Here is a 55217-nt window from a genome sequence, read left to right as displayed (position 1 = left end):
GCGGCCACCTCGAACTCGGTGGGCCCGGTGCCGAACGACGGGCAGTCCTTGCGCAGCGGACACGCGCCGCAGGCCGGTTTCCGGGCGTGGCACACGCGGCGGCCGTGGAAAATCACGCGGTGGGACAGCATGGTCCACTCTTTGCGCGGGATCAGCTCGCCGACCGCGTGCTCGACCTTGACCGGATCCTCTTCCGCGGTCCAGCCCCAGCGCCGCACGAGGCGGCCGAAGTGAGTGTCCACTGTGATTCCCGGCACGTCGAAAGCGTTGCCGAGCACGACATTCGCGGTCTTGCGGCCGACGCCGGGCAGCGTGACGAGGTCGTCCAGTTTCTTCGGCACCTCGCCGCCGTAGCGCTCCACGAGCGCCGCGCCGAGACCCATCAGCGAATTCGCCTTCGCCCGGAAAAACCCGGTCGTGCGCAGGTATTCCTCGAGTTCGGCGCGCTCCGCTCCGGCGTAATCGGCCGCGGTGCGGTACTTCTTGAACAACGCGGGCGTGACGAGGTTCACCCGCACGTCCGTGGTCTGCGCCGACAACACCACCGCGACCAGCAGTTCCAGCGGATTCGTGAAGTCCAGCTCGGCCTTCGCGTCCGGATAAACCTCGTCGAGGCAACGTTTCATCCGCCGGGCGCGTCTCACGAGAGCGAGCCGGCTTTCTTCGCGGTCCGCGCGGGGCCCGTTCGGGACAACAGGGGGCACCCCGATAGCCTACGGGCGAGTCGGACGAGCCGGTCGGGAGCATCCGCCGGTGGACGGCCGAACCGCCAGAGCACCACCTCTGCGGGCCGCGCGTCCGCCCTGAGCGAGGATCTGGAGATCCATGACCGAGTGCGTCACCGAAAACAGCGGAGCTGTGGCATGACCGTGTGGTTCGTGATCTTGGTCCCGCTGGTGATCATGTTCTTCGCGTTGTTCATGGAACGGGTCGAGAGCAGGCTCAAGCACGTCGCGGTTCAGGAGAACGAGGTCGAGGAGTTCCTGGAGCAGGCCCAGCCCAACGAGGTCAGGGCCCTGTACGGGCACGGGATCGGCCGCGCGCTCGAGCTGTTCCGGCTCCGCAGGCTCGGCGGACGGGCAGCCAGGCTACGCGCGCGCAAGGTGCGGAGTTAGGCTGCTCAGTCGGACGTGATCGTTCCAGGCAGCCGCGCCGGGCGCGGCGAGCTGACGAGCGATCTGCCCGACACGCCCTAGACTGACGCGAAAGTGATCGGCGACACTGCCTTCGGCCTGCGAAGGAAGTGATCGTTTCTCGACGAGGAGGCACCCGAGGTGGACGAAACCCTGGCCCGTGCGGGCATTTTCCAGGGTGTGGAGCCGGCAGCGGCGGAGGCGCTGGCCCAGACCTTGGAATCCGTGGAGTTCCCCCGCGGCCATGTCATCTTCAACGAGGGCGAGCCGGGCGACCGGCTGTACATCATCCAGTCCGGCAAGGTGAAGATCGGCCGCAAGTCCCCGGACGGCCGCGAGAACCTGCTGTGGATCGCCGGTCCGTCCGACATGTTCGGCGAACTGTCCATCTTCGACCCCGGCCCGCGCACGTCCGGCGCCACGACGGTCACCGAGGTCCGCGCGGTCACCATGGACCGCCCGGCGCTGCGGCAGTGGATCGCCACCCGCCCGGAGATCGCCGAGCAGCTGCTGCGCGTCGTCGCGCGCCGCCTGCGCCGCACGAACAACATGGTCGCGGAGCTGATCTTCACCGACGTCCCCGGCCGCGTGGCCCGTGCGCTGCTGCAGCTGGCGCAGCGCTTCGGCAGCCAGGAGGCGGGCCTGCTGCGGGTCACGCACGACCTGACGCAGGAAGAGATCGCCCAGTACGTCGGCGCGTCCCGCGAGACCGTCAACAAGGCGCTCGCCGACTTCGCGCACCGCGGCTGGCTGCGGCTCGAGGGCAAGAGCGTGCTGATCCTCGACCCGGAGCGGCTCGCTCGCCGCGCCCGCTGATCTTCCCCCGAGTGGGTTAATCCGCACGGGTTTTTCGAAGGCCACCTCCTACTGGGGGTGGCCTTCGTGCGTGCGTACCGGACTATCCCCCACAAGAGCGGCATTCCGCTCCGGCCACGTGTCGCCGCCGGCTTCGGCCGGTCCGGCCGGGAAAATGACAAGGAGCCGGGCGCCACCCCCGACGTGGCGCACCGGCTCCTCGCCTGCGCACGGATCATCCCCCGACGACCCGCGCTCCCCGCCCTCCGGACCAGGCCCCGACCCATATGCCGGAGGGAGCTGGGTGCTGCAGTGCTGTCCAGCCCGTAATGGGCTGTCGTTCAACCATCACGGCCAAAACTCACGAATTCAAGGCCATTCACCCTCAAGGACGCCAAGACCGCGTCTTCGTTGCACGAGTTCACGAAGAATCCAGCTGGTGTTATCGGATCGAGACCTTTAGGTCACGCAACCGGGCCGCCACCGCCGCCGGGGCGGGCTGCTCAGCGATCTGAGCGGCCAGCGAGTCCGCGGACGCCCGGTAGGCCGGACCGGCGAGCACCGTCTGGACCGCGTCGAGGATTCCGTCGCCGGAGTCGACCGCGATTCCGGCTTCCGCGGCCTGGATCTGCGCGGCGACTTCGAAATGATCAGTCGCCAACGGCAGGACCACCAGCGGCACGCCGTGCGCGAGCGCGCCGAGAACGGTCGCCGAGCCGCCGTGGCAGACCACCGCGTCGACGGCGGGCAGCAGCTGCGTCTGCGGCACGAACTGCTCGATCCGCACGTGGTCCGGCTGCTGTCCGAACCGGCCGACGTCGCTGTCCCGGCCGATCGTCGCCACGACGTTCATCGGCTCGTCGCGCAGCGCGGCCACCATTCCCTCCAGCACGCCTGGCCGAGCGTTGTGGGTGGTGCCGAGGGTGACGTAGACGGTCCGGTCGTAGGGCAGCCCGTCGAGGACTGCCGGACGCGGACCGGGCGTCGGCGTCACGCCAGCGGGCTGGAGCGGCCAGCGCGTCGGGTACTCCCACCCGACGTCAGGCGGGATCAATCCCGTCGGCCAGAAGTCCAGGTACGGCACGGCATCGCGCGGCGGCAGCTCGTCGAGCCCGCGTTCGCGGACCAGACCGTTCGCGACTTCCCACGCCCGCTCCATCGTCGCGGCGGACTTCGGCGGACCGATCGCGTGCATCGCGTACGGCACGCCGGCCAGGCACGCAGCCATCACGGCCGCGCGTTCGGCGAGGTTGGCGATGACGAGATCCGGCCGCCAGTCGCGGACGAACTCGACCATGGCGTCGAGCCGCGCAGCCGCGCCGAGCCCGACCATGTACTCGGCGACCAGATGGGAGAGCCGCTCGTCCGCAGTCATCCCGGCCATCTCCTCGCGAGCCCGCTGCCACATCGAGGCCGCGGCGGCGGGGTCGCTCGGCTGTCCCACCGACACCGCCTGCAGACCGGTGTTTTCCAGGTACTGAACGGCTTCCGGGCCGGTCACGAACGCGACCTCGTCCCCAGCGGCGCGGGCCGCCTTGGCGAGCGGAAGCATCGGCGCGAGATGGCTGTACCCAGCTCCGGAGGAGAACATCAGCCGCATCGCGCGAGCGTACTGACTGACCCGATCGGGCGTGACCAAGATGACCGGGAAATTACTGGTACCTCCGTACCAATTTCGTCATACTAGTACGCGTGTCCCAGTCTGCCCACTCCGAAGGCCGCACCACGCTCGCCGACTACCGCTCCGCGCTGACCGCCCCTGGCTCGCGCGGCCCGGTGATCGCGTCGATCCTCGCCCGGCTCCCGATCGCGATGATCGGCATTTCCGCGCTGCTGTACGTGCAGCGCGAAACCGGTTCGTTCGCCGCCGCCGGGCTGGTCTCCGCGAGCTCGCTCGCCGGGGTCTCGGTGGGCGCGGTCGTGCAGGGCAGGCTGATCGACCGGTTCGGGCCGAGCCGTCCGCTGCTGGTCGTCGCAGCGGTGTTCGCGCTGTCGATGGCGTCGCTCGCGATCGCGATCGAGGCGCACCTGCCGACGTTCGTGCTGATCCCGCTGGCCGCCGCGACCGGGCTTTCGGAGCCGATGGTCGGCTCGGCGTCGCGGGCGCTGTGGACGAAAATCCTGCCGGAGGGACCGGCGCGCAACGCCGCGCTGTCCTATGAGGCGATCAGCATGGAGGTCTTCTTCATCCTCGGCCCCGGCATCGCGGGCCTGCTGATCACCGCGCCGTGGGCGGGCACCGGCATGGTCGTCGGCGCGATCACCATGGTCACCGGCGCGGTGCTGTTCGCGCTGAACCCGACCGTGCGCGCGTGGGGTCCGGCCCCGAAGGCGAAGACGCCGCTGCTCGGCGCGCTGGCCAGCCCCGGAATGCGGACGCTCGCGCTGGCCGCGCTCGGTTTCGGCATGGTGATCGGCTTCGTGGAGGTCGCCGTGCCCGCCGCCGCGACGGAATCCGGCCACCCCTCGCTCAGCGGTCTGCTGCTGTCCGCGTGGTCGTTGAGTTCGGTGGCGTTCGGCGTGGCCTACAGCCTGCACCCGTGGCCGCGCCGCCTGGGCCTGCGCCTACCGATCCTGCTGGGCGGCTTCGGTGCTTTCGTTGCGCTGCTTGCGCTTCCGTCGAGCCTGTGGGCCCTGGCGCTGCTGATGCTGCTGGCCGGCGCGATGATCACGCCCCAGTCGACGACCCACTCCGCGGCCATCGAGGTCGTCGCCCCGCGCGGCACCGCGGCAGAGGCATTCGGCTGGGTCCTCACGGCGGTGACGCTGGGGCTAGCGGCAGGCCAATCGGTGAGCGGCTATCTGGTCGAACATTCCGGGACAGCCGCTGCGTTCCTGGCGGCTGGCGTGGCGGGTGTCGCGCTGGCCGTGGTGGTGTGGCTGCTGCGCGGGACTGTGCGGGCTGCTTCGCCGGTGCCTGCTGACGGTGCTCTTGTCGGGGTTGCTGGGTAGCTCGGCTCTTCCTACGGCTGGTGCCGCTTCGTCACTGTTGGGGCACCGCTCGAGCCTCCTTACCCGCCCCCGAGCGACTCGCTTCTACCCACGGATGGTGCCGCCTAGTCGCTGCTGGGGAACCGCCTGAGCCTCCTTGCTCGCCTCGCTCGGCAGCGTCGCTGGGTGACTCGCCTCTACCCGCGGCTGGTGCTCGCCTCGCCACTGCCGGGGATCCGCCCGAGCATCCTTGCCCGCCCCACTCTGCAGCGCTGCTGGGTAACTCGCCTCTGTCCACGGCAGCTCGCCACTGCCGAGGAACCACCCGAGCCCACTTGCCCGCCCCACTCGCCAGCGCTGCCAGGTAACTCGCCTCTACCTACGGCAGATGCCGCCTCGCCACGGTCGAGGAACCACCCGAGCCCACTTGCCCGCCTCACCCGGCAGCGCTGCTGCGTGACTCGCCTCTGCCCACGGCAGGTGCCGCCTCGTCACGGTCGAGGAACCACCCGAACCCACTTGCCCGCCCGTTCAGCAGCGCCGCCGGGTAGCCGTTTCCGGGGTTTCCCGGGCCGGGCACCCCCCTGCTCACTGGCGGGTCTTCTCTGTTTCCGCAGCTCAACCACCTTGTCCGCCGTTTTTGTCGGTGGACGCCGCTACTTTGCGTGGCATGGATCTCACATCCTTCGTGCGGCCGCTGGCGGCGGTCGCGAGCGCCGCGGCCCGACTCCTGTCGAGGCAAGCCCGCCTGCGTTTGCGGGCGAACGCTGACGGCTTTGTCGTGTCTGGCAGCGATCGTGATTTGGCCGTCCAGTTGTCCTGCCCGGCGACGACCCATCTCGACGGCGAGGTCGTAGTACCAGCCGCACCGTTCGCCGAAACGGTCCGCATGCTGGATGTCGACCAGGTCCGGTTGGCAGTCGAAGGAACCCGCCTCGCGATCCGAACGGACAATGCCCGCTTCGCCCTGCCTTTGCTGGACCGCGACCTGCTCCACGTGCCGGAACCGCCACCCCTGCTGTCCAAAGTAGACGGTGCGGCCCTCGGCACGGCTTTGCGCACCGTCGCGGGCACCGCCGCCAAGGACGACCCGCTCCCGATCTTCACCGGCGTACGAGTGCAATCAATCGGTGGCGAACTGTGCCTGACCGCCTCGGACCGCTACCGCATGGCCGTCGCCCGCCTGCCTCTGCGGGAAGTCCGGGAACCCATCGACGTCCTGGTCCCAGCCACCCTGCTGACCGAAGCCGCCCGCCACAGCGCCGGTGCCATGGGACTGCACGCCGACCCCAGCCACTTCGCCCTGAGCTGGCCAGGAGGCACCGTCACCACAGCGGTCCTGGACGCGGGCTTCCTGTCCGCGGACTCCATCCCGTCCGACGCGGTAGACACGGAAGTCGAGGTAGGTGCCGACGAGCTAGCCGCAGCCATCCGCCGAGTCGGCGTCTACTCCGAAGACCGCCGAGTCCTGACCCTCGAAGTCGGCGACGCACACCTCCGCCTGGCCAGCGCCCGCCAAGACACCGGCGAGGCGGAGGAACACCTGAAAGCAAACGTTTGCGGCGGCCGAACGTCCCCGTCCTTCCAGGCCCGGTACCTGCTGGACGCCCTAGCCCCGTTCAGCGGCGAACGCGTCCGACTGGCCATCCAGCCAGGGCTGCGAGCGTGCGTCCTGACCCCAGCCGACGAGGACGGACGGGAGGTGGCATTGAAGTACTACTTGATGCCAATGCTGTCTCGGTAACCGGCGGCTGCTGACGCGGCTTCGGCCTGACGGCTGGCTCGCACCGGGCGGGGTGCGGAGTCGTTACGAGTTCGGCCGCGTGGTGGCGGCCGAACGGCGGGCCAATGCCGGGGCGAGTGGTCGGGCTGGGCTGGCCGAGCTGAGCCGAGTCGAGCCGGGCTGGGCTGGGCTGGGATGGGCTGGCCGAGCCGAGTCGAGCCGGGCTGGGCTGGCCGAGCTGAGCCGAGCCGAGTCGAGCCGGGCTGGGCTGGCCGAGCCGAGTCGAGCCGGGCTGGGCTGGGCTGGGATGAGCGGCGCAAAGCGCAGCCGCACCATGCCCCACGTCGGCCAGGTCGCGTTCAGGCGGGCCGTGGTGGGCCAGAAGCCGTCTCGCACGCGGAGCGTGCTCCGGGACCGGGGCATGTCGCCGTCGGTTGGCCGTGGGCACTTCTGACGGTCCGCCCTGCGCGGAAGTGCGCGGCGACGGGCCAGCCGCCGTCTGCCCCCCATGCCACCCCGGCCTGCTCTGGGGCACCCGAGCGAGCCCACAACCGCTGAGCCGGTGCGGCATGCCCGGGAAGCCGTCAGGGCGCTAGGGCGCACCCGAGCGAGCCGCAGCGGCTAGGCCGGTGCGCCGTGCCCGGGGAACCGCCAGGGCACTAGGCGCGCCCTAGCGAGCCCACAGCGGCTGGCCCGGTGCGGCGTGCCCGGAAAACCGCCGGGCGCTGGGGCGCGCCCGAGCGAGCCCAAAGCAGCTGAGCCTGCGCGGCACGCCATGGCACTAGGGCGCACCCGCGGCACGGCACACGCCCGGCGGCAACGGTCTCGCACGCGGAGCGTGCCAGGGCCTGCGCAACCGCCAGCCGCGCGCGGAAGCAGCCCAGGCTCCACTCAGCGCGCCTGAAACAACCTCAGGCAGCCGACTCCGCGGCCACCGCGGCCTTGACCTCATCGAAAGTCGGGTTCACCAACGCGGTCGACCCCACGATCACCGTGGGCACCGTCTCGTTGCCGTTCGCTACCTCGCGCACTCGCTCAGCCGCGCCCGGTTCTTCCCAGATGTTGATTTCCCTTACCGGCAAACCGCTTTCCAGCAGGGGGCGGCGCAGCGCTGAGCAGAAGCCGCAGCCTGGGCGCCAGTAGAACTCGACCTCGACGTTGCTCATTGTCCGTCCTCCGAAGACGCCCGTAGATACTCCAGTTGTGCGCGCACGCTCGCCTCGGCCGGTGCCCACAGCGCGCGGTCGACGTCGGCGTACACCACCTCGACCACTTGCCGCGGCGTTGCGTCTTCGCCGAGCGTTCGCAAGGCGGAACGCACCTGATCCAGGCGCTGTTCCCGGTGCGCCAAATACTCCCGCGCGGTGGCGGGCAGATCCGGCAGCTCCGGGCCGTGGCCGGGCAGGCCTGGGGTGCCGGCCGGGAGTGCGATCAGTTTGCGCAGCGAGCGGAGGTAATTGCCGAGGTCGTGCAGGACCGTCGTGCCTCGGCCGAGGATTGTGTCTCCGGTCAGGATCTGGCCTCCGACCAGCAGCGACACCGAATCGTCGGTGTGGCCGGGGGTATGCAGGACGGTGAAGTCCAGGCCACCCGCCGAGAAGGAGTCGCCGTCGGCGAACGCGGGTGCGTCGATGCAGAGGGAAGCGTCGAAGGCACGCACCGGCGCGCCGGTTTTCGAAGCGAACCAGGGGGCGCCTTCGGCGTGATCCGGGTGATGGTGGGTCAGCAGGATCAGCTCGACCGGACCGACGGCGGCGAGCTTCTCCAGGTGCTCCAGATCGCGGTAACCAGGGTCGACGACCACGGCGGCCGAGGCGTCGCCACCGCGCAGCACCCACGTGTTGGTGCCCTCCAGGGTCATCGTCGAAGGATTGTTTTCCAGCAGCACCGACGCGGTTTCCGAAACACGGCGCAGCACGCCATAAGCGGGAGCGGTCACTCAGGACTCCGAAGTATCGAGGACAACGCGGATGTTCTCGCCGTCCCGGACCAGGGTCGGCACAGTCTTCACGATCTCGCGCGGCTCGGCGAGCACCGCATCGGCCTGCGAGAACTCGGCGAGTTCGACGAGGGTCAGCCAGGTCGGCGGCATCAACGCGCGACGGCCTTCGCGCGCGTCCGCGACTGCCTCGGCGGGCGGTTGCCAACCGGCGGCAGCGGCTTCCGAGGTCGCGCCGTCCGCGCGCTGGCCCTCAGGCAGCTTCGCGACGAAGAAGCGGGTGTCGTATCGACGCTGTTCCTGCGGCGGCGTGACCCAGTGCGCGTACGGGTGCAGCAGGTCCGCGCGCAACGTGAGGCCGGCGTCGGCAAGGAAACCGGCGAGCGAGATTTCCCGTGATTCCAACGCTTTCCGCGCGTCGTGATACGGCGTGACGTCGGCGACGACCGAATCCTCAGTCCCGGCCAGCAGCACGCCGGACTCCTCGAACGTCTCCCGGACCGCGGCGCAAACGAGCGCGCGGGCGAGGCTTTCGTCGCAGGTGAACTGCTCGGCCCACCACGACGGCGGCGGCCCGGCCCACGCCACAGAGGTGTCGGCGTCGCGCGGATCGACCCCGCCGCCAGGGAACACCGTCATCCCGCCGGCGAACGCCATGCCCATGACGCGGTGCTGGAGGAAGACCTCCACGCCGTCCGAAACGTCCCGCAGCAGGATCACCGTGGCGGCGTCCTTCGGGGTCGCCGGCGGGCCATCCGCGTTGTCCCGGATCGCGATGCCGGGACGGGCGGGGATGTCGAAAACGAATTCACGCGGCCGTTCCACCCGGGCAACATACCTCGCAATCCGTACGCGTCGCGGATTACTTGTGTCACCTCGCGGCAGGAACCCGCACGGACTCGGAGTCGCTCAGGGCGGCCTTCCCGAACCGCAACCCGAGCCAGCCCGGAACCGCCGTCGCGCGTCCGGTCGGCCGAAAGCCGTGAAGGGCTCCTTGAGGGAATCTGCTTCCCTCAAGGAGCCCTTCACGGAACAACAGGGGCTCAGGCCCAGTGCTGGTCCCCGCCGGAACGGGACGCGCCGTTGAGCCGCAACCGGGCTGCCTCGGCACGCTCGCGCTCAGCCAGTTCCTCGTGCAGCTCACGCAGCAGCGCGCGGTCGCGTTCGGACAGGCTCGGATCGTCCAGATCCAGCGCGGGCAGCTCGACCACCTCGTGCATGCTCGGCTTGCCCGCGGCGATCTCGCGGCCCTTCTCCGGGTCCTCGGCCAGCGCGCGCCGCAGCTGCGCCACCTCGGACGGAGTCAGGTCCGACGTGCGCTCGGCACGCGTTTCCGACCCGGCCGTCCTCGGCCGCTCCGAAGACGCGGCGGGCTCGGCCGCCGGCTCCGGCATCGAGACCGGTTGTGCGGGCACGGCCTGCACGATCGGCACCACCGGCGCGACCGGGACCACCGGCTCGGCGGCGGCTACCGGCTCCGGTTCGGGCTGACGGTGCCCGTGCCGGCTCGGCGCTTCCGAGACCGGTTCGGGGACCGGGGCCGAAGCGGGCGCCGGGGCACTGCGCTGCGGCGTCGGTTCCGGCCGGTAATCCGGGGCCGAATGCGTGCTGCCGGTGACCCACACCGGGCTCGCTACGGCACCCGCGGCCTGGTGGTAATCCGACTGCGGGATCCCCGGACCGCTCACCTCCACGACCGAGCGGATGCCCGCCCGGCGCAGCGCGGTGTCGACGCGGAACGCGACCGCGGGCGGGTTGCCCTCGGGGCCGAGTTCGACCAGCACGACCCGCTGCGGCAGCGCGCCCGGCACACTGCCCGCCGGGGTGTTGCGCCACACCGCGTGCACGGAACGCACGTCGGGCAGCACCTGCAAGGTCCGGTCGAGCGCCTCGGCGAGACCGAACTCCGGCTGGTTGTCGCCCGTGAACCGGTGCGTGTGCATCGGCTCGTGGTCGGTGACCAGCAGGTCGTTCGCGAGCGTCGCGTCCGACCGGCTCATCTCGAGCACCAGCGCCAGCTCGCGCTGCTCGGCCTCGCTCACCGCGATCCGGCCCGCGATCAACGTGCCGGTGGTGAGTTCCACCGCCTCGTCGATGTGGGCACGGGCGATCAGTTCCCGCGCTTCGGTGAGCGCGCTGTCGTCGATGCGGCCCGCCAGGGCCAGCAACAAGTTATGCAGGCGCAGGGGCACCGAGAACCCGTCCATCGGGCCGTCGTGAACCTCCACCATGGCTCTGCTCCTCCCAGCTCGCCTGGCGGCAACGAGCGTTAAGCGGCGACAAGTCGATGACCGGCGCCCGCGGCGCCTACGCAGACCAGCTCGGACTCGGCGAGCGCGGCCCGGTGGTACCCGGGAAGGTCGAAGCGCGGCGGGATGACCTCGACACTCGGTTCCTCGTCCCCCATGACCCGCAGCACCCGCTGCAGTTCACCGGTGAGCCGGGGCTGTCCCGCGGTCGCCGTCACCAGCAGGACTCGCTTCGCCCCGCCCTCGCCGGAAGCGCCGAGGCGCCGCCAGCTCTGCCGTACTTCCCCCACATCCGCGCGTCCACGCAACGTCGCGTGGAGCAAGACGGACACAGAGTCGACGGAGTTCACCCATTCGGGCGCACTCTGCGTGAATGTGTACCTGGTCTCGGTGACGTCGTCTACCCCCAGGGTGGAACTCACCTGGTGCCAGTCGGCGCCGTGCGGGATCAGACCGGCCACGAGCAGGCGGTACTCCGCCTGGTCCAAATCGATCCTGTGCTTGAGCAAAGACCTCGGCAGGGTCCGCGCGAGCGTCCCCATCGCGCCTTCGCCGAGCCAGTCGCGGAACCGCCACAACAGCTGGTCCGGCGTGCGGCCGGCGAGCCGCAGCAGCAGTTCGTGCAGGGACTGTTCGATGTCGGGATCCATCACTTCACCTCCACGATCAGTTCGACTTCCACCGGCGACGCGATCGGAAGCTCCGCGACGCCGACGGCCGAACGAGCGTGCACCCCGGCGTCGCCGAAGATCTCGCCGAGCAGTTCGGACGCCCCGTTCACGACCGCGGGCTGGCCGGTGAAGCCCTCCGCGGAGGCGACGAAACCGACCACCTTGACAATCCGGACGACAGAGTCGATGCCGACGAGGGCGTGCACCGCGGCGAGCGCGTTCAGCGTCGCCGTGCGGGCGTGGCTCTTGGCTTCCTCCGGGCTGACCTCGCCGCCGACTTTCCCGGTCGCGGCGAGCGCGCCGTCGACGAAGGGCAGCTGGCCGGAGGTGTAGACGTGCGAGCCGGAGCGCACGGCCGGCACATACGCGGCCAGCGGTGCGGCGACTCCGGGCAGTTCGATGCCGAGCTCGGCGAGCCGGTCGCTCCAGGTCAACGCCGCCCCCTCAGCTCTTCGGCCGCTTCAGGTACGCGACGTGCTGTTCGCCGCTCGGGTTGGGCAGCACGGTCACCAGCTCCCAGCCGTCCTCGCCCCACTGGTCGAGGATCTGCTTCGTAGCGTGGATCAGCAGCGGGACGGTGGCGTACTCCCATTTGGTCGCACTCATGACTCGGGAGCGTAACCAAGCGGGCAAGGCCCCTCCGGACCGCCGCCGCCGAAAGCCCGTCACCCGTCCAGGGGAGCGCCTGGTAGGCCGGGTGAGTGTGGGTCAGTTCACATCCGATCGTCGCTCGCTAGCGTGGGCGCGTGGAGACCTGGCGGATCGTCGCGACCGTGCTGCTCGCCGTGGCCGGGGTGCCGCTCGTGCTGGCCGTGATGGCCAAAACGCGGGACCGGGTGAACGATTCGGGCCAGGTGGCGATCGCCGGCGCGGTCACCCTCACCGGGCTGATCGTGGTGGCAGTGCTCACGCTGACCGTGCTGCCCGGCGTGGTGACCTGGATCGTCGTCGCGGCGGTCGCCGCTGCGGTCAGCGTCATGATGCTGGCCAGCTGAGCACCGGTTTAGTGTTGAGGATGTGACCACACCCTCCGCCGGCTGGACCGACGAGCTCGCCAGGGCCCGGCTGCACTTCGTCACCGGCAAGGGCGGAACCGGCAAGACCACGCTCGCCGCGGCGCTGGGTCTCGCACTCGCCCGCAATGGCCGCCGGGTGCTCTTGATCGAGGTCGAGGGACGGCAAGGCATCGCCCAGCTTTTCGACACCGAACCGCTGCCGTACGCGGAACAGCGGATCGCGTCGGTCCCGGGCGGCGGCGAACTGCGCGCGCTGCACATCGACGTCGAAGCGGCGCTGCTCGAGTACTTCGAGATGTTCTACAACCTCGGTTTCGCCGGGCGGACGCTGCGCCGGATGGGGGCGATCGAGTTCGCCACCACGCTCGCGCCGGGCCTTCGCGACGTCCTGCTCACCGGGAAGATCAAGGAATGCGTCGGGCGCACCGAATCCGACGGGCGCCACACCTACGACGCGGTCGTGGTCGACGCGCCGCCGACCGGGCGCGTGGTGAAGTTCCTCGACGTCACCAAGGCCCTCGCTGACCTCGCCAAGACCGGCCCGATCCGCGGCCAGGCCGACGGCGTCGTCCGGCTGCTGCATTCCGGCGAGACCGCCGTGCACCTCACCACGCTGCTGGAGGAGATGCCGGTGCGCGAGACCGTCGAAGCGGTGGCCGAGCTCGACGGGGCCGATCTGCGGCCGGGCGCCGTGCTGGTGAACCGGGTCCGTCCGCCGCGGCTGCCCGCGCGTTCGGTGACCGCGGCCGCCGACGGCCGGGTGGACGCCGACCGGGTGCGCTCCGGCCTCGCCTCGGCCGGGCTGAACCTGCCGGAGGCGACGCTCGACGCGCTCGTGGAGGAAACCGTGGAGCACGCCGTCCGGGTCGCCGCCGAGCAACGGGCCCGCGAACAGCTCGCCGAGGCCGATCTGCCGACGCTGGAGCTGCCGGACCTCACCGACGGCGTCGACGTCGCCGCGCTCTACGAACTCGCCGAAACGCTGCAGGAACAGGGGGTGCGCTGATGCCCGCCGACCCGACGCTCGACGTGGACGCCCTCCTCGACGACCCGGACAGCCGCGTGATCGTGTGCTGCGGTTCCGGCGGCGTCGGCAAGACCACCACCGCGGCGGCGCTCGCGCTGCGGGCCGCCGAACGCGGCAGGCAGACCGTGGTGCTCACGATCGACCCGGCACGCAGGCTCGCGCAGGCGCTCGGGCTGCGCGAACTGGGCAATCACCCGAAGCAGGTGCGGGTCGAGGGCTTCGAGCCCAAGGGCGAACTCTGGGCGATGATGCTCGACATGCGCCGCACGTTCGACGACATGGTGCGTGTGCACGCCGGGCCCGAGCGGGCCGAGCAGCTGCTGCAGAACCCCTTCTACCAGACCATTTCCACGTCGTTCTCCGGCACGCAGGAGTACATGGCGATGGAGAAGCTCGGCCAGCTGGCGGCGACCGACGAATGGGATCTGATCATCGTCGACACGCCGCCGAGCCGGTCCGCGCTCGACTTCCTCGACGCGCCGACCCGGCTGTCCACCGCGCTCGACGGCCGGATGATCCGGCTGCTCACCGGTCCGGCGAAGGCGGGCGGCTGGGGTCTGCGCAAGGTGGTCAGCGCGGGGTTCTCGATGTTCGCGAAGGCCGTGTCGACGATCATCGGCGGCCAACTGCTCGCCGACGCGTCGGCGTTCATGCAGGCCTTCGACAGCATGTTCGGCGGATTCCGCGAACGCGCGCGCAAGACCGCCGAACTGCTGCGGTCCTCGGGCACGTCGTTCCTCGTGGTGGCCGCGCCGGAGCCGGACGCGCTGCGCGAGGCGTCCTACTTCGTGGAGCGGCTCGCCGGCGAATCGATGCCGCTGGCCGGACTGGTCGCCAACCGCACGCATCCGGTGCTCGCGCCGCTGTCCGCGACCGAAGCGCTGACCGCCGCGGAGTCGGTGCAGAACGCACCGCTCGCCGAGGCCGTGCTGCGGCTGCACGCCGACCGCGTCGCGCTGGCCGAACGTGAGAACCGGCTGCTGGCGCGCTTCACCCGCGCGCATCCGGAAGTGCCGCTGACCCGGGTGCCCGCGCTCGCCGGTGACGTGCACGACCTCGAGGGCCTGCGCGACATCGGAGCAAAACTGACGTCGTGAGCGGCTGTGCGCGAAACACAGCCGCTCACGAGCAGGTTCAGCCCGCCGCGGCGGCCAGCGCGTCCCGCTTGGCCGCTTCGAGCAGGTCGGTCCAGCTGGTCACGTCCGGACGACGGCGCAGCAGGGCGCGCCGCTCCCGTTCCGTCATCCCGCCCCAGACCCCGAAATTGATCCGGCCGTCGAGTGCCTCGGCGAGGCATTCGGTGCGGACCGGGCACCCCATGCACACGGCTTTCGCCCTGTTCTGTTCGGCGCCTCGCACGAACAACCCGTCGGGATCAGCGTCCCGGCACGAGGCATCGACCCGCCAGCCAACCTGATTGGTTTGCATACCCCCAGCTCCCTCATCTGGTGTATGGCACCAGCGAAGGCGAAGCTCCCGCTCCCACCCCCGCGAGCGTTTCCCACTGCGCCGCACGTCGGTGACGGCACCTCCCCGGTGCCGCTGCCGCCGTCCGGACCAGCCAGGCTCCCACCCGGGCTGCTCCGTCTGTCGGCATCTACGTGAGACGTTGACGGACTGTAGGGTCCCTCGGTTCCCTCCGTCGAGACCTAGCATGCATTCCGTTACCAAAGGTCACGACACGGGGGCCCGTTAATGATCGCTCGCGGGGGCGCGCGGGCGTGAGGTCACGAAGGCGACACGGGCCTTCAGTACCCTGGCTTTCGTGCGCAAAACGGATGGTCTTTTCAAGCTCCTCGGCCTGTGCCTGCTGGCAGGGGTGCTGGTCGCCGGGATCATGTTCCCGGTGGTGGGCGCCGCGGGGGTCGTGTCCAACCAGGCGAGCGAAACGGTCGACAAGACGTCGTCCGACCTCGCCGACATCCCGCCGCCGCTGGTGACGACTATCACCGACTCCGGCGGCAAGCCGATCGCGACGCTGTACAAGCAGTACCGGATCCCGGTCCGCCCGGACCAGATCAACCCGGCGCTGAAGTGGGCGCTGCTGTCGGCCGAGGACAAGGCGTTCTACGAGCACCACGGGGTGAACTGGGGACGGACGCTGCGCGCCGCCGTCTCCAACACCGCGGGCGGGGACACGCAGGGCGCCTCGACGATCACGCAGCAGTACGTCAAGAACTATCTGATCAACGTCGTCTACCGCGGCGACAAGAACGGGCAGGCGAAGGCGCAGGAACAGTCGCTCTCGCGCAAGCTCAAGGAAGCCCGGATCGCGATCAACCTCGAGACCAAGCTCTCGAAGGACCAGATTCTCGCTGGCTACCTCAACATCGTCGAGTTCTCCCGGCAGATCTACGGCATCGGAGCGGCAGCGCACGCCTACTTCAACACCACGCCGGAGAACCTGACCGTCCCGCAGGCCGCGCTGCTCGCGGGCATCGTGAACAACCCGATCGTCCTCGACCCGTGGAACCACCCGGACAAGGCGACCAAGCGGCGCAACCTGGTGCTGGACCGGATGGTCAGCAACCAGAAACTGGCGAAGGCGGACGCGGACAAGTTCAAGGCGGAACCGCTCGGCATCGTGCCGGACACCCCGCAGAAGCCCGCGTCGAACTGCACCGGAGCCGGTCCGGAGAACGGGTTCTTCTGCCAGTACGTCCAGGACTACCTGCTCAAGTCCGGGATGACCGAGGACCAGCTGTACACCGGCGGGTACACGATCAAGACCACGCTGGACGAGAAGGCCAATCACGAGGCGAAGGTCTCGGCCGAAACCCAAGTGAGCAAAACCCAGAAGAACGTCGCGAACACGCTTTCGCTGATCCGTCCCGGCAAGGACCGGCACGAAGTAGTGGCGCTCGCGGCGAACCGGGACTACGGGATCGACGCGGATCAAGGACAGACCACCTACGCGCTCCCGTCCGGCGTGTTCAACACCGGCGGCGCGGGGTCGAGCTACAAGATCTTCACCACCGCGGCCGTGCTGAACCAGCACATCGCGGGGATCTACAGCAACATCCCGGTCGGCAACAGCTACGTCTCGCACGTCTTCACCGGCAGCCAGCCGCACTGTCCGGCGACCGGCGCGCCCAACACGCGCTGGTATTGCGTGGGCAACGCCGGCAATGGCTATCCCGAGTCGGCTTCGCTGCAGAACGCGCTCGCGACTTCTCCGAACACCGCGTTCGTGGCGCTGGAGGACAAACTCGGCAGCACCGGGCCCGCCATCGACATGGCGACGAAGCTGGGCATGCGGGAGACCATGGCGAGCAACCCCGGCGGCGGAAAGGTCGACCCGAAGTCGAACGACCCTGGCAAGAACCAGACTCAGGCGCAGGCTTACGGCCCCAAGGGCAACTACCCGGGCACGGGTGCGTTCACGCTCGGCTTCAGCCCGACCAGCGGCCTGGAAATGGCGAACGTCGCCGCGACCATCCTGAGCGGCGGCAAATGGTGCCCGCCGACCCCGCTGGCGGCGGTGACCGACCGCGACGGCAAGCCGGTGCCGATCAAGGAAGCTCCCTGCGAGCAGGTCGTGCCCGAAGGCCTCGCGAACACCATGGCGGTCGGGATGAGCAAGGACGACCAGCCCGGTGGCACGTCCGCCAAGGCGGCCGAGGGCGTCGGCTGGAACCGGCCGCTCGTCGGCAAGACGGGGACGACCCAGAACAACGGCTCGGCGACCTTCGTGGCGGGCACGCCGCAGATGGCCGGTGCGGCGATGGTGTTCCGTCCGGAAGGCGGCAGCGGCGGCCTTTGCTACAACGGCGTCGGCAACGTGAGCACTTGCGGCACGGGCAACATGTTCGGCGGCAAGACTCCCGCGCAGACGTGGTTCGGCGCGATGAAGAACATCATGGAGGGCCAGCCGGTCGTGCCGTTGCCGCCGGAGGATCCGGCGTATACCAACTGAATCCGGTGAAAACGGGGCGGGAGACGCGATCTCCCGCCCCGTTTCGCTTGTCCGGGCTTAACCGCCGTCGTCCGGCTGGTCCAGTCCATCTCGAGCCCACGACGCCCGGTTGCCGCTCCCGTCGACGAACTCATGCCGGACGGCGGCGCCCCGGTGAAACGGGAGGTCAAGCTCAACGACTGAGCCGGGGCCACCCCTCCGGATGGCCGAACACGTATCCTCGAACATGTGAGCACGCTCGGTAACGCCAGTCCGCCCGGGGGCACCGCGAAGCGGTTTGCCGTAGGGACCATCGCCCTCGGGGCCGCCACTCTCGGTTACGCCGTCGGCATCGAACGCCGCCGCTACACCCTGCGGACCGCCGAGTTGCCCGTGCTCGCGCCCGGTACGCCGCCGTTCACCATCCTGCACGTCTCCGACCTGCACATGCTCCCCGGTCACCAGGCCAAGCAACGCTGGGTCGCCGCGCTCGACGAGCTCGAACCGGACCTCGTCGTCAACACCGGCGACAACCTCTCCCACCGCACCGCGGTCCCCTCCGTGCTCCGCGCGCTCGGCCCGCTGCTGGACCGGCCGGGGCTGTTCGTCTTCGGCAGCAACGACTACTACGCGCCCAAGCCCAAGAACCCCGCGCGCTACCTCATGCCGCGCGGCAAAAAGAAGCGCATCCACGGCACCCAGCTGCCCTGGCGCGACCTCCGCGCCGCCTTCGTCGAACACGGCTGGGTCGACCTCACGCACGTCCGCCGCACGGTCGACGTCGGCGGCCGCGCCGTCTTCGCCGCCGGTGTCGACGACCCGCACCTCCACCGCGACCGGTACTCCGACATCGCCGGACCCGCCGACACCACCGCGGCCGTCCGCATCGGCGTCACGCACTCCCCGGAGCCGCGCGTCCTCGACACCTTCGCCACCGACGGCTACGACCTCGTCCTCGCCGGCCACACCCACGGCGGGCAACTCCGCATCCCCGGCTACGGCGCGATCATCACCAACTGCGAACTCGACCGCAGCCGCGCCCGCGGCGCCTCCCGCTGGGGAGCCCGCATGTGGCTGCACGTCTCCGCCGGACTCGGCACCTCCCCCTACGCGCCCGCCCGCTTCGCCTGCCCGCCCGAAGCGAGCCTGTTGACGCTGGTCCCGCGCGGATCCGGGGCCTCCGACCCCCGCAAACCAGCCCCGCGTAAAGCCGCGAAACCCGTCCGCTAGACTTACTCTCGACCCGCTAAGCAGTACCTCGGGGTGTGGCGCAGCTTGGTAGCGTGCCTCGTTCGGGTCGAGGAGGTCGTGGGTTCAAATCCCGCCACCCCGACGCATGAAGGCCGGGTAGTCACGAGATCGCGACTACCCGGCCTTCATAGTTTCGCCGCCTTCCCCGGTTCTCGCCCGAGGACCGGCAGTGGCCTTGCCCGGCCGGTCCGGAGCTCCCGGCGCAGTGTTCGTCCTTGATCGCCTGCTCCCCGTGCCGATCGCGAAGTCACGATCCGGGCGTACTCGGAAAGCAATTGCCTTTCTGAGGCAATGCGAAAATGCGCGGCTCAATTTATCGGCCACGGTATCGTGCCGAAATGCCAGACGACAGCCGCCGGAACTTCCGGACCGCGAGAACGGTAATCCTGGTTCTCGGGCTGGCACTGATCGCATCGGGAATCGCCGCGGTGTGCGGGCTTCTCTTCGTTCTCGCGTTAAGCCGCGGCGGTCAAGGCTGGGTCAACGCGGGCGCGGCGTTCGCCATGTTCGCGACAGGCGCGGTCTGGACCATGCTGGCCGGAGGATTCGCGGTCTGGCTGTCTCGGCGGATGTACAGCCGGACGCTCTGGCCTGCCGGGCTGTTTTGCGTCGCGCTCGGCGCGGTACCCGTCGTTCTCGCGGCAGCGGGTGTGTTCAGCACGTAGCGGTCAACTCTTGCCAGCATTGCTGAAAGTCCCCCACGGCGGCGGTTCTCGCCCAGGACCAGGCGGAACGAGCCGCCGAGGTCAGTTGGTCGCGCTCGTTCGCGCCGGATTCCGACAGGGCGACGGCCAGCCGGGATTCCATGTAGGCGGCCAAGGATCGGTAGGACAGGTCTTCCCGGAAACGAGCGCGCTCGACGATGTCGGTGAATCCGGCGTCGGCGACGTGGGCGGCGATAGCGCGACCCGCGAAAGGGTCGCCGCCCGCGCGGCGGCGCACGAGGTAGTAGCCGCGCAGTGCGGCGTCCACGTTTGCTGTTCTGGGCCGGATTTTCGCGCGGCTCCAGTCCGGCGCGGCCAACGCCAGCCTGCCTCCAGGGCGCAGGATGCGGCGGATTTCGGTCAGAGCCGCGTGCGGGTCGGACAGATGCTCGAAGAGCGAATGAGAGAACACCACGTCGATCGATGAAGCCGCAAAGGGAAGTGCGTAGACCGCTCCTGCCACATAGTCCGCTGTCGACGGCAAAGCCGGTTCCGGTGGACAGACGTCGACGCAGACCACCCGCACGGCCGGGGTCAGGGCACTGAGAAGCGAACCTTGCCCACAACCCAGGTCCAGGACTCGTGCGCCTGGGGTGAAGAGTGATCGGGCGAACGCGGCGCGGTCACTCGCTGTGCGCGTGTTCATCGTCGACAGCGCGTCTTGGGCATAGCCCGGCGCGTAACCCTCCAGCACCCCGCACAGAGTACGGGTGGAAGGTGGCAGGATCGAGGGGTGAGCACGCAGTCAGGCAACCAAAATCCGCCCGCGGTGGTCCCGGACCGCCTGTTCGACGACCCCGAAGCCGAAAAGCGCTGGCTGGCGCGGTTCCACGCGCCGCGCATCTCGGTGCCCGAGTGGGCCCGCGACGCGCCTGAGGCCAACGTGTACGTCTCCAACGCCAGTGGCGTATGGGAGGTTTACGCGTGGGACCGGGCCACCGACAGTCACCGGCGCGTCACCAACCGGCCCAACGGCACCCTGCACGCGACGCCCTCGCCCGACGGAACAGCCATCTGGTGGTTCGACGACACCGACGGCGACGAGTTCGGCTCCTGGCGCACCCAGCCGTTCGACGGCGACAGTTCCGCGGCGGTCAAAGCACTGCCCGATATTCACGACGGATACCCGGCCGGTCTGGAAATCGGCCAGCGAGTGATCGCGGCCGGCGTTTCGACCGACGACGGCAGCGAACTGTTCGCGAAAATCGACGGCGTGACCGAGAGGTTTTATCAGCACGCGGACGACGCGGGGATCGCGTCGATGTCGCGCGACGAAAGCCTGCTCGCCATTTCCCATTCCGAGCACGGGGATTCCCGGCACCCGGCGTTGCGCGTGCTGTCCACCGACGGGTTCGCCACCGTCGCGGAGAAGTGGGACGGCGAAGGAAAAGGCTTGCAGGCGCTGGAGTTCTCTCCGCTGCCGGGCGACCAGCGCGTGCTGGTCCTGCACGAACGCCGCGGCCGCGAAGAACTGCTGGTGTGGGACGTGCAGGCGGACACCGAAACCGAACTGCTGATCGATTTGCCCGGCGAGGTCGTCGCGGACTGGTATCCGGACGCACGCGCGTTGCTCGTCGTGCACTTCCATGAGGCGCGTAGTTCGTTGTACCGCTACGACCTCGACACCGGCGAACTGTCCGCTGTGGACACTCCGGCCGGACGGATCGGCGGCGCGGGCGTGCGGCCGGACGGGACCATCGAGTACTCGTGGTCCAGCGCCGCGGAGCCCGCAGCGGTCCGTGCCCGCGCGGCCGACGGCACCGACTCGGTCCTGCTGACGCCGCCGGGCGAGCGCGCGCCGCGTTCGTCGCCGGTCACCGACGCGTTCGTCGAGGGGGTCGGCGGCCGGATCCACGCGCTGGTTTCCCGTCCGGCGAATGCTCCCGAAGGCCCGTTGCCGACGGTGTTTTCGCTGCACGGCGGCCCGCACGCGGCTGACGAGGACCGGTTCTCCGCCTACCGCGCGACCTGGCTGGACGCCGGATTCGCCGTGGTCGAGGTGAACTACCGCGGCTCCACCGGCTACGGCTCGGCGTGGCGCGACGCCATCGAAGGCCGCCCTGGCCTGACCGAACTGGAAGACGTCGCGGCGGTGCACGACTGGGCAGTCGAAAGTGGACTGTCCGATAAGGACAAGTGCGTCGTGAACGGCGCTTCGTGGGGCGGATACCTGACCCTGCTGGCGCTGGGCACCCAGCCGACCCGATGGGCCGCCGGCGTCGCGGGCGTGCCGGTGGCCGACTACGTGGCCGCGTACGAGGACGAGATGGAGCAGCTGCGCTCGTTCGACCGCGCCCTGTTCGGCGGCTCCCCGGCGGACGTGCCCGCGGTGTACCGCGAGTGCTCGCCGCTGACGTACGTGGACGCGGTCGCCGCCCCGGTCCTGATCCTGGCCGGCGACAACGACCCGCGCTGCCCGATCCGGCAGATCGAGAACTACCTGGACCGCCTCGCCAAGCGCGACGCACCCCACGAGTTCTACCGCTACGACGCCGGGCACGGCTCGCTGGTGATCGCCGAGACGATCAAGCAGACGTCCATCGAGGTGTACTTCGCCTTGCGGGCGCTGGGAATGCGCTGACGGTTCGGGCCGCCCAGGGGTCTGCCCGGGCGGCCCGGATCACAGCCCGCGCTTGGCGCCCTTCAACTGCGCCATCGCGGCATCGTCACCCTCGTAAGTCACCTGCACCGCGTCCCGCCCGAAGACGAAAAGCAGCAGTTCCACCGGCTCGCCCACCACCGTGACCACCGGGGCGCCCGACTTCACCGAAGCCGACTGGCCGTCCGGGGTCCGCAGCACCACCCCGACCGGGGACTTGCGCAGGTTCAGCTTCGCCGTCCGCGTCGCGAGCCGCCACGCCGCCCCGTCCCGCGACGGATCGGCCGGGCGCGGGGTCCAATCCGGTTGTGCCCGGCGGACATCCTCGTGGTGCACCAGGAACTCGGCGCTGTTCGTCGCCTCGTCCACCGGGCCGATGGACGTCGGCCAGAACCGGGACGGGCCTCGGCGGACCTGGGCGACCAGGTCGTCCCACGGACGCGCCGCGACGCCGTCCTGCACCTTCTGCGTGTGCCCGGCCAGCGCGGGCACGACGATCCCCGGCATCGCGTCCGGCCGGTGCTCCCGCACGACCAGATGCGCGGCCAGGTCCCGCGTCTGCCAGCCCTCGCACAGGGTCGGGGCATCCGGGCCGAGCTGCTCGAAGAGGTCGCTCAGCGCTTGGCGTTCGTCTTTGGCAAGGCCCATGTCTAGGGACAGTACTGCGTGGCGAAGCCACTCCGTTGAGGGCGGTGGAGGGGAGGAAGGCGGAGTACTCGCCAGTTAATGGTGGAAACCGGTCGACGTGGCTGGATCGTGCTGCGGGGACGGCTGCCGGTTCAGTTCCGGAAGGATCCGCTTCAGGTCGCCGAGCAGCAGGTCAGCCAGGTCGTGCGTGAAACCGTTGCGGACGACGACGCGCAGAACCGCCAGGTCGGTGCGGTTGTCCGGGAACGTGTACGCGGGGACGAGCCAGCCGCGTTCGCGGAGGCGGCGGGACACGTCGAAGACGTCGAACGAGGTGACGTCCGAGCGGGTGGTGAAGGCGAACACCGGCAGCTGGTCGCCGCGGGTGAGCAGTTCGAACGGCCCCAGTTTGGAGATCTCCTCGGCCAGGTAGGTCGCCACGTCGCGGGAAGCTTGTTGCACCACACGGAAACCTTCGCGGCCGAGCCGGACGAACGTGTAGTACTGCGCGGCGACTTCCGAACCGGGGCGGGAGAAGTTGAGCGCGAAGGTCGGCATGTCGCCGCCGAGGTAATTGACGTTGAACACCAGTTCCTCGGGCAGCGCCGCCTTGTCGCGCCACACCACCCAGCCGACGCCCGGGTACACGAGGCCGTATTTGTGCCCGGAGGTGTTGATCGACGCGACGCGCGGCAGCCGGAAGTCCCACTCCAGGTCCTCGTCGAGGAACGGGGCGATCATCGCGCCGGACGCGCCGTCGACGTGCACCGGAATGTCCCAGCCGGTTCGCTCCTGCAGCGCGTCGAGGGCGGCCGCGACCTCGGCGACCGGCTCGTAGCTGCCGTCGAAGGTCGAGCCGAGGATCGCGACGACGCCGATGGTGTTCTCGTCGCAGAGCTTCACCGCTTCTTCCGCGGACAGGTGGTACCGGTCGCCCTGCATCGGCACCAGGCGCGGCTCGACTTCCCAGTACTCGCAGAACTTTTCCCAGCACACCTGGACGTTGATGCCCATCACCAGGTTCGGCTTCCCGGTGCGGCCCAGTTTCGACCAGCGGCGCTTCAACGCCATTCCGGCGAGCATGCAGGCCTCGGACGACCCGGTGGTCGAGCAGCCCATGATGTCGGCGGGATCCGGCGCGTGCCACAGGTCGGCGAGGATGTTGACGCAACGCCGCTCGAGTTCCGCGGTCTGCGGGTACTCGTCCTTGTCGATCATGTTCTTGTCGACGCACTCGGCCATCAGCTCGCGCGCCTGCGGCTCCATCCACGTCGTGACGAACGTGGCGAGGTTGAGCCGCGCGTTGCCGTCGAGCATCAGCTCGTCGCGCACCAGCTGCAGCGCCGTGTCCGGCGGCAGCGAATCGTCCCGCAGCCGGTCGCGCGGCATCGTGAAGTCCGCGGCGAGCGCCGGATTGCTCCCCGCGTACAACGGATTCGTGCCGGTCTTCCGGTCTGCCCGATCTTGTTTCCCCTGATGCAGCACCATGTCAGCGAACCTACTGCCGGGCGCCCGCGACGACCACCGGATGAACGAAAAGCCGTCCGCGACAAGGCGGACGGCTTTTCGTCAGGCGGAGCGGATCAGGCCTGCTGCGCCTGCCACATCCAGTGCGCCTCTTCCAGCGCGCGGGTGATCTCGATGAGCAGATCCTGCGTCACGAGGTCGCTCTTGTCGGTCTCGTCGATGCGCTTGCGGAGCCGTTCGATCAGCGCCGCGAGCGTGTCGACGATCGCCGCGATGGTCGATTCGACGGACTGCCAGTTGTCCGGGTACTCCGGCGCACCGGAGGTCGCCACGACGGTTTTCGCCTTGCCGTTGGGCGAAACCCCGATCGCGGCGGCGCGCTCGGCCACCTCGTCGACGTACTGCCGCGCGGTCGACACCAGCTCGTCGAGCTGCAGGTGCGCGCTGCGGAAGTTCTGGCCCACTACGTTCCAGTGCGCCTGCTTCGCGATCAGCGAGAGGTCGATCAGGTCGGCGAGCGTCGCCTGCAGCGCGTTGCCGGTGATCTCCTTGTCGGATTCGGAAAGCGGGCTCTTGATCGGGGAAGTGGTCATCTCGGGTGTCCCTCCTCTGTCTTCGGTCAGACGGTGGTGGTCAGCTCCACCTCGATGTTGCCGCGGGTCGCGTTGGAGTACGGGCAGACCTGGTGCGCCTGCTCGACCAGCTGGTCGGCGTCGGCCTTCGCCAAACCGGGCAGCGAAACGTCAAGGCGCACGCCGAGCTGGAACCCGACGTCCTTCTTGAACACGCTCACCGAACCGGTCACCGTCGCGGCGGGCAGCGCGACCTTCGCCTGCCGGGCCACGGCCTGCAGCGCGCTCAGGAAGCACGCGGAGTACCCCGCGGCGAACAGCTGCTCCGGGTTGGTCTTGTCGCCGCCGGGACCGCCCATCTCCTTGGGGATCGCCAGCGACTCGTCCAGCACGCCGTCCGAGGACGTCACGTCGCCGTTGCGGCCTTCTCCTCGCGCGGTCGCGACGGCGGTGTAAATCGGCTCGGCCATGCGTGTTACCTCCTCATCGGGACGCCTCCGGAGTCAGCGTCTCAATGAGTTCAACGCCCCGCATCCGCGGAACCGTGCCCCGGCATGGCAGTCATCACCCCGGGAATAACCGGGATCCGAGGAGGGGAAACCTCAGCGTGAGCGAAGCAACGCGTGCTCCGCGACCTGCTCCCCGATGAGCCGCAACGTGCGGACGCTCTTCTCGTCGGACGCGCCGCCGCCCTCGTCGAATTTCGTCTCGGCGGAGTTGATCGAACCACCCAGCGGGGTGGACCAGCCGCGCAGCGCGTGCGTGATCGTGCGGAGCTGTTCGAGCGTGGTGACCGCGGCCTGCCAGCCGTACGCGACGGCAGCGAGACCCACCGCGCGGCCGTCGAGGTACGGGCGGGTGTCCTCGCGGAGGTCTTCGATGTAGTCCAGGGCGTTCTTGACCAGCCCGGACAGTCCGCCGTGGTAACCGGGCGAGACGACGATGAGCCCGTCCGCCTGGCGCACGCCCTCGATGAGCTTCCGCGCGCGTTCGTCCCGCTCCGGGGTCGCGGTGTCGTAGAACGGCAAGACCAGCTCGGGGCCCGGGATCAGCTCGGTCACGACGCCGCGTTCCTCAGCGGCGGCGAGCGCGATGCGCAACGCGCGCTCGGATTGCGAGCCCTCGCGCAGCGAGCCGCCAATGCCCAGCACCTTGACCTTTTGTCCCGAAGTCACTTCCGACCTTCCTCCCCACCACCACCCTCAACGGAGTGGCTGCGCCACGCTGGCCTGTTTTGAGGCTAACCCCTCCACCTAACTGGAGGACCAGGATCTGAGACGGAGGCCTGGGTCACACACCGACTGGACCAACGTACCTACTGGCAAGTAACCTCGGCTCATCCGGCGTTCGAGGAGGAACGATGGCCATTTCGCTGCAGATCCGCGCCCAGACTGCCGCCGCGCAGTTGTTGTTCTGGCTGCCCAGGCCGGTGCGCAGGCTGATCGCCGGAGCACCGCTGCGGCTGGACGGCCAGGAGCTCGCCCTCGACGCCCAGTTGCTGCTGCGGTTGCAGAAGCTCTCCGGCGCTTCGCTGGTCAACGGGTCGGTCGAGCGGTCCCGGGCGCTGCTGGAAGCGAGCCAGCACCTGGTCAACGGCAAACGGATCGACCCGGTCGCGACCCGCGACGTCGCCATCCCGTCCGGCGACGCGTCCCTCGAAGCCACCCTCTACACCCCGGCCGGCCTGCCGGAACCGTCGCCGCTGCTGGTGTTCTTCCACGGCGGCGGATGGGTCATCGGCAGCCGCGCCACGCACGACAACGCCGCGCGCTACCTCGCGAAACACGCCGGGGTCCGGGTGCTGTCGGTGGAGTACCGGCTCGCGCCGGAATGCCCGTTCCCCGGACCGGTGGAGGACGCGCTGGCCGCGTTCGACTACGCGCACGCCAAGGCGGCCGACCTCGGCGCGGACCCGGACCGGATCGCGGTGGGCGGCGACAGCGCGGGCGGCAACCTGTCCGCCGTCGTCGCACTGGAAGCGACCCGGCGGGGCGGACCGGCCCCCGCGTTCCAGCTGTTGATCTACCCGGCGGTCGACTTCACCACGCGACGCCGTTCTCGCGAACTGTTCGGCGAAGACCTCTTCCTCACCGACGAGGCGATGGTGTGGTTCGAGGGCCATTACGCGCCGGAGGGCATCGACAAGGCCGACCCGCGGATGTCGCCGCTGCTCGCGTCTGACCACAGTGGACTCCCGCCCGCCTACATCGTCACCGCGGGCTTCGACCCGCTGCGCGACGAAGGCGAGGCGTACGCGGAAAAACTGCGTGCGGCGGGGGTTCCGGTGGCGGTCAGCAGGCAGGCCGACCTGATCCACGGATTCCTCAACTTCGCCGGAGTGGGGACCCGGTTCCGCGAGGCGATCGCGGAGATGGCGGGCGCACTGCGGGTGGGGCTCGCCAAGCGCTCGTGAGCGGGGTTGCCGGTTAGCACCGGGGCTTGGGCCCGGACACGTTGCGAGCGGGGCACGCCAAGCACCCGCAAGGGACGTCGCCGGTCACACCGGTGCCCGAACGCTCTGCGAGCGGGCCATGCCAACCATCCGCGAACGGCGTTCCCGGTCAACACCGGCACCCGAACGCGCTGCAAGCCGGGCTCGCCAACCACCCGTGAACGGCGCCGTCGGTCAACACCAGCCCGGGCCGGACACGGAAGCGCCGCGAGCACGACTCGACGACTGCCCGCGAACGGCGTTCCCGGTCAACACCCGACATCCGAGCCCGGACATGGAACGGAGCCTGGCGCGGCGAACCGCACCAGGCTCCGGGCCTTTCCCCCTCCCCGTCAGGCCGTTCAGGTCCCAGGCACTGGCACCGGGGCGGGCACCGGCGGGGCCGGCAGCGGTGGCGTCGGCACCGGAAGCGGCGGTACCGGCACTCCGCCGAGCAGCCCGGCCAGCAGGCTGGTGACCGCGGCGAGCAGGCCCTTGACCAGGTCGCTCACCGCCTTGAGCGGTCCGGGCAGGTCCGGCAACGGCGGGATCGGCAGCGGCGGGATCTGCCGCGGCGTCGCAGTCGGGTCGCCGAGGAGCCGGTTGGACTCGTCCGCGCGGACCTTCGCCGCCGACGAGAGTTGCTGGGTTTCGGATTGGACCTGGTAGCGCTTGCCCGCCGCGATGTCGGCGAGCACCGGGCTGAGCCGGGTGAGGTCCGCCCTCGTCTTGGCGACATCGCCGGCGTACGCGACCTTGGTCAGGTCGTCCCGCATCTGCAGTACCTGCGCGGCGACGGCTTGAGTGGCCGAGGACCCCTTGCCGCCCGCCGGGCTCGCGGAGGCCATCCCCGAGGTGCCGACGGCCAGCAGACTGCCCGCGGCGACCACAGCGATGATCCGCCCGATCTTGCCTTTCATTCTTTACCTCCCTGGCCTCTGGGACCTGCCGGGTAAATCGATACCCGCCGTGTCGGCCCAACACCAGCCGATCACCGGATAGGGAGTTTTTCTAACCCTTACGTGCCGAATCCAAGAATCGGGAACCGGCCCGCAATTGATTAACGTGGACGGCTTGCGCGTCCCCCGACGATCACGGACCGCGGACCTGAATCTGACTCATAGTAGCCGGATTGCCCGAACGGCGGCATCGCTCACTCACACAGGCGTAGTTCGTGATCGATTACCTTCATCACCCTGTCGGGACGCGCGATCTCGCTCGTCCGACCGTGGGGGTCCCCCACGCACGCACCGCCGCCCGCATTCGGGTCCGCTCCCCTTTTTCCTGGGGACCTCCGCCGCTTCGACCGGAAAACTCCAAGGTCGGCGCAGAAATGTGAAAAACTGTTCGCGAATGGGCGGCGAGAATGCTTTTCCGTGCTGCCGATGAAGTTATCACCCAGGTCGCGCTCGCATTTTCCGGGTCCGCCGAACGCCTGCACGACACCCGGACGGGTGGCGGGTGCCGCTCAGCGAGTGTGACGAAAAGAAGTTGCACGCTCGTACCAACTCTTGCTCTCATGGGGTACGTGCCTTTTCAGCCTTATCGCCGCGTCCTGAGCGTCCCCGGCCTCCGCCCGTCGATGGCGCTGATGTTCTTCGCACGCGTGCCCATGACGATGACCGGCGTGACGCTGACGCTGTACGTCGTCAGCGGCCTCGGCCGGGGCTACGGCGCGGCGGGCGTCGTCGGCGCGGCGGTCACCTTGGGCATGGCGCTCGGCGCGCCGGTGATCGGGCGCACCATCGACCGGTACGGCCTGCGCCCGGTGGTCGCGGTGTGCGGGTTGTCGTCCACCGCGTTCTGGTTCGCGGCTCCGCACCTTTCGTACGAGGCGCTGGTGGTGTGCGCGCTGCCGGCCGGGGTGCTGTCGGTGCCCGCGGGCTCGCTGGCGCGGCAGATCCTCGCCGCGCTCGTGCCCGCCGACCAGCGGCGCGCGGCGTACTCGCTGGACACGATCCTGGTCGAGGCGTCGTTCATGATCGGCCCGGCGGCCGGGATCGCGGCGATCTCGCAACTGTCGGCGACGCTGACCTTGAGCGGCATCGGCACCATCTTCGGCGTCACCGCGCTGCTGATCTTCCTGCTCAACCCGCCGATCCGGAACGAGGACGAACTCGCCCCGGCCGGCACTGTGCGGCCGCCGCTGCGGTCCTGGCTCACCGGACGGCTGCTGGCGACCCTGCTGATCGCCGCCGGGACGCTGTTCTGCCTGGTCGGCACGGAGGTCGCGACGCTGGCCGCGCTGCGCTCGCACGGCGACGTCGGCTGGACCGGCCTGGTCATCGCGGTGATGTGCGCGGCGTCGATGATCGGCGGCATCGTGCACGGCGCGGTGCGGAAGTCGCTGCCGCAGGGGTTGCTGATGCTGCTGCTCGCGCTGCTGGTGATCCCGGTCGGACTGGTGACGCAGCCGTGGTGGCTGCTGATGCTCGTGCTGATCCCGACGAACCTGGTCTGCGCCCCGACGCTCGCCGCCACCACCGAGGCGGTCAGCGAACTCGCGCCGCCCGCCGTTCGCGGCGAGGCGATGGGCCTGCAGGACGCGTCGACGCGGCTCGGGCTGGCCGCGGGAAGCCCGGTGGTCGGCTTCGCGATCGACCATTCGAGCCCGGCGTGGGGTTTCGCGGCGGCCGGATTCGGCGGGCTGGCGCTGGCGGCGCTGGGGCTGGTGTGGTCGCTGCGCCGGAGCTCGGTGCGCACCCCTTCGCTGGCGGCGGCTGTGCGGGCTCGCCGCTGAGCTGTTGCCGGGCGCGATCCGCGACGCGGACGTCCGTGAAGGGCTCCTTCACGGATTTCTGCGAAGGGTCAGGTGCAGGCTTTGCGCAGCCCGTCGAGCTTTTCCAGGTTCCGTTTGGTCCACCGCGCGATCACCCCGGCGTCCTCGAGGTGTTCCTTCTGCACCTGGACGTACGAATCGGCCATGCCGAGCAGGGCGTTCTTGACGTCCTCTTCCTTGACGTCGGCCGCCAGCTCGCGCAGCCGCCGTTCCTTGTCCTGCGCGCGGGCCTTGAGCTTGTCGCCGTCCACCAACGGGTTCAGGTCCGCGAGGCCCAGCGCTTCGGTGCACGTGGAGACCTTGTCCACCGCTGAATTCGTCTGATTCACCGCCGAATCGACCTGGTCGCATCCGGCCAGCAACATTCCGGCCGCGACCAAGGCGACCGCCACCCCCCAGCTCTTCATGCCATCAGGGTAGCGGCTCCCGCGGGCGCACCGGCGCGATTCGCCCGCGGGAACCCCTCATCCCTTCACGCACACGACCTGCTTGAGGTGAGCGACCACCTCGACCAGGTCGGTCTGCGCCTGGATCACCGTCTCGATGTCCTTGTACGCGGCCGGGATCTCGTCGACGACCCCGGTGTCCTTCCGGCATTCCACGCCCGCGGTCTGCGCGGCGAGGTCGGCGGCGGTGAAGGTCTTGCGAGCCTTCGTCCGCGACATCCGCCGTCCGGCTCCGTGGGACGCGGATTCGAACGACGCGGTGTTGCCGAGTCCGCGCACGATGTACGAGCCCGTTCCCATGCTGCCCGGGATGATCCCGAGATCGCCGGAGCCGGCCCGGATCGCGCCCTTGCGGGTGACGAGCAGGTCGACGCCGTCGTAGGTTTCCTCGGCGACATAGTTGTGGTGACACGAAACTGCGTCATCGAACGTCGTCCCCGGGATCACTTCCGCGACCGCGAGCTTCACCAGCGCGACCATCGTCGCCCGGTTCCGTGCCGCGTAGTCCTGTGCCCAGAAAAGGTCGCGCCGGTACGCCTGCATTTCCGGCGTGTCCGCGACGAACACCGACAGGTCGGGGTCCGGCAGATCGCGGTTGTGCGGCAGTTTCCGCGCGATCGCCATGTGCCGCTCAGCGAGTTCCTTGCCGATGTTGCGCGAGCCCGAATGCAGCATCAGCCAGACCCGGCCCTCGTCGGAGCCGCCCTGTTCGAGGCAGACCTCGATGAAGTGGTTGCCGCCGCCGAGGCTGCCGATCTGCCGCGCCGCCCGGTCGTGCAGGTCCTGGACTCCTTCGTGCAGGTCGCCGAACGACTTCCAGAACGTGTCCCAGCCGCCGACGCCGTGCACCTTCGCGGTGTTGACCGGCGTCTTGTGCAGGCCGAACCCGACCGGCACCGCCGATTCGATCCGCTTACGCAGCTTGCCGAGGTCGTCGGGCAGGTCGCTCGCGGTCAGCGAGGTCCGCACCGCGCTCATCCCGCAGCCGATGTCGACGCCGACCGCGGCCGGGGAGACCGCGTCGCGCATCGCGATGACGCTGCCGACCGTCGCGCCCTTGCCGTAGTGGACGTCCGGCATCACCGCGACGCCGTGCACCCACGGCAGGTTCGCGACGTTGCGCAGCTGCCGCATCGCTTGGTCTTCGACCGACGCGGGATCTGCCCACATCCGGATCGGAACCCGCGCGCCGTCCACTGCCGTGTACATGACTTTCCTTTCCCAGAACGAAGTTTGCCCGCTCAGCATCCGGCACTCGGGCGCTGGCGACAACGGGTTTTACCGGCACCGGTGCATCGGTGAAACGAAATCGGCGCTTCCGTCGATAACGGCTCGGACGACCGGTTCGCCGAGGGTGCCGGTCTTGGGGAGGATTCCGTTTTTCCATGAGGTACTCATTGCGGGCGACGCTCGCGGTCTTGTTGCTGGCCGGGTTTCCGGTGCTGATGCTCGCCGTCGCCGGGGCGCTGATCTGGCTCGAGGTCGAGGCGTTCCACGGTCATCCGTTCACCGCGATACGGCTCGGCTTCCTCGCCGTTCCTGTGCTGTACGTGCTGGTCACCGCCCTGCTGACGTTCGAGCGGTCGCACGACGACGTCGACGGTGTGCTCGTCACGCCCGGCGAGCAGCCCGAACTGTGGGCGGCCGTCCGCGAGCTCGCCAAGGAGGTCGGCACCCGGCCGCCGGACGAGATTTACCTCGTTCCGCAGGTCAACGCGGCGGTGAACGAGGAGACGCACTGGGCGGGGCTGCGCGTGCGGCGGCGCCGGATGTTCATCGGCGCGCAGCTTTTCGCCGGGATGCGGGTCAGCCAGCTCCGGGCCATTCTCGGGCACGAGCTCGGCCACTACAGCAATCGCCACACCCGGTTCGCCGGCGCGACCTATCGCGGACGGCAGACGATCGGGCGAGTCGTGAACGGACTCAGCTCGGCTGGGTCCGGCCGGCTGGTGCGGCCGATCTTCACCGCGTACGCCGCCGTGTATTTCCAGGTCTCGGCGCGCGTGAGTCAGCAACAGGAACTCGCTGCCGACACCGATTCCGCGCGCGTCGCCGGCAGCGCGGCCGCGGCCAGCGCGCTGCGCGAGGTCGAAGTCCTCGACGCGGCCTGGTGGGTGTTCCTGAACGACTACGCGACGGTCGCGTGGTCCTCCGGCTATCTGCCGGCGCGGATGACCGAGGGCTACCAGCTGCTGCTCTCCGACGATCAGCGCGCGGAGGAAATGGCTTCCGTGCGGGAAAATCCGCCGTCGCGGCCTGCCTCGAAGTACGACAGCCACCCGCCGATGTCAGAACGGATCGCGCTGCTGGAAGCCGCTCCGGCCATCCCGGTTCCGCCCGGCGGCGAGCGACCGGCGATGGACCTTCTCCGCAACGGGCCGGAGCTGCTCGATGCGGTACTGGTCACCGGCTTCACGGAGGGAGTGTCCTCGAAGAAGAAGCTCGACTGGGCCAGCCTGGTCGACATCGGCGTGCGCGATTCGAATCAGGCCGAGGCGCTGCGGATCCTCCGCAGCCGCCGTCTCGACGATCTGCTGGACCTGCTCGACGCCGGACGCCTCGAGGAACTCGCCGACCCCACGGCTCCGCCGGAGGCCCGGGCGCGGCCGGAGCGCGAACTCTACCGAGCGCAAGTCCACTTGAGACTGTCCATTGTGCTGCACGCAATGCTCGCCAAAGCCGGTGCGGCGCACTGGGAACTGTCTTGGTCTGGACCAGCGAAGCTGGTGCTGGCCGAACCGTACGCCGCCGAACTGGATCCCGCCGTCGACGCGGCGATCGACGGGGACACCGCTCCGCTCCGCGCGTTGCTCGTCCCGGTTCGTTCCTGAGGGGAAACCCTTTGCTGGGACTGATCAAGCCCTACACCGTTCCGCGGTGCACGCCGACGTGCTCACGAACGTGGCGTGGCAGATCCGCAGCGCGCGGGGGCGAAGTACGTCAGCGCGGAGCAATTCACGGGATTCCAGCGCGCGCCCCGCAGTATTGGTGTGACAAGTGGTTCGGCACCCACGATCTGATGTGGACCTTCGCCGAGGAGGGGACAAGCGCGTCGAAGCCGCGCTCGTCGAACTCCGGCGTGGCCCCGAAGCGGTGGAGCAATTCCGCCACCTCGGCCGGAGCACGTCCGGACGGGTGTGGTCGTACAGCGGTTACGGAGCCATTCACGAATTCCGGACGCACCGCACCAAGTAGCGGGGACCGGTCCCGGACGACCAGTGGTCTCCTGGCCCGGTTCCCGAGCAAGAGGTGGTGTCCGAGGTGATCCCGTCCAGTCCATCCCAGCCGACGCCCGCGTCCGGCGAAAACGCGGAGCAGGAGGTGCGGCGAGGAATCCGGTCGATGCGGTGGGCGATCGGCGGCCAGGCCGTGCTCTACCTGGCGCTCGCGGCGTTCGTCGGTTACCTGCTCGGGCTTGGCGGCACGTCGGGCGCCGTGGCCCTGCCGGTGACGATCCTGGTGATCAACTCGGCGCTGACCAGTGCCTTGGTGGTGTGCGCCGTCCTGCTGGGCAGACGGCAGCGCGGGGTGATGCTCGCGCTCATCTGGCTGGAGTGCGGGTTCATGGCGATGCTGCTGCTCGGCGCGATCCTGTCGCTGGCCATGAGTTCCGGAGCCGGGGGCGGCGCGCCGGTCGGGCTGATCCTGTGGGGTTTCCTGATGCAGGCGGTGCTGCGCCCGTTGCAGAAGCCGGAGATCCGGGTCGCGTTCGGGCTGAAACCGATCAAGCCGCGGCAGAAGAAGAAGTGAAAACTGCCCGGCCCCTGAACGAGGGACCGGGCAGTTTCAGCGCGAAGCTCAGCGGTTCTGCGCCACCAGTTCGGCGATCTGCACGGTGTTCAGCGCCGCCCCCTTGCGGAGGTTGTCGGCGGAGACGAACAGCGCGAGGCCGCGGCCGTCCGGGACACCCGGGTCGGTCCGGATGCGCCCGACGAGGCTCGGGTCGATTCCCGCGGCCTGCAGCGGCGTCGGCACGTCCGCCAACTGCACGCCCGGCGCGTTCGACAGCAGTTCGGTCGCTCGCTCGACCGACAGCGGCCGTTCGAATTCGACGTTGATCGACAGCGAGTGCCCGGTGAACACCGGCACCCGGACGCACGTGCCGGACACCAGCAGCTCCGGGATGCCCAGGATCTTCCGGCTTTCGTTGCGCAGCTTCTGTTCCTCGTCCGTCTCGAACGTGCCGTCGTCCACAATGGACCCGGCCATCGGCAGGACGTTGAATGCGATCGGCGCGACGTACTTGGCCGGGGCCGGGAATTCGACCGCCGAACCGTCGTGCGTGAGCGAGGCCGCGCGCGAGGCGACAGCGTTCACCTGCGCGGCCAGTTCGTCGACACCGGCGAGACCGCTGCCGGACACTGCCTGGTAGGTGCTCGCGATGATCCGCACCAGACCGGCTTCGTCGTGCAGCGGCTTGAGGACCGGCATCGCGGCCATGGTGGTGCAGTTGGGGTTCGCGATGATCCCCTTCCGCACGTCCTTGATCGCCTCCGGGTTGACCTCGCTGACGATCAGCGGCACGTCCGGGTCGCGCCGGAACGCCGACGAGTTGTCGACCACGATCGCGCCCGCCTCGGCGAACCGCGGCGCCTGCTCGCGCGACGTCGCACCGCCCGCGGAGAACAACGCGATGTCCAAACCGGACAGATCAGCGGTCGCCGTGTCCTCGACGGTGATTTCCTCGTCGCGCCACGGCAGCGTGCGTCCCGCCGAACGGGCCGAGGCGAAGTACCGGATCTGCTCGACCGGGAAGTTCCGCTCGTCGAGCAGCTTGCGCATCACAGCGCCGACCTGGCCGGTAGCCCCGACCACCCCGACGCGAAGACCCTGCGCCATCAGCGACCACTCCCCGCGTAGACGACGGCTTCCTCGTCGCCGCCCAGTTCGAACGCCTCGTGGATCGCGCGCACGGCCTCGTCCAGCTGCGCGTCGCGGATCAGCACCGAAATGCGGATCTCCGAGGTGTTGATGATTTCGATGTTCACGCCGGCGTTGGCCAGCGCCTCGCAGAACGTCGCGGTGACGCCCGGGTGCGAACGCATCCCGGCGCCGACGAGCGACACCTTGCCGACGTGGTCGTCGTACAGCACGGACTCGAAGCCGATCTCCGCCTTGATCTTCTCGAGTTCCTTGACCGCCTTGGCGCCGTTGGCCTTCGACAGCGTGAAGGTGATGTCGGTGCGGCCCGAGGACGTGCTGGACACGTTCTGCAGCACCATGTCGATGTCGATCTCGGCGTCGGCGACCACCCGGAAGATCTTGCCCGCGGCACCGGCGTGGTCCGGCACGCCGGTCACGGTGATCTTCGCTTCCGAGCGGTCGTGTGCCACACCGGTGATCAGCGCTTGTTCCACGGGGATCTCCTCGATCGATCCGGCCACCGTGGTGCCCGGCTTGTCGCTGTAAGAAGAACGGACTCGGATCGGCACGCCGTAACGGCGCGCGTACTCGACCGAACGCAGGTGCAGGATCTTCGATCCGCTCGCCGCGAGCTCCAGCATCTCCTCGTACGGGATGGTGTCGAGCTTTTTGGCGTCCGGCACGATGCGCGGGTCGGCCGAATACACACCGTCCACATCGGAATAGATCTCGCAGACGTCCGCGTTCAGCGCGGCGGCGAGCGCCACCGCGGTGGTGTCGGAACCGCCGCGGCCGAGCGTCGTGATGTCCTTGGTGTCCTGTGCCACGCCTTGGAAACCGGCCACCAGCGCGACGTAACCCTGCTCGAGCGCCTCGGTGACGCGGCTCGGAGTGACGTCGATGATGCGCGCGTTGCCGTGCACCGAGGTGGTGACCACGCCCGCTTGGGAACCGGTGAACGACCAGGCTTGCGCGCCCTGCGCGGAAATGGCCATCGCGACCAGCGAATTCGAGATGCGCTCACCGGCGGTGAGCAGCATGTCCATTTCCCGCTCCGGCGGAGCCGGGTTCACTTGCTGCGCCAGATCGAGCAGCTCATCAGTGGTGTCGCCCATCGCCGAGCACACGACGACCACGTCGTTGCCCGCCTTCTTGGTCGCGACGATCCGTTCTGCCACGCGCTTGATCCGGTCGGCACTTTCCAGCGACGATCCGCCGTACTTCTGGACCACGAGGGCCACGCCCGAACCTCCTTGACGGGCCGGGGCGTACTCCTTGGAGGGCACCGAGGAGCGCCCACGGCCCTTCATTTGGAGAAGAGCCTACCGGCGCGAACGGCGCTCGCCACCCCATCGAGTGGTCCGCCACGGCCTGTCAGGAGGGTTTGGAAGTAAATTTTCCTTAACGCCAGGGGAAAGCTCGAAGCCCTTCCTCCGGAGTGACGGAGAGCACTCCCCGGCCGTACTACCTTCGCCGCATGCGCAAACCAGCCGAGACGAGCGTCCCCGTCGCGCCGACCATCGCCGAGCGGTGGAGCCCGCGGGCCTACGACGAGACTGCCGAAATCACCGGCGCCCAGCTGACCGCATTGCTCGAAGCCGCCAGGTGGGCGCCGTCTTTCGGCAACACCCAGCCGGCCCGCTACCTCGTCGGCCGCCGGGGCGATCCGGTGTTCCCCCGCATCCTCGCGACACTCAACTCCGGGAACCAGGCGTGGGCGTTCCGGGCGAGTGCGTTGCTGATCGGCGTGACGGTCACCACGAATGAGAAGGGCGAGGTGCCCTACGCCGACTACGGACTGGGTTTGGCGACCGAGAACCTCGTCCTCCAGGCAGTCGAGCTCAGCCTGATCGCCCACCAGATGGCGGGCTTCTCAGCGGACGCGGTCCGCGCGGAGTTCGGCCTCCCGGACGAGGCGGTGGCCCGGGTCGCGATCGCCGTCGGATCCCCCGCCGACCCGTCCGTACTGGACGACCCGCGCCGGATCGAACGGGAACTGGCCCCTCGGCGCCGGCTGCCACTCACGGAGTTCGTCTTCGGTGATCGATGGGGGTCTCCGGCACTGTGACCGTTTCGTGAGCAATCCGGGGAACCGGAGTCCCGCCGTTGAGGTCAGATAGACGCCAAACCGGTCAGGCCGCTGATTCGGTGGGATTCTTCTCAAGGAGTGACGAAATGCGTACAGCGATGCCGGTTGCACTGGCGGTTTCCGCGACGGCGATGGCGTTCGCGCTGTCCGGGTGCTCCTCCGAGGACACCCCCGCCCCGCCGATCGCCACTCCGCCCGCTTCGTCCTCCGCGGCCGCACCGTCCTCGTCGGCCGCCGCTCCCGCCGGTGACTCCGCCTCCGCCGACTACACCAAGCAGGGCACGAAGCTGAAGATCGGCGAGAAGGCCGTGGTGCCGTTCAAGTCGCAGAAGATCACCGGCGCGATCGGCGTGACGGTGACCGGCATCGACAAGGGCGTGGAGGCCGACCTGGCCCCGCTGAAGCTCGGCGACCGGGCCAAGGGGATGACGCCGTACTACATCCAGGTCAAGGTCACGAACGAGACCGGCTCGGACTTCTCGTACAGCTCGCTGGGCCTGATGAACGGCCTCCTCGCGGACGGCACCGACGGCCCGCACGTGACGGTGATCGGCAAGTTCGAGAAGTGCGACCGCGGCAACTCCGGCAAGACGTTCACCACGAAGGGCGCTTCGTACGACAGCTGCGTGCTGGCACTGGCCCCGGCTGGCGCGGAGGTCAAGGGGGCTAGCTACACCGCGAGCACGTACCGGGACCTGGCGCCGAACACTGACTACGGCAAGGACGCCGTGACCTGGCAGTAAGCTGCGCCAGAGATCGTCGCGGGGGCGTCAGTCGCGGGACTGGCGCCCCTTTCGCGTCCTGGGGGAACTGATGTCTGGCAGAAGACCGATCGTGTTGGTGGCGGCGTCGGCGTTCGCGCTGTCCGCGTGTTCGAGCACTCCCGCCGCGCCACCACCCGGTCCTGCCCCAGCGTCCGTCTCGACCTCGGCGTCCGCCTCGACCAGCGCGCCCGCGCGGAAGAAGATCGCCTACACCAAGCCGGGCACGAAGCTCAAAATCGGCGAGAAGGCCGTGGTGCCGTTCACGACCGACTCCTCGCCCGTCGGCGCGATCGGCATCACGGTGACCCGCATCGACCGGGGCACCGAGGCGGAACTGGCCCGGATGAACCTTGGTGACGACCTCACCGGCCTGGTGCCGTTCTACATCCGGTTCACCGTGTCGAACGAGACCGGCGACGACTTCTCCGGCTCGGGAGTGGGCGGGGTGAGCGGCCTGCTCAAGGACGGCTCCGAAGGCAGGATGAGCCTGCCCGCGGACTCGCCGGAATGCGACCGCGACGCGACCTACGGCTTTACGACCAAAGGCGCGAGCTACCGCTCGTGCGAGATGGAACTGACCGTCCCCGGCACCACGGTGACCGGAGCGAAGTACGACAACGACTCCTACGCCTGGCTGGCCAAGGGCACGGACTACCGGGAAAATCCGATCATCTGGCAGCCATGACGCCGGCTCGGTCGCGGGCTCTGGAGCCATCGGCATCACCGTGACCGGCATCGACAAAGGCGACGCGGCCGACCTGACCCGCAGCGTTCGTGACGATCATCGGAACCTTCGAGAACTGCGACAACGCCGGCGGCGGCCAGTACTTCGCCATCGTCGGCGCGACCTACGACAGCCGTGAGCCAGGCTCAGGCGCCCGCGCCTCCGACGCGCCGGATGATCTTCGCCAGGATTCCCGACACGATCAGCCAGAACACCGCTGCGATGCCGTAGTTCACCAGAACGCGCAGTTTCGCGTCGCTCGGCGTGAACAGGTCCTTGAAGCCGAGCGACAGTCCGTCGGCCCAGCCGCGGACGAACGAGACGATGCCGTTGCCCTGGTTTGCCTCGCCGATGACGAAAATCACGTGCAGCACCAAGACCGCGGCGAACAGCAGTCCGACCCAGCGCACCAGCGATGCGAGGAAGGACACCCCGCGCTCACGAGTGCGCCGCCAGTCCACCGGGGTGCGCTGGGGCCGCGCCTTCGCCTCGGTTTCCTGCGCTTCTTCCGCGTGCTCGCCCATGCCGGGCAGTCTGGCACGTCGTTTCGCGGCCCGCTACCCGCTAGTAACAGGTATCAGCCACCCGACGTAACAGTTCGATCGCGACGGGCGGCTTTCCTTTCGCGGCGTCGGGTGGTTACAGTGACCCCGTGGCGCGTGAACTCCTGCTTCGCTGCCGCGACGGGGCCTGATCTGACCGGCTCCTCGTCGCGGGGCTTTGTGGTGCCGGTCGTCCGCACCGATCCCTTCAGGAGAATTTCCCGCGATGAGCACCGACCCCCGCACCACTAACTCCCGTCTGCGCACGCCCTCTCGTCCCGCGCCCGCCGGGCAGCCCTCGTGGAACCCGCAGCGCGGCACGTCCATGCCGGTCCACCGTTACCGCCCCTGGTACGACGTCGTCGAGAACATCGACGTACCCGACCGCACCTGGCCGGACAAGCGCATCGACCGCGCGCCGCTGTGGTGTGCGGTCGACCTGCGCGACGGCAACCAGGCGCTGATCGACCCGATGTCGCCCGCGCGCAAGCGCAAGTTCTTCGACCTGCTGGTCCGCATGGGCTACAAGGAGATCGAGGTCGGCTTCCCGGCCGCGTCGCAGACCGACTTCGACTTCGTCCGCGAGATCATCGAAGAGGGCGCGATCCCGGACGACGTGCACATCCAGGTGCTGACCCAGTGCCGCCCCGAGCTGATCGAGCGCACCTTCCAGGCGCTCGAGGGCGCGCCGCGAGCGATCGTCCACATTTACAACTCGACGTCGATCCTGCAGCGCCGCGTGGTGTTCCGCGAGGAGCGCGAGGGCATCAAGAAGATCGCGACGCAGGCCGCCGAAATGGTCGTCGAGCTGGCGGCGAAGCAGCCGGACACCGACTTCCGCTTCCAGTACTCGCCCGAGTCCTACACCGGCACCGAGCTGTCCTACGCGCTCGAGGTGTGCAACGCGGTCACCGAAATCTGGCAGCCGACGCCGGAGAAGCCGGTGATCCTGAACCTGCCGGCGACCGTCGAAATGGCGACCCCGAACGTCTACGCCGACTCGATCGAGTGGATGAGCCGCAACCTGGAGCGCCGCGATTCGGTGATCCTGTCGCTGCACCCGCACAACGACCGCGGCACCGGCATCGCCGCCGCCGAACTGGGCTACCAGGCCGGCGCGGACCGGATCGAGGGCTGCCTGTTCGGCAACGGCGAGCGCACCGGCAACGTCGACCTGGTCGCGCTGGGCATGAACCTCTACAGCCAGGGCATCGACCCGCAGATCGACTTCTCCGACATGGACGAGATCAAGCGGACCGTCGAGTACTGCAACCAGCTGCCGGTCCCGGAACGCTCCCCGTGGGGCGGCGACCTGGTGTTCACCGCCTTCTCCGGCAGCCACCAGGACGCGATCAACAAGGGCCTCGACGCGATGAAGGACGCCGCGGACAAGAAGGGCGTCCCGGTCGACGAGCACCCGTGGGAGGTCCCGTACCTGCCGATCGACCCGAAGGACGTCGGCCGCACCTACGAGGCCGTGATCCGGGTGAACTCGCAGTCCGGCAAGGGCGGCGTCGCCTACATCATGAAGGCCGAACACCAGCTGGACCTGCCGCGCCGGCTGCAGATGGAGTTCTCGAAGGTCATCCAGGCCTACACCGACACCGAGGGCGGCGAGGTCGACCCGGCCACCATGTGGCGTGCGTTCTCGGCCGAGTACCTGGAGTCGAAGACCCCGCTGGAGCTGATCAAGCAGCGGGTCACCGACAACGGCGGCGGCGAGTACGACCTCGAGGCCACGGTGAAGGTCGAGGGCGACGAGCACGAGATCACCGGCCGCGGCAACGGGCCGATCGCCGCGTTCTTCGACGCACTGTCCACTGTGGGCTACGACCTGCGGCTCCTGGACTACAGCGAGCACACGCTGAGCCCTGGCGACGACTCGCGCGCCGCGTCCTACATCGAATGCGCGATCTCCGACCGCGTGTTCTGGGGCATCGGCGTCGACCCGTCGATCGTCACCGCCTCGCTGCGTGCCGTGGTCAGCGCGGTCAACCGGGCCAACCGCTGACCCGAACCTGATCGTCCCCATGCCACATTGGGTGCGTCACATGCACCCAATGCGGCATTGGGGCGGTTCTGGGCGAGGGAGACGAGGATGCGAGCCGAGCGCCTGGTCGCGCTTCTCTTCACGCTGCACCGCAAACGCGCGGGCACCGTCGGGGAGCTGGCCGGCGAGCTGGGCGTGACCGAGCGGACGCTGCGGCGGGATCTCGCCGCGTTGCGCGAAGCCGGCGTGCCGCTCTGGAGTGAACCCGGGCGGCACGGCGGCATCCGGCTCGTCGACGGCTGGCGTTCGCGGCTCGACGGCCTCACCTCGCGGGAGGCCGTCGCGCTGCTGGCCCTCGACGTGCCGGACGCGCTGGCCGGGCTCGGTCTCGGCACCGCCGTGGCCGCGGCGCACGCGAAAGTGTCCGCGAGCATGCCGAAGCAGCTGCAGGAACAGGCCCGGACGGTCGCCGGGCGGTTTCATCTCGACGCCTCGGCCTGGTTCACCTCGCCGGACGACACGGGCGCGCTGCCCGCGGTCGCGAAGGCGGTGTGGACGCAGCAGCGGCTCGACGTGCGGTACCGACGGCGCGACAAAGTCACCCGGCGGACGCTCGATCCACTGGGCCTCGTGCTCAAAGCCGGGGTTTGGTATCTAGTGGCGCGCGTCGACGCCGACTTGCGGACGTATCGCGTCTCCCGGTTGATGGCGGTCGCCGAAACCGGTGAAACCTTTGCCCGGCCGGAGGAATTCTCGCTCGCTGACTGGTGGCGCGCGTCGTCGGCGGAGTTCGAGAAGATGCCGCTGCCGTTGAAGGTGACGGCTCGGCTCGACCGGTCCGCAGCGGGGGCGTTGCGGCGGGTTTTCGGGCCCGAGCACGTGAACGAGGTGCTGGTGTCGCTCGGCCCGAAGGACGCCGACGGGTGGGCCGAGGCCGAGTTCGCCATGGAGGGCAAGGAAGTCGCCGTCGGACAGCTGGTTTCTCTCGGCCCCGGCGTCGAGGTGCTCACCCCGCCGGAGATCCGCGCCGCGGTCGCGGAATTCGGTCAAGCGCTGGCTGAGCGCAACAAGGATCAGCGGTAGCCGCTGGCGTCGGCGGGCTTTCCGGGTTCCTGCACCTCCTCGATGTACCGCCACGCGTCCGGACGGCTGCCGTCCACGTCATCGATCTCGTAGACCTTCGCCAGCTGACCGCTGGAAACGGTCTGTCCGGTCCACCGGTGCCGGTCCGCGTCGGCGGCGAGCGCGACGACCGTGCGGCCGGAGAAGGTCGGCGATTCCGAGATCACGAAGTGCGGCTCACGGACGGTCGCGTCGCGCCAGTTTTCCTCGGTGACCTCGAAAATCTCCAGCATCGCCTCCGAACGCAGCCACCCCGGCGTGAACGCGATCGCGGTGCACTCGTGCTTTTTGAGTTCGGCCGCCTCGCCGACCGCCAAGACGTTGATCGCCGCCTTGGCCAGGTAGTACGGCAGTGACGTGCCCTCGCGGTACTTCTGGTTGTACTCGGCGGTGCCGTCGGTCAGTTCGATCACCAGCCCGCCCGGACGGCGGATGACCAGCGGAAACAGATGGTGGCTGGTGATCAGGTGGGCGTCGAGGGACAGCCGCATCATCCGCAGGCTCGCGTCCAGCGAGTGCTCCCAGACCGGTTTGCCCCACTCCAGGTAACGGTCGCCGCCCCAGATCCCGTCGACCAGGATGTCGAGGCCGCCGTGCTCGACGTCGATCCGCTTGGCGAGCGCGGCGACCTCGTCGCTCACCAGGTGGTCGACCCGCAGCGCGGTTCCCTTGCCGCCCGCGGCTTCGATCCGCTCCAGAGTGTCCTCAATGGTCTCCGGACGGTCCACTTCGGACCGTCCGGCCCGCGTCGTGCGACCGGTGACATACACGTGCGCCCCGGCCCGGCCCAGCTCGACCGCAATCGCCCGGCTCGCCCCGCGCGTGCCGCCCGCCACGAGCGCGACCTTGCCCGCCAGTTCCCCGCTCATTTCGTTCGTCCTCTTCTCTCTCGGTGAACCACCAGCGTGCGCGTGAACCCTGACATCCTCTGTCCGGTTTCCGGAAATCTGTGTCCTGGCTGTGCCTTGCTGTGAAGAGCCGGTGATTGGGACTCATCCGGGCTGGCACGACGGTTAATGGAGATATGGACGCTACGACGGCTGGGCTGGTGGTGCTGTTCGTCGTCTCGCTGGTGCCGGTGTTGCCCACCGAGGTGACTCTGCTCGGCATGGGCGTGGCCGCCGCGCAGCACGGGACCTCGCTGGCCGTCGTGATCGCAGTCGCCAGCTTCGGCTGCCTGCTGTCCGACCAGGCGTTGTACGCACTCGGGCGGTTCGGCGGGGCTCGCGTGCTGGCCCGGCTGGGCCGTCGGCGCAAACTGGCCGCCGGGCTGACCTGGCTCGACGGACGCTTGCAACGGCATCCGCGGCCGGTCCTGGTGGTCGCGCGATGGCTGCCTTCCGGCGGCACGATCGGCGCACTGCTGGCTGGCTCGTTGCGGTGGCGGTTCACCGAGTTCCTGACCGCGTCCGCGGTCGGCGTGCTGCTGTGGACGTCGTACGTCGCGTTCCTCGGCTACGCCGGCGGGCAATTGGTCGCCGAGCCGGGACTGAGCCTCGCGTTGTCGCTGACCATCGCGGTGCTGCTGGGCTCGGCGATCACTATCGGGATTCGACGGCACGCAGCGCCGAGTACAACGCCTTGATCAGCGGTTCGTTCTCCGGCGCGGCCGCGGCGGGGAACGGGATCCGGCGGCGGGTGTAGCCGTACGCGACGCCGTTGCGCGGGTCGGCGAACGCCTGCTGGCCGCCCGCGCCGCTGTGTCCGAAGCTGCCCTGGCCCAGCTCGGGGTAGTACTCGCTGGTGGCGTGGAATCCGATGCCGAACGCCTTGTGCTGATGCAACACCACGTCGTCGCCGGTGGACTGGATTTGCGCGAACTCGGCGGAGGTTTCCGGCTTCAGCAGCGGCGGTTCGCCGTCCAGCGGACTGATCGCGGCGGCGTACATCCGGGCCAACCCGCGGGCCGAGGCGACGCCGCCGAACGAGGCCGGGCCGAGCCGCCGGACCTCCGGGAGATTCGGCAGTTCCCAGACCTCCGGACCGTCCGGATGGTGCCGGTTGAACGCGATCCCGTTCAGGCTGTTGGCGGCGGGCGGGGTGATATGCCGTTCGGGGGTAAGGATCATCGGCTCCGCGCTGGCGAATCGCGGCTCCAGTTCGGCGGGGAGGCCGAGGTAGAAGTCCACTGCGTACGGATCGCGGATCCGTTCGGCGAAGTGTTCCTGGATGGTGCGGCCGGTCGCCCGCAGCACGACCTCGCCGCTGAGCGCGCCGATGACCAGCGCGTGGTAGCCGAACGCGGTTCCCGGTCGCCAGAACGGGCGCTGGCGAGCCAGGCGTTCCGCGACGATCCGGTCGTCCGCGAGTTCCGCGCGGGAGAATCCTTCGTCGGCGCCGACCAGTCCGGCTCGGTGCGCCAGGAGTTCCCTGAGCGTGACGTCTGCCGAGAACTCCGGCCAGTAGTGGCGCACCCGCTGGTCAAGGTCCAGCACCCCGTCCTGCACCAGCAGCGCGACGACCAGATGCGCCGCGCCCTTCGTCGCGGAGTAAGCGCCGAGCAGGCAATCGCCGTCGACGCCGGTCCACAAGTCGACTACTCGCTCGCCGCGGTGGTACGCCACCAGCTGGGCGGCTCCGTCGGCGACCGCCGCGAACGTGTCCCGCACCTGTTCGAAACCGGGCCGCACGGTGCCCTCGATGTTTTCCATGCCACGACCGTACTCCTGTTTGTAACCATTGGTCACTAACTCTGTCTCGGTAGAGTCCGCAGCTATGACCCGACCGCGGCCCGGCCGCCCCGCGCAGCTCGATCGCGAGCGGATCGTCGACGCGGCGTTGTCCACGGGAAACCTCGACACCTTGACCATGCGCGAACTGGCGACGCGGCTGGGCGTGACGCATGGCGCGCTCTACCGCTGGGTCGCCAACCGGGACGCGCTGTTCGATCTGATCAGCGAGGTAGTGCTGGAGCGGGTGCTTCCGGCGGAAGGCCCGCCACGCCGGTCTTGGCGGCCGTGGCTCGCCCAGGTCGCGTGGGCGATGCACGACCAGTTCCTCGCGGTGCCCGGTTACGCGACCCGGTTGTCCCGGCCGCACCGGCACAACGCGGATTCGTTCGGCAGGCTGCGCTCGCAGGTGGTCGCCGCGTTCACCAACGCCGGGGTGTCGCCGGAACTGGCTGAGCAGAGCTGGTACATCTTCATCACGTGCACGGTCAGCTGGCTCGCGGTGCGGGAAAACCCGCTCGATCTCGGGCCGGACGCACCTCGGTTTGAGCTATTTCTCGACACGTTGCTGCGTGGGCTTCCCGCCCGGGAACCCGGTTAGGTCGTCAACGCGGCCACTTCGGCACGCAACTCGTCGATCACAGTCGCGACCGCTGGACGATTCACCGCACCAGTACGGCACACCACTTCCACCAACCGCGCCGCGCGGATACCCGCCAGCGGACGGCCCACCAATCCACTGCCGCGTCGAGTGTCCATTGTGTACCGAGGCATCAACGCGATCCCGTGCCCGGCCGCGACAAGCCGTTCGGTGATGCGGAAATCGTTGATGCGCTGGACGATCTGCGGCCGCACGCCGGTGCGCACGGTGAGCGAGCGCAGGACGTCGTCGACCGGGAAGCCGTGGTCCACCGAGATCCAGCGTTCGTCGGCGAGATCGGCGAGTTCGACCCGGCGGCGGCGGGCGAGCCGGTGATCGGCGGGCAGTGCGACGTCCAGCGGTTCGCGCAGCAGCGGGACGACGTCGAGGCGTTCGGTGTCGAATTCGGGCGCGTGCTCGTCGCGGTGGGCGACGACGACGTCGTAGTCGGCGACCAGGCCGGGAACCTGCGGCGGGACCATGTCGACGTCGCGGACGTCGACGTCGAGATTTTCGTACTGGTCGATGCGGCGCAGCAGACCGGGCAGGAGCATCAGGCCCGCGGACTGAAAGATCGCGATCCGCACCCGTCCGCGCGGGGCGCTGCGGTAGGTGGCCAGTTCCGCTTCGGCCCGGTCCAGCGCGGCCAGCACGTCGTCGGCGCGGGCGACCAGCGCGCGGCCCGCGTCGGTGAGCCGCAGCCCGCGGCCGGCCGGTTCGGTGAGCGCGATGCCGACCTCCGCCTGCAACGCGCGCAACTGCTGGGATATCGCCGACGGGGTGCAGTGCAACGCCCGAGCGGCGGCGGTGACGCTGCCCCGATCAGCGAATTCGCGCAGCGTCCGGAGCCTGCCCAAGTCCATCCGCGCAGTGTATGTGAAGCAGCGCTACACAGTCGGTGCAGTTTTTCTCGCTGGTGCTTCAAGGTTTGCCTAGGCAGAGTGGCGGCATGGCCATCCGGGACCGTCTGCTCGCTGTGTTCGTCGCCGTCTTGTGGGGTCTGAATTTCATTGCGATCCACGCCACACTCGGCCAATTCCCGCCGATGTTCGCGGGCGCGCTGCGGTTTCTGCTGATCGCGATTCCGACGATGGTCCTCGTGCCGCGGCCGCGCGTGAAGCTGCGCTACCTCCTGGGCTACGGGCTCGGGTTCGGCACCGGACAGTTCGCGTTCCTATTCGTCGCGATGCACCTGGGCATGCCGACCGGGCTCGCGTCGCTGGTGCTGCAGGCGTCCGCGCCGTTCACCGTGCTGCTGGGCGCGGTGCTGCTGCGGGAACGCGTCTCCGGGCGGCAGCTGGCCGGGATCCTGCTCGCGGTGGCGGGCATGACCGCGATCGCCTGGCAGCAGTCCGCGCACGCCGCGCTGGTGCCGGTGCTGCTGACCCTGCTGGCCGCGCTGAGCTGGGCGATCGGCAACCTGAGCATGCGCCGCGCGGAGCCGGACAACCCGCTGCACCTGACGCTGTGGATGTCGGTGGTGCCGCCGCTGCCGATGCTGGCGCTGTCGAGCATCTTCGAAGGCCCGGGCGCGGCGTGGCACTCGCTGGCGACGCTCGGCACCAAGACTGGTCTGATCGGCATCGCGGGTCTGGCGTACGTCGTCATTTTCGGGACCGTCGTGGGCTCCGGCATCTGGACCACGCTGATGCGCCGCAACCCGGCGGGCGTGGTCGCGCCGTTCTCGCTGCTCGTGCCGGTGGTCGGGTTGACGGCGTCGTTCTTCATCCTGGGCGAGGTGCCGACGGTACTGACCCTGGTCGCCGCGGCGGTGGTGATCGGCGGGGTCTTGCTGGGCTCGCTGCGGAAGAAGCCCGCGGTCACACCGGAGGAACTGCTGCCGGTGTAAGGGTCACCGGCTGGGACGCTGCCGCAGCAGTTCGGGCACCCGGTCGTACGCCTTCAGCTCGCCGGCCAGCTCCGGGACCAGATAGCCGAGCACCCGCAGGATCGTCTCGTGGTCCTTCCACAGATGCCGGTGATGAATCGGCTCGTGATGCATGATCCGGTTGCGGAACAGCAGAACGGTGCGCAAATCCGTGTGCAGATCACGCCGTTTGCCGCGGTAGAAGGCGAACGTGCGGTGCAGGTGCGGGACCCACAGCGTCCGGTCGTAGGCACTGCTGAGCGTGGACACCCAGAACCCGAGCGACAGGTTGGCCACGAGGTCATCGGGCGTCTGCGGCCGTCCGCGCACGGTCAGCTTGCGCAGGGCCTCTGCCAGCTTGCCGACGCCGTCGGGGCGCAGCGGGGCTACCCGCCACCAGTCTTCCCGGTCGAACGCCGTCGCCAGCGTGCGGTGCAGGCCGTTCCGCAGCGCGAGCTCCAGGCAATGCAGCGACGGGTAGAACGCCGCGGAAACCTCTACGTTCCACCAGTACAACGCACAAGCCCGAGCGAGATCGCCTTCCGCCTTCGCGAGATACGGCGCGAACCTCGGGGTCGACAAACCTTCCCTGATCCACCCCGGCTCCCCCGGCATCAGCTGCCCCTCCCCGTTTCTTGCCCCTCTCGGGCGGAGGGGATGTGCTAGTATGGCGCAGTACGCCCCGGGTCGCCTCTGCTTTCGCATGCCGCTCGGGGCATCGCTTATTTCCGGGCCGGGGAACAGAAAACCCCCGGCACGTCCGAAGACCTGCCGGGGGAATCCCGTCACTCGGTTCAGGCGACCGCGTCGTTCTTTTCCTCCGACGACGCGGACGAGGCCGATCCCGCCGCGTGGCGGGCCATGCGCTTCTTCAGCACCAGCGTCACCACCACGCCGATCACCAGTGCCGCGCCGAGGCCTGCCCACTGGAAGCCCTTCAGCCACTTGTCGGCGACCACGCCGAGGTAGTAGATGAGCGCCGTCGTCCCGCCCGCCCAGACGATGCCGCCCAGTGCGTTCGCGATCAGGAAGCGTGGGTAGTGCATGTTCAGCGACCCGGCGAGCGGGCCGGCCAGGATGCGCAGCACCGCGACGAACCGGCCGAAGAACACGGCCCACATGCCGCGTTTGTGGAACATCTTTTCGGCGCTCGCGATGTGGTCGGGGCCGAAATGTTTCGGGAACTTCCGGCCGGCCCAGGCGAAGAGCCGTTTGCCGCCCTTCTTGCCGATCAGGTACCCGATGCTGTCGCCGATGATCGCGCCCGCCGACGCCAGCACGCCGATCCACAGCGGGTTCAGCCCGCTGTGCGACGACGCCAGCAGCGCCGCGCTCACCAGCACGATCTCCCCCGGCAGCGGGATGCCCAGGCTTTCGACCATCACCACCAAGCCCACCAACAGGTAGACCGACAGCGGAGGGATCGCCTCCAGCACGTGGTCGATGTTCACTGCCAACCCCCTTGTGATTCGTGCCTGGTCTCCGCAGAGTACCCAGCTGACGAGCGTTCTCGCGTCCGCCTGGAGTCGGGGGTGGGGTCCGTCTTCAGGCAGGGGTTTTTCAGGGTTTTTCCGACATAACACGCAAAGCGCGCGATTCGAAGTACTCGCGTTCCGGCAGGCTCAAGGTGCGCTGGGCGGCCCGGAGGTAGCACTCGCGGGCGCCTTGCGCGTCGCCGGACCGTTCGAGGAGATCGGCGCGGACCACGTCGGCGCGGTAGTGGTCCAGGTGCTCGGACGCGTCCAGTTCGGCCAGCGCGACCGCAGGGCCTTCGACGCGGGCGAGCGCGACCAGGCGGTTGAGGGTGACCATCGGGCCGGGCGCGAGCTGCCGCAGGAGGTCGTACAGCATCAGGATCTGCGGCCAGTCGGTGTCGTCGGCGGTCGGGGCTTCGTCGTGCACGGCGGCGATCGCGGCTTGCAGTTGGTACGGGCCGACGGGGGTGTTCGCCAGCGCGTGTTCGATGAGTGCGCTGCCTTCGGCGATCGCGGACGCGTCCCAGAGCGAACGGTCTTGTTCGGCCAGCGGCACGGGCACGCCGTCCTGGCCGGTGCGGGCGGGACGGCGGGCGTCGGTGAGCAGCATGAGGGCGAGCAGACCGGCGACCTCGCCGTCAGCAGGCAGCAGCGCGTGCAGTTGCCGGGCGAGCCGGATGGCCTCGGCGGTCAGTTCGACGCGGTTCACCTCGCTGCCGGAGCTGGCGGTGTGGCCCTCGGTGAACACCAGATACAGCACCTGCAGTACCGCGGCGACGCGTTCCGGCAGTTCGTCCCGGGGTGGCAGGGCGAAATCCGCACCGCGCAGCTTCTGTTTCGCGCGGCTGATCCGCTGACCGATCGTCGGCTCCGGAACCAGGTACGCCCGCGCGATCTCGGCGGTGGTCAAGCCGCCGACGGCACGCAACGTGAGCGCCACCTGCGACGGGCGGGTCAGCGCGGGATGGCAGCAGAGCAACAGCAGGGTGAGCGTGTCGTCTTGCTGCGGCACCAGTTCGAAGGACGGCGGTTCCAGCGCGGCCACCGTCTCCTCACGACGGATCCGCGCGGCTTCGTTGCGCCACATCTCGATCCGCCGCCGAGAAGCGGTCGTGATGAGCCAGGCCTTCGGATTGTCCGGAACCCCGTCCTTCGGCCACTGCACGGCGGCGGCGAGCAGGGCCTCCTGCACGGCGTCCTCGCATTTGCCGAAATCGCCGTAGCGGCGCACGAGCGCGGTCAGGACCTGCGGGATGAGGTCGCGCAGGAGGCCGTCGATCACAGCTCGAAGTCCACGTCGCCGGTCAGCCCCATCACAGGCCGCACCTCGATCGTCGCGAACGGCGCCTCCGGGATCCGCGCGGCGATCTCCAGCGCACGGGCCTCGGAATCGCATTCCAGCAGGTAGAACCCGGCGAGCTGTTCTTTGATCTCGGCGAACGGGCCGTCGGTGGTGCTCACGCCGTCAGTGCTCACGCGGACCTGCTTCGTCAGCTCCGGCGCGGCCAGCCGCTCGGACACGATCCGCTCGCCGGTGCCCGCCAGCTCCTCGTGGAACCGCTGGTAGGCCCGCAGGCCCTCGGCCTTCTGCTCGTCGCTCATCCCCGCCCAGGCCGCGCGCGACGCCGGGTTGCCGTAGATCAGGACCAGATACTTCATCGGGAGCCTCCTCGAAAAGTTTTTCCACCCCAGATGTCGAAGCCGGACCGGCGGCTTCGACGTCCCGGACGAACACCGAGTCCGGGAAAAGGAGACCACAAAATGTCCGAAAACGAGATCCGCGACCTGCTGGCCGAGCGCACCGCCGCGATGCACGCGAAGGACCCGAAGCGAGTCGTCGCGAGCTACACCGAGAAGGCGGTCAAATTCGACCTCGCCCCGCCGCTGCGCACGACCGGCGCTTCCGCGGAGCACGTCGCGCAGTGGATGAGCACCTTCGACGGGCCGATTTCCTACACGTACCACGACGAGGAGATCACGGTGTCCGGCGATCTGGCGGTGGTGGCGGCGCTGACGAAGCTGACCGCGACGCCGCAGGGCCACAACGAATCGTTCACGCTCTGGTTCCGCACCACGTTCGCCTTGCGGCGCAATGGAAATGGCTGGCTGATCGCGCACGAGCACAACTCGACGCCGTTCCACATGGACGGTTCGTTCCGCGCTGCCGTCGACCTCCAGCCCTGAAAGCCCTGAAAAGCCGTGAAGGACTCCTTGAAGGAATCAGATTCCCTCAAGGAGTCCTTCACGGACGGTCAGAGGATCTCGGCGGCCGAACCGACGTCCGGCGGGCCGAGGTCCGGGTTCAGCGCTCCGGCGTCGACCAGTTCCACCTCGACCTTGTGCGGCTGGATCCGCCCGTCGCGGATGTCCTCCGCGTAGTGGCAGGCCACCCGGTGTCCGGCGCCGATCTCGCGCAATTGCGGGCGATCGGTGTCGCACAGGCTTTCCTGCTTCCACGGGCACCGCGTGTGGAAGCGGCAGCCCGACGGCGGGTTGGCGGGCGACGGGAGGTCCCCGGCGAGCAGGATTTGCTCGCGGCTGTCCTCCACCACCGGGTCCGGCACCGGGATCGCCGACAGCAGCGCGCGCGTGTACGGGTGCAGCGGGTTTTGGTACAGCTCCTCCGACGTCGTTTCCTCGACCAGCGCGCCGAGGTACATCACGCCGATCCGGTCGGAGATGTGCCGGACCACCGCGAGGTCGTGCGCGATCACCACGTAGGTGAGACCGAGTTCGTCCTGGAGGTCCTCCAGCAGGTTCACCACCTGCGCCTGCACCGAAACGTCCAGCGCGGACACCGGTTCGTCGGCGACGATCAGGTCCGGCTCCACCGACAGCGCCCGCGCGATGCCGATGCGCTGGCGCTGGCCGCCGGAGAACTCGTGCGGGTACTTCCGCAGCGACGACTCCGGAAGGCCGACCGCGCTCAGCAGTTCGCGCAGCCGTTTCGCGGTCGATTCCTTGTCCTTGTCGAGCCCGTGCGCGCGCATGCCCTCGACGAGGATCGATTCGACCGACTGGCGCGGGTCCAGGCTCGACATCGGGTCCTGGAACACCATCTGCATCCGCCGCCGCGCCTTGCGCAACTGCTCGCCCTTGAGCTGGGCGACGTCGGTGCCGTCGAACACGACCTTGCCGTCGGTCGGTTCGTTGAGCCGCAGGATCGCGCGGCCGAGCGTCGACTTGCCGCAGCCGGATTCGCCGACCAGGCCGTAGGTTTCGCCGCGGCGGATCGACAGGTCGACCCCGTCGACCGCGAACACGTGGCCCACCGTGCGGTCCACGACGATGCCGCGTTTGATCGGGAAGTGCACCTTGAGGCCGGTGACCTCGAGCAGCACCTCGTCGGTGTTCGCCACCGTCATCGGGTTCCTCCTCCTGCCGCCACGGCGGGTTGCACCGGGTTGTGGCAGCGCAGCAAGCCGTTCCGGTCGGGAACCAGCTCCGGCGAATTCTCCAGGCAGGCCTGGATCGCGTTCGGGCAGCGCGGCGCGAAGGCACAGCCGCCGTCCCACGGGATGTTGTCGGCCACCGAACCGCGGATCGGCACCAGCTTCTCGCCGCGGCCCTCGTCGAGCCGCGGGATCGAGGCCAGCAGGCCGTGCGTGTACGGGTGCCGCGGCTGCGCGAACAGCGAATGCCGCTCCTGGCGCTCCACGATCCGGCCGCCGTAAAGCACGTTGACCTCGTCGCAGAGCCCGGCGACGACGCCGAGGTCGTGCGTGATCATCACCAGCGCGGTCCCGGTGTCCTGCACCAGTTCCCGCAGCAGCGCGAGGATCTGCGCCTGGATCGTCACGTCGAGCGCGGTGGTCGGCTCGTCCGCGATGAGCAGCCGAGGACGGCACGCCAGCGCGATCGCGATCAGCGCGCGCTGGCGCATCCCGCCGGAAAGCTGGTGCGGGTACTCGGAAAGCCGCCGCGTCGGGTCGGGAATGCCGACCTTGTCGAGCAGTTCCGCCGCTTCGATCCGCGCCTTCTTGCGCGGCATGTCGCGGTGGCGCTCCAGCACCTCGGTGATCTGCAGCCCGATCGGGATGACCGGGTTCAGCGAGGACAGCGGGTCCTGGAACACCATGCCGAGATCGCGGCCGCGCCGGTCGCGCATTTCGCGGTCGGACAGGGTCAGCAGATCGGTGCCCTCGAAGCGCACCGAACCGCTGACGGTGTTGCCGCGCTTGGCGAGCAGCCGCATGATCGCGAGCGACGTCACCGACTTGCCGCAGCCGGACTCGCCGACCAGCCCGACCGTCTGGCCGGGTTCGACGTCGAAACTCACGCCGTCGACCGCGGTGAACGGACGCTCGCCGCGGCGCTGGAACACGACCTTCAGGTCGCGGACTTCGAGAAGTGCCACGGGGTCACCGCCGGTTCTTCGGGTCGAGGGCTTCGCGGAGGGACTCGCCGAGCAGCGTGAACCCGAGCGCCACGATGATGATCGCGATCGCCGGGTAGTAGGCCAGCTCGGGCCGGATGTCGAGGAAGTGCTGGGAAGCGTTGCCCAGCATCAAACCCCACTCCGCGCGGGTCGGGTCCGGGTCGCCGAGACCGAGGAACGACAGTGCCGCGGCCTCCAGGATCGCGGTCGCCAGGGTCAGCGTCGCCTGCACGATCACCGGACCGAGCGAGTTCGGCAGCATATGCCGGAACACCACCGTCGTCCGCTTCACGCCGAGCGACGTCGCCGCGAGCACGTGGTCCGCCTCGCGCTGGGCGAGCATCGAACCGCGCAGCAGCCGGGCGAAAATCGGCACGCCGATGATCGACACCGCGATGATCACCGTCCACTGGCTCGGCTTCGCGAACAGCGCCGCGATCGAAATCGCCAGCAACAGCGAGGGAAACGCCAGCAGCACGTCGACGATGCGCATGAGGACGGTGTCGACCCAGCCGCCGAACGCGCCCGCGAGCCCGCCGATGAGCGCGCCGAGCAGCACGCCGATCACCGTGGCGAGCACGCCGACCAGCAGCGTCTGCTGTGCGCCGATCAGCAGCCGGGACAGGAAGTCGCGGCCGAAGTCGTCGACGCCGAGCGGGAAACCCGGCTGGGCGCCGGGAATGATGCCGCGCCCGAGGATGACCTTGTCCTGCAGGTACCGGACCTGCGGGTCCTCCGGCGCGAGCAGCGGCGCGAAAATCGCCAGCAGCAGGAACAGCAGGGTGATCACGCCGCCGACGATCGCCACCGGGCTGCGCAGCATCCGGCGCAGTGCCTCGGCGCCGAGGCTGCGCCCGCCCGCCGAAGCCGCGGCGAGCTTGTCGATCGGCTCTTTCTTCTTGTTCAGCAGAGTGTTCACCGCACACGCACCCTCGGGTCGATGAGCCCGTAGGAAATATCCACGAGCATGTTCACGAGCACGTAGACCAGTGCCCCGAGAAGCAGCAGCGCCTGCAGCCGCGGGTAGTCCCGCTTGTCGATCCCTTCGGCGAGAAGGAATCCGAGGCCGCGGAAGTTGAACACTCGCTCGGTCAGCACGGCGCCGCCGAGCAGCGCGCCGGTCTGCAGGCCGATCGTGGTGATCACCGGCAGCAAGGCGTTGCGCAGCACGTGCCGCTGGCGGACCACGGGCTGCGTGAGGCCCTTGGAATTCGCGGTGCGGATGAAGTCCTCGTTGAACACGTCGAGCACCGAAGCGCGGGTGATCCGGGTGATCACCGCGAGCGGAATCGTGGCGAGCGCGAGCGCGGGAAGAATGAGGTGCTTGATCGCGTCCCACACCGCGTCCCATTCGCCGGTCATCATTCCGTCGAGAATGGCGAAATGCGTGACGACGGTGGCGTCGATGCCCGGCGCCTGCCTGCCCTGCGACGGCAAGCCGAGCGGCGTGGAAAGCAGGTCCTGCATCATGTAGCCGAGGAAGAAGATCGGCACCGCCACGCCGACCAGGGTCAGCACGATGATGACGTTGTCGACGATCTGGCCGCGGAACCGGGCGGCGAGATAGCCGAACGAAATGCCGAACAGCACCGCGATCAGCATCGCCGTGATGCCCAGCTCGATGGTGGCCGGGAGGAACGTGCCGATCTCCGACATCACCGGCCGGGACGACACGAGCGAATTGCCGAAATCACCGGTGATCGCGCGGCCGAGGAATTTGAAGTACTGCACGAAAATCGGCTGGTCGAGGCCGAGCACGTGGTTGAGGTTCGCCAGTTTTTCCGGAGTCGCCTTGTCCCCGAGCAGAGCCGACGCGGGCCCGCCGGGAAGTGAGCGCAA

At 69.2% G+C, this 55217-nt stretch carries 58 protein-coding genes and 1 tRNA gene (2 of these 59 running past the window's edge); 25 read left to right on the top strand and 34 right to left on the bottom strand.

Going from position 1 to position 55217, the window contains the following annotated elements; genetic code table 11:
• Nucleotides 1-626, bottom strand: the 5' portion of a protein-coding gene (gene nth / locus DMP23_RS36690) for an endonuclease III (protein WP_037808387.1). 58 nt of this gene lie to the left of the window's left edge; the window shows 626 of its 684 coding nt (coding positions 1-626); its start codon is at nt 624-626; its stop codon lies beyond the left edge, outside the window.
• A 237-nt stretch (nt 627-863) separates the two neighbouring features.
• Here nth and DMP23_RS36685 point away from each other — a divergent pair, with 237 nt between their 5' ends.
• Nucleotides 864-1115, top strand: coding sequence for a hypothetical protein (locus tag DMP23_RS36685; protein WP_037369289.1), 252 nt, complete (start codon nt 864-866; stop codon nt 1113-1115).
• Nucleotides 1116-1274: 159 nt separating this feature from the next.
• On the top strand, nt 1275-1949 hold the full coding sequence (locus DMP23_RS36680; protein ID WP_009084463.1) for a Crp/Fnr family transcriptional regulator: 675 nt from the start codon (nt 1275-1277) through the stop codon (nt 1947-1949).
• Between the two features lie 421 nt (nt 1950-2370).
• Here DMP23_RS36680 and DMP23_RS36675 read toward each other — a convergent pair whose 3' ends face one another.
• The gene (locus DMP23_RS36675) at nt 2371-3528 is read right to left on the bottom strand and encodes a glycosyltransferase (RefSeq protein ID WP_337823773.1); all 1158 of its coding nucleotides are present in this window, start codon (nt 3526-3528) and stop codon (nt 2371-2373) included.
• A gap of 92 nt (nt 3529-3620) precedes the next feature.
• Between DMP23_RS36675 and DMP23_RS36670 the strand changes: the two genes are divergently transcribed.
• Nucleotides 3621-4880, top strand: coding sequence for an MFS transporter (locus tag DMP23_RS36670; RefSeq protein WP_337823772.1), 1260 nt, complete (start codon nt 3621-3623; stop codon nt 4878-4880).
• Between the two features lie 649 nt (nt 4881-5529).
• On the top strand, nt 5530-6603 hold the full coding sequence (gene dnaN, locus DMP23_RS36665) for a DNA polymerase III subunit beta (protein ID WP_337823771.1): 1074 nt from the start codon (nt 5530-5532) through the stop codon (nt 6601-6603).
• 890 nt (nt 6604-7493) lie between these two features.
• Here dnaN and DMP23_RS36660 read toward each other — a convergent pair.
• The 7 genes from DMP23_RS36660 to DMP23_RS36630 form a co-directional block, all read right to left on the bottom strand.
• The gene (locus DMP23_RS36660) at nt 7494-7748 is read right to left on the bottom strand and encodes a glutaredoxin domain-containing protein (protein ID WP_037808395.1); all 255 of its coding nucleotides are present in this window, start codon (nt 7746-7748) and stop codon (nt 7494-7496) included.
• Nucleotides 7745-8521, bottom strand: coding sequence for an MBL fold metallo-hydrolase (locus tag DMP23_RS36655; RefSeq protein WP_337823770.1), 777 nt, complete (start codon nt 8519-8521; stop codon nt 7745-7747). The genes DMP23_RS36660 and DMP23_RS36655 overlap by 4 nt, the downstream gene beginning before the upstream one ends.
• Nucleotides 8522-9346 carry an NUDIX hydrolase gene (locus tag DMP23_RS36650; protein WP_238603924.1) on the bottom strand — a complete coding sequence of 275 codons (825 nt, stop codon included), beginning with the start codon at nt 9344-9346 and terminating at the stop codon, nt 8522-8524. It lies immediately after the preceding gene.
• A 218-nt stretch (nt 9347-9564) separates the two neighbouring features.
• On the bottom strand, nt 9565-10752 hold the full coding sequence (locus tag DMP23_RS36645; protein WP_337823769.1) for a hypothetical protein: 1188 nt from the start codon (nt 10750-10752) through the stop codon (nt 9565-9567).
• A gap of 38 nt (nt 10753-10790) precedes the next feature.
• Nucleotides 10791-11420, bottom strand: a complete 630-nt coding sequence (locus DMP23_RS36640; protein ID WP_037808399.1) for a hypothetical protein — start codon at nt 11418-11420, stop codon at nt 10791-10793.
• On the bottom strand, nt 11420-11875 hold the full coding sequence (locus DMP23_RS36635) for a RidA family protein (RefSeq protein ID WP_337823768.1): 456 nt from the start codon (nt 11873-11875) through the stop codon (nt 11420-11422). The genes DMP23_RS36640 and DMP23_RS36635 overlap by 1 nt, the downstream gene beginning before the upstream one ends.
• A 10-nt stretch (nt 11876-11885) precedes the next feature.
• Complete coding sequence (locus DMP23_RS36630; protein ID WP_020664158.1) at nt 11886-12047, bottom strand: DUF4177 domain-containing protein; 162 nt, start codon at nt 12045-12047, stop codon at nt 11886-11888.
• A 140-nt stretch (nt 12048-12187) separates the two neighbouring features.
• Between DMP23_RS36630 and DMP23_RS36625 the strand changes: the two genes are divergently transcribed.
• The 3 genes from DMP23_RS36625 to DMP23_RS36615 are packed head-to-tail and all read left to right on the top strand — an operon-like array spanning nt 12188 to nt 14581.
• Nucleotides 12188-12436 carry a hypothetical protein gene (locus DMP23_RS36625; RefSeq protein WP_238603922.1) on the top strand — a complete coding sequence of 83 codons (249 nt, stop codon included), beginning with the start codon at nt 12188-12190 and terminating at the stop codon, nt 12434-12436.
• 22 nt (nt 12437-12458) lie between these two features.
• A complete protein-coding gene (locus tag DMP23_RS36620; protein WP_337823767.1) occupies nt 12459-13463 on the top strand; it encodes an ArsA-related P-loop ATPase in 1005 nt (334 codons plus the stop codon).
• Nucleotides 13463-14581, top strand: a complete 1119-nt coding sequence (locus DMP23_RS36615; protein ID WP_037808406.1) for an ArsA family ATPase — start codon at nt 13463-13465, stop codon at nt 14579-14581. The genes DMP23_RS36620 and DMP23_RS36615 overlap by 1 nt, the downstream gene beginning before the upstream one ends.
• Before the next feature lie 37 nt (nt 14582-14618).
• On the opposite strand, the gene DMP23_RS36610 is transcribed toward DMP23_RS36615, so the two are convergent.
• On the bottom strand, nt 14619-14912 hold the full coding sequence (locus tag DMP23_RS36610; RefSeq protein WP_020664154.1) for a WhiB family transcriptional regulator: 294 nt from the start codon (nt 14910-14912) through the stop codon (nt 14619-14621).
• Between the two features lie 337 nt (nt 14913-15249).
• Here DMP23_RS36610 and DMP23_RS36605 point away from each other — a divergent pair, with 337 nt between their 5' ends.
• The 4 genes from DMP23_RS36605 (at nt 15250) to DMP23_RS36590 (ending at nt 19295) form a co-directional block, all read left to right on the top strand.
• On the top strand, nt 15250-17400 hold the full coding sequence (locus DMP23_RS36605; RefSeq protein ID WP_336156743.1) for a transglycosylase domain-containing protein: 2151 nt from the start codon (nt 15250-15252) through the stop codon (nt 17398-17400).
• A gap of 228 nt (nt 17401-17628) precedes the next feature.
• Nucleotides 17629-18609 carry a metallophosphoesterase gene (locus DMP23_RS36600; protein WP_051728629.1) on the top strand — a complete coding sequence of 327 codons (981 nt, stop codon included), beginning with the start codon at nt 17629-17631 and terminating at the stop codon, nt 18607-18609.
• Nucleotides 18610-18638: 29 nt separating this feature from the next.
• Nucleotides 18639-18712, top strand: a tRNA-Pro gene (locus DMP23_RS36595).
• A 256-nt stretch (nt 18713-18968) separates the two neighbouring features.
• Nucleotides 18969-19295, top strand: a complete 327-nt coding sequence (locus DMP23_RS36590; RefSeq protein ID WP_337823766.1) for a hypothetical protein — start codon at nt 18969-18971, stop codon at nt 19293-19295.
• Here DMP23_RS36590 and DMP23_RS36585 read toward each other — a convergent pair.
• Nucleotides 19285-20028, bottom strand: coding sequence for a methyltransferase domain-containing protein (locus tag DMP23_RS36585; RefSeq protein ID WP_037808415.1), 744 nt, complete (start codon nt 20026-20028; stop codon nt 19285-19287). The genes DMP23_RS36590 and DMP23_RS36585 overlap by 11 nt on opposite strands.
• 39 nt (nt 20029-20067) lie before the next feature.
• On the opposite strand from DMP23_RS36585, the gene DMP23_RS36580 reads away from it, so the two are divergent.
• Nucleotides 20068-21915: a S9 family peptidase gene (locus DMP23_RS36580; protein ID WP_134728522.1), complete on the top strand. Its 1848-nt coding sequence runs from the start codon at nt 20068-20070 to the stop codon at nt 21913-21915.
• Nucleotides 21916-21954: 39 nt separating this feature from the next.
• Here the strand turns inward: DMP23_RS36580 and DMP23_RS36575 are convergent, their stop codons facing one another.
• The 5 genes from DMP23_RS36575 to DMP23_RS36555 form a co-directional block, all read right to left on the bottom strand.
• Nucleotides 21955-22581: a TIGR03085 family metal-binding protein gene (locus DMP23_RS36575; protein ID WP_134728523.1), complete on the bottom strand. Its 627-nt coding sequence runs from the start codon at nt 22579-22581 to the stop codon at nt 21955-21957.
• Between the two features lie 75 nt (nt 22582-22656).
• Nucleotides 22657-24048, bottom strand: coding sequence for a glutamate decarboxylase (locus tag DMP23_RS36570; RefSeq protein WP_043827076.1), 1392 nt, complete (start codon nt 24046-24048; stop codon nt 22657-22659).
• Nucleotides 24049-24143: 95 nt separating this feature from the next.
• Nucleotides 24144-24620: a DNA starvation/stationary phase protection protein Dps gene (gene dps, locus DMP23_RS36565; protein ID WP_037808424.1), complete on the bottom strand. Its 477-nt coding sequence runs from the start codon at nt 24618-24620 to the stop codon at nt 24144-24146.
• Nucleotides 24621-24646: 26 nt separating this feature from the next.
• Complete coding sequence (locus DMP23_RS36560) at nt 24647-25069, bottom strand: organic hydroperoxide resistance protein (protein WP_009084505.1); 423 nt, start codon at nt 25067-25069, stop codon at nt 24647-24649.
• A 132-nt stretch (nt 25070-25201) separates the two neighbouring features.
• A complete protein-coding gene (locus DMP23_RS36555) occupies nt 25202-25774 on the bottom strand; it encodes an NADPH-dependent FMN reductase (protein WP_205673106.1) in 573 nt (190 codons plus the stop codon).
• Between the two features lie 185 nt (nt 25775-25959).
• Between DMP23_RS36555 and DMP23_RS36550 the strand changes: the two genes are divergently transcribed.
• Nucleotides 25960-27012 (top strand): alpha/beta hydrolase, encoded by a 1053-nt coding sequence (locus tag DMP23_RS36550; RefSeq protein WP_337823765.1) that lies wholly within the window; start codon nt 25960-25962, stop codon nt 27010-27012.
• A 380-nt stretch (nt 27013-27392) separates the two neighbouring features.
• On the opposite strand, the gene DMP23_RS36545 is transcribed toward DMP23_RS36550, so the two are convergent.
• The gene (locus DMP23_RS36545; RefSeq protein WP_037808428.1) at nt 27393-27950 is read right to left on the bottom strand and encodes a hypothetical protein; all 558 of its coding nucleotides are present in this window, start codon (nt 27948-27950) and stop codon (nt 27393-27395) included.
• 671 nt (nt 27951-28621) lie between these two features.
• Between DMP23_RS36545 and DMP23_RS36540 the strand changes: the two genes are divergently transcribed.
• Entirely contained in the window at nt 28622-29770 is a 1149-nt protein-coding gene (locus tag DMP23_RS36540; protein WP_443111366.1) for an MFS transporter, read from the top strand.
• 68 nt (nt 29771-29838) lie between these two features.
• Here the strand turns inward: DMP23_RS36540 and DMP23_RS36535 are convergent, their stop codons facing one another.
• Together DMP23_RS36535 and DMP23_RS36530 are read right to left on the bottom strand one after the other, a co-directional pair.
• Nucleotides 29839-30216, bottom strand: coding sequence for a hypothetical protein (locus tag DMP23_RS36535; RefSeq protein WP_337823764.1), 378 nt, complete (start codon nt 30214-30216; stop codon nt 29839-29841).
• A gap of 57 nt (nt 30217-30273) precedes the next feature.
• A complete protein-coding gene (locus DMP23_RS36530; protein ID WP_337823763.1) occupies nt 30274-31464 on the bottom strand; it encodes an RtcB family protein in 1191 nt (396 codons plus the stop codon).
• A 176-nt stretch (nt 31465-31640) separates the two neighbouring features.
• Here DMP23_RS36530 and DMP23_RS36525 point away from each other — a divergent pair, with 176 nt between their 5' ends.
• Together DMP23_RS36525 and DMP23_RS36520 are read left to right on the top strand one after the other, a co-directional pair.
• Nucleotides 31641-33086 (top strand): M48 family metalloprotease, encoded by a 1446-nt coding sequence (locus tag DMP23_RS36525; RefSeq protein WP_337823762.1) that lies wholly within the window; start codon nt 31641-31643, stop codon nt 33084-33086.
• 421 nt (nt 33087-33507) lie between these two features.
• Nucleotides 33508-34005, top strand: a complete 498-nt coding sequence (locus DMP23_RS36520; protein WP_337823761.1) for a hypothetical protein — start codon at nt 33508-33510, stop codon at nt 34003-34005.
• A gap of 48 nt (nt 34006-34053) precedes the next feature.
• Here DMP23_RS36520 and DMP23_RS36515 read toward each other — a convergent pair whose 3' ends face one another.
• Together DMP23_RS36515 and DMP23_RS36510 are read right to left on the bottom strand one after the other, a co-directional pair.
• A complete protein-coding gene (locus DMP23_RS36515) occupies nt 34054-35094 on the bottom strand; it encodes an aspartate-semialdehyde dehydrogenase (RefSeq protein WP_037808435.1) in 1041 nt (346 codons plus the stop codon).
• On the bottom strand, nt 35094-36359 hold the full coding sequence (locus DMP23_RS36510; RefSeq protein WP_037808437.1) for an aspartate kinase: 1266 nt from the start codon (nt 36357-36359) through the stop codon (nt 35094-35096). Before DMP23_RS36510 ends, DMP23_RS36515 begins: the two co-directional genes overlap by 1 nt.
• A 236-nt stretch (nt 36360-36595) precedes the next feature.
• On the opposite strand from DMP23_RS36510, the gene DMP23_RS36505 reads away from it, so the two are divergent.
• The 3 genes from DMP23_RS36505 (at nt 36596) to DMP23_RS36495 (ending at nt 38656) form a co-directional block, all read left to right on the top strand.
• Nucleotides 36596-37186: a nitroreductase family protein gene (locus DMP23_RS36505; RefSeq protein ID WP_337823760.1), complete on the top strand. Its 591-nt coding sequence runs from the start codon at nt 36596-36598 to the stop codon at nt 37184-37186.
• A 107-nt stretch (nt 37187-37293) separates the two neighbouring features.
• The gene (locus DMP23_RS36500; RefSeq protein ID WP_337823759.1) at nt 37294-37950 is read left to right on the top strand and encodes a hypothetical protein; all 657 of its coding nucleotides are present in this window, start codon (nt 37294-37296) and stop codon (nt 37948-37950) included.
• A gap of 70 nt (nt 37951-38020) precedes the next feature.
• Nucleotides 38021-38656 (top strand): hypothetical protein, encoded by a 636-nt coding sequence (locus DMP23_RS36495; protein ID WP_337823758.1) that lies wholly within the window; start codon nt 38021-38023, stop codon nt 38654-38656.
• Here DMP23_RS36495 and DMP23_RS36490 read toward each other — a convergent pair.
• Both DMP23_RS36490 and DMP23_RS36485 read right to left on the bottom strand, forming a co-directional pair.
• The gene (locus DMP23_RS36490) at nt 38640-38807 is read right to left on the bottom strand and encodes a hypothetical protein (RefSeq protein ID WP_337823757.1); all 168 of its coding nucleotides are present in this window, start codon (nt 38805-38807) and stop codon (nt 38640-38642) included. The two genes, DMP23_RS36495 and DMP23_RS36490, sit on opposite strands and share 17 nt — an antisense overlap.
• Nucleotides 38808-38841: 34 nt before the next feature.
• Nucleotides 38842-39219, bottom strand: coding sequence for a hypothetical protein (locus DMP23_RS36485; RefSeq protein WP_037808446.1), 378 nt, complete (start codon nt 39217-39219; stop codon nt 38842-38844).
• Nucleotides 39220-39463: 244 nt separating this feature from the next.
• Between DMP23_RS36485 and leuA the strand changes: the two genes are divergently transcribed.
• Nucleotides 39464-41248, top strand: coding sequence for a 2-isopropylmalate synthase (gene leuA, locus DMP23_RS36480; protein WP_043827063.1), 1785 nt, complete (start codon nt 39464-39466; stop codon nt 41246-41248).
• An 87-nt stretch (nt 41249-41335) separates the two neighbouring features.
• Nucleotides 41336-42310, top strand: coding sequence for a helix-turn-helix transcriptional regulator (locus tag DMP23_RS36475; protein WP_337823756.1), 975 nt, complete (start codon nt 41336-41338; stop codon nt 42308-42310).
• Here DMP23_RS36475 and DMP23_RS36470 read toward each other — a convergent pair.
• Entirely contained in the window at nt 42301-43218 is a 918-nt protein-coding gene (locus tag DMP23_RS36470) for an SDR family oxidoreductase (protein WP_134728530.1), read from the bottom strand. The two genes, DMP23_RS36475 and DMP23_RS36470, sit on opposite strands and share 10 nt — an antisense overlap.
• Nucleotides 43219-43373: 155 nt before the next feature.
• Here DMP23_RS36470 and DMP23_RS36465 point away from each other — a divergent pair, with 155 nt between their 5' ends.
• Nucleotides 43374-43934 (top strand): DedA family protein, encoded by a 561-nt coding sequence (locus DMP23_RS36465; protein ID WP_134728531.1) that lies wholly within the window; start codon nt 43374-43376, stop codon nt 43932-43934.
• Here DMP23_RS36465 and DMP23_RS36460 read toward each other — a convergent pair.
• A complete protein-coding gene (locus tag DMP23_RS36460; protein WP_134728532.1) occupies nt 43891-45000 on the bottom strand; it encodes a serine hydrolase domain-containing protein in 1110 nt (369 codons plus the stop codon). The genes DMP23_RS36465 and DMP23_RS36460 overlap by 44 nt on opposite strands.
• Nucleotides 45001-45064: 64 nt before the next feature.
• On the opposite strand from DMP23_RS36460, the gene DMP23_RS36455 reads away from it, so the two are divergent.
• The gene (locus DMP23_RS36455) at nt 45065-45619 is read left to right on the top strand and encodes a TetR family transcriptional regulator (RefSeq protein ID WP_134728533.1); all 555 of its coding nucleotides are present in this window, start codon (nt 45065-45067) and stop codon (nt 45617-45619) included.
• On the opposite strand, the gene DMP23_RS36450 is transcribed toward DMP23_RS36455, so the two are convergent.
• Nucleotides 45616-46521 (bottom strand): LysR family transcriptional regulator, encoded by a 906-nt coding sequence (locus tag DMP23_RS36450; RefSeq protein WP_037808463.1) that lies wholly within the window; start codon nt 46519-46521, stop codon nt 45616-45618. The two genes, DMP23_RS36455 and DMP23_RS36450, sit on opposite strands and share 4 nt — an antisense overlap.
• Before the next feature lie 86 nt (nt 46522-46607).
• Here DMP23_RS36450 and DMP23_RS36445 point away from each other — a divergent pair, with 86 nt between their 5' ends.
• Nucleotides 46608-47507 carry an EamA family transporter gene (locus DMP23_RS36445; protein ID WP_238603907.1) on the top strand — a complete coding sequence of 300 codons (900 nt, stop codon included), beginning with the start codon at nt 46608-46610 and terminating at the stop codon, nt 47505-47507.
• Between the two features lie 3 nt (nt 47508-47510).
• Here DMP23_RS36445 and DMP23_RS36440 read toward each other — a convergent pair whose 3' ends face one another.
• The 4 genes from DMP23_RS36440 to DMP23_RS36425 form a co-directional block, all read right to left on the bottom strand.
• A complete protein-coding gene (locus DMP23_RS36440; protein ID WP_337823755.1) occupies nt 47511-48140 on the bottom strand; it encodes a hypothetical protein in 630 nt (209 codons plus the stop codon).
• Between the two features lie 179 nt (nt 48141-48319).
• A complete protein-coding gene (locus DMP23_RS36435; RefSeq protein ID WP_037808466.1) occupies nt 48320-48976 on the bottom strand; it encodes a DedA family protein in 657 nt (218 codons plus the stop codon).
• Between the two features lie 109 nt (nt 48977-49085).
• On the bottom strand, nt 49086-50282 hold the full coding sequence (locus DMP23_RS36430) for an RNA polymerase sigma factor (protein ID WP_238603904.1): 1197 nt from the start codon (nt 50280-50282) through the stop codon (nt 49086-49088).
• The gene (locus tag DMP23_RS36425) at nt 50279-50659 is read right to left on the bottom strand and encodes a YciI family protein (RefSeq protein WP_037808470.1); all 381 of its coding nucleotides are present in this window, start codon (nt 50657-50659) and stop codon (nt 50279-50281) included. The genes DMP23_RS36430 and DMP23_RS36425 overlap by 4 nt, the downstream gene beginning before the upstream one ends.
• Before the next feature lie 102 nt (nt 50660-50761).
• Here DMP23_RS36425 and DMP23_RS36420 point away from each other — a divergent pair, with 102 nt between their 5' ends.
• Nucleotides 50762-51184 carry a YybH family protein gene (locus tag DMP23_RS36420; protein WP_337823754.1) on the top strand — a complete coding sequence of 141 codons (423 nt, stop codon included), beginning with the start codon at nt 50762-50764 and terminating at the stop codon, nt 51182-51184.
• A 68-nt stretch (nt 51185-51252) separates the two neighbouring features.
• Here the strand turns inward: DMP23_RS36420 and DMP23_RS36415 are convergent, their stop codons facing one another.
• The 4 genes in view from DMP23_RS36415 to DMP23_RS36400 are tightly spaced (at most 4 nt apart) and all read right to left on the bottom strand, a layout consistent with a single transcriptional unit that may run on beyond the window.
• Nucleotides 51253-52365, bottom strand: a complete 1113-nt coding sequence (locus DMP23_RS36415) for an ABC transporter ATP-binding protein (protein WP_043834533.1) — start codon at nt 52363-52365, stop codon at nt 51253-51255.
• Nucleotides 52362-53357, bottom strand: a complete 996-nt coding sequence (locus DMP23_RS36410) for an ABC transporter ATP-binding protein (protein WP_037808482.1) — start codon at nt 53355-53357, stop codon at nt 52362-52364. The genes DMP23_RS36415 and DMP23_RS36410 overlap by 4 nt, the downstream gene beginning before the upstream one ends.
• Nucleotides 53358-53361: 4 nt before the next feature.
• On the bottom strand, nt 53362-54297 hold the full coding sequence (locus DMP23_RS36405) for an ABC transporter permease (protein ID WP_337823753.1): 936 nt from the start codon (nt 54295-54297) through the stop codon (nt 53362-53364).
• Nucleotides 54294-55217: the 3' portion of an ABC transporter permease subunit gene (locus DMP23_RS36400; protein WP_037808486.1), read on the bottom strand. The gene runs 78 nt beyond the window's last position; 924 of the gene's 1002 nt are visible here — the last part of the coding sequence; its start codon lies off the right edge, out of view; it ends in the stop codon at nt 54294-54296. The genes DMP23_RS36405 and DMP23_RS36400 overlap by 4 nt, the downstream gene beginning before the upstream one ends.

Origin of the sequence: Amycolatopsis sp. A1MSW2902 (assembly GCF_017312175.1) — a bacterium.
GTDB classification, from domain to species: Bacteria; Actinomycetota; Actinomycetes; order Mycobacteriales; family Pseudonocardiaceae; genus Amycolatopsis; species Amycolatopsis nivea.
Note: the sequence above shows the minus strand (reverse complement) of the source record. Positions and strands in the feature narration are given on the sequence as shown.

Coding starts and splice junctions, on each gene's coding strand:
- DMP23_RS36685 (WP_037369289.1), top strand. CDS start 864: ATGACCGTGTGGTTCGTGATCTTGGTCCCGCTGGTGATCATGTTCTTC.
- DMP23_RS36675 (WP_337823773.1), bottom strand. CDS start 3,528: ATGCGGCTGATGTTCTCCTCCGGAGCTGGGTACAGCCATCTCGCGCCG.
- dnaN (WP_337823771.1), top strand. CDS start 5,530: ATGGATCTCACATCCTTCGTGCGGCCGCTGGCGGCGGTCGCGAGCGCC.
- DMP23_RS36660 (WP_037808395.1), bottom strand. CDS start 7,748: ATGAGCAACGTCGAGGTCGAGTTCTACTGGCGCCCAGGCTGCGGCTTC.
- DMP23_RS36645 (WP_337823769.1), bottom strand. CDS start 10,752: ATGGTGGAGGTTCACGACGGCCCGATGGACGGGTTCTCGGTGCCCCTG.
- DMP23_RS36640 (WP_037808399.1), bottom strand. CDS start 11,420: ATGGATCCCGACATCGAACAGTCCCTGCACGAACTGCTGCTGCGGCTC.
- DMP23_RS36630 (WP_020664158.1), bottom strand. CDS start 12,047: ATGAGTGCGACCAAATGGGAGTACGCCACCGTCCCGCTGCTGATCCAC.
- DMP23_RS36615 (WP_037808406.1), top strand. CDS start 13,463: ATGCCCGCCGACCCGACGCTCGACGTGGACGCCCTCCTCGACGACCCG.
- DMP23_RS36610 (WP_020664154.1), bottom strand. CDS start 14,912: ATGCAAACCAATCAGGTTGGCTGGCGGGTCGATGCCTCGTGCCGGGAC.
- DMP23_RS36590 (WP_337823766.1), top strand. CDS start 18,969: ATGCCAGACGACAGCCGCCGGAACTTCCGGACCGCGAGAACGGTAATC.
- DMP23_RS36575 (WP_134728523.1), bottom strand. CDS start 22,581: ATGGGCCTTGCCAAAGACGAACGCCAAGCGCTGAGCGACCTCTTCGAG.
- DMP23_RS36570 (WP_043827076.1), bottom strand. CDS start 24,048: ATGGTGCTGCATCAGGGGAAACAAGATCGGGCAGACCGGAAGACCGGC.
- dps (WP_037808424.1), bottom strand. CDS start 24,620: ATGACCACTTCCCCGATCAAGAGCCCGCTTTCCGAATCCGACAAGGAG.
- DMP23_RS36560 (WP_009084505.1), bottom strand. CDS start 25,069: ATGGCCGAGCCGATTTACACCGCCGTCGCGACCGCGCGAGGAGAAGGC.
- DMP23_RS36550 (WP_337823765.1), top strand. CDS start 25,960: ATGGCCATTTCGCTGCAGATCCGCGCCCAGACTGCCGCCGCGCAGTTG.
- DMP23_RS36545 (WP_037808428.1), bottom strand. CDS start 27,950: ATGAAAGGCAAGATCGGGCGGATCATCGCTGTGGTCGCCGCGGGCAGT.
- DMP23_RS36540 (WP_443111366.1), top strand. CDS start 28,622: ATGTTCTTCGCACGCGTGCCCATGACGATGACCGGCGTGACGCTGACG.
- DMP23_RS36535 (WP_337823764.1), bottom strand. CDS start 30,216: ATGAAGAGCTGGGGGGTGGCGGTCGCCTTGGTCGCGGCCGGAATGTTG.
- DMP23_RS36530 (WP_337823763.1), bottom strand. CDS start 31,464: ATGTACACGGCAGTGGACGGCGCGCGGGTTCCGATCCGGATGTGGGCA.
- DMP23_RS36525 (WP_337823762.1), top strand. CDS start 31,641: ATGAGGTACTCATTGCGGGCGACGCTCGCGGTCTTGTTGCTGGCCGGG.
- DMP23_RS36515 (WP_037808435.1), bottom strand. CDS start 35,094: ATGGCGCAGGGTCTTCGCGTCGGGGTGGTCGGGGCTACCGGCCAGGTC.
- DMP23_RS36505 (WP_337823760.1), top strand. CDS start 36,596: ATGCGCAAACCAGCCGAGACGAGCGTCCCCGTCGCGCCGACCATCGCC.
- DMP23_RS36500 (WP_337823759.1), top strand. CDS start 37,294: ATGCGTACAGCGATGCCGGTTGCACTGGCGGTTTCCGCGACGGCGATG.
- DMP23_RS36495 (WP_337823758.1), top strand. CDS start 38,021: ATGTCTGGCAGAAGACCGATCGTGTTGGTGGCGGCGTCGGCGTTCGCG.
- DMP23_RS36490 (WP_337823757.1), bottom strand. CDS start 38,807: ATGGCGAAGTACTGGCCGCCGCCGGCGTTGTCGCAGTTCTCGAAGGTT.
- DMP23_RS36485 (WP_037808446.1), bottom strand. CDS start 39,219: ATGGGCGAGCACGCGGAAGAAGCGCAGGAAACCGAGGCGAAGGCGCGG.
- leuA (WP_043827063.1), top strand. CDS start 39,464: ATGAGCACCGACCCCCGCACCACTAACTCCCGTCTGCGCACGCCCTCT.
- DMP23_RS36475 (WP_337823756.1), top strand. CDS start 41,336: ATGCGAGCCGAGCGCCTGGTCGCGCTTCTCTTCACGCTGCACCGCAAA.
- DMP23_RS36470 (WP_134728530.1), bottom strand. CDS start 43,218: ATGAGCGGGGAACTGGCGGGCAAGGTCGCGCTCGTGGCGGGCGGCACG.
- DMP23_RS36465 (WP_134728531.1), top strand. CDS start 43,374: ATGGACGCTACGACGGCTGGGCTGGTGGTGCTGTTCGTCGTCTCGCTG.
- DMP23_RS36460 (WP_134728532.1), bottom strand. CDS start 45,000: ATGGAAAACATCGAGGGCACCGTGCGGCCCGGTTTCGAACAGGTGCGG.
- DMP23_RS36455 (WP_134728533.1), top strand. CDS start 45,065: ATGACCCGACCGCGGCCCGGCCGCCCCGCGCAGCTCGATCGCGAGCGG.
- DMP23_RS36450 (WP_037808463.1), bottom strand. CDS start 46,521: ATGGACTTGGGCAGGCTCCGGACGCTGCGCGAATTCGCTGATCGGGGC.
- DMP23_RS36445 (WP_238603907.1), top strand. CDS start 46,608: ATGGCCATCCGGGACCGTCTGCTCGCTGTGTTCGTCGCCGTCTTGTGG.
- DMP23_RS36440 (WP_337823755.1), bottom strand. CDS start 48,140: ATGCCGGGGGAGCCGGGGTGGATCAGGGAAGGTTTGTCGACCCCGAGG.
- DMP23_RS36425 (WP_037808470.1), bottom strand. CDS start 50,659: ATGAAGTATCTGGTCCTGATCTACGGCAACCCGGCGTCGCGCGCGGCC.
- DMP23_RS36420 (WP_337823754.1), top strand. CDS start 50,762: ATGTCCGAAAACGAGATCCGCGACCTGCTGGCCGAGCGCACCGCCGCG.
- DMP23_RS36415 (WP_043834533.1), bottom strand. CDS start 52,365: ATGACGGTGGCGAACACCGACGAGGTGCTGCTCGAGGTCACCGGCCTC.